Annotated in this window: 52 protein-coding genes (2 of these 52 running past the window's edge); 33 read left to right on the plus strand and 19 right to left on the minus strand. The window is 63.2% G+C overall.

Annotation, left to right across the window (positions count from 1 at the left end; all coding sequences use genetic code 11):
- The 3 genes in view from ACTHNR_RS25600 to ACTHNR_RS25610 are tightly spaced (at most 40 nt apart) and all read left to right on the plus strand, a layout consistent with a single transcriptional unit that may run on beyond the window.
- Nucleotides 1–66 carry the 3' portion of a class III extradiol dioxygenase subunit beta gene (locus ACTHNR_RS25600; protein ID WP_440551439.1) on the plus strand. Its footprint begins 777 nt before the window's first position, so only the last 66 of its 843 coding nucleotides appear in the window; its start codon lies beyond the left edge, outside the window; it ends in the stop codon at nt 64–66.
- A complete protein-coding gene (locus ACTHNR_RS25605; protein ID WP_440551440.1) occupies nt 63–1016 on the plus strand; it encodes a Gfo/Idh/MocA family oxidoreductase in 954 nt (317 codons plus the stop codon). The genes ACTHNR_RS25600 and ACTHNR_RS25605 overlap by 4 nt, the downstream gene beginning before the upstream one ends.
- A 40-nt stretch (nt 1017–1056) precedes the next feature.
- Complete coding sequence (locus tag ACTHNR_RS25610; protein WP_440551442.1) at nt 1057–2280, plus strand: porin; 1224 nt, start codon at nt 1057–1059, stop codon at nt 2278–2280.
- Nucleotides 2281–2318: 38 nt separating this feature from the next.
- Here ACTHNR_RS25610 and ACTHNR_RS25615 read toward each other — a convergent pair whose 3' ends face one another.
- The gene (locus ACTHNR_RS25615) at nt 2319–3260 is read right to left on the minus strand and encodes a LysR family transcriptional regulator (RefSeq protein WP_440551445.1); all 942 of its coding nucleotides are present in this window, start codon (nt 3258–3260) and stop codon (nt 2319–2321) included.
- 155 nt (nt 3261–3415) lie between these two features.
- Between ACTHNR_RS25615 and ACTHNR_RS25620 the strand changes: the two genes are divergently transcribed.
- The 6 genes from ACTHNR_RS25620 to ACTHNR_RS25645 all read left to right on the plus strand — a co-directional run bounded on the left by ACTHNR_RS25620 (nt 3416) and on the right by ACTHNR_RS25645 (nt 11839).
- Nucleotides 3416–4738 (plus strand): Rieske 2Fe-2S domain-containing protein, encoded by a 1323-nt coding sequence (locus ACTHNR_RS25620; protein WP_440551447.1) that lies wholly within the window; start codon nt 3416–3418, stop codon nt 4736–4738.
- Nucleotides 4739–4816: 78 nt separating this feature from the next.
- Nucleotides 4817–5785 carry a PDR/VanB family oxidoreductase gene (locus tag ACTHNR_RS25625; RefSeq protein WP_440551448.1) on the plus strand — a complete coding sequence of 323 codons (969 nt, stop codon included), beginning with the start codon at nt 4817–4819 and terminating at the stop codon, nt 5783–5785.
- A 55-nt stretch (nt 5786–5840) separates the two neighbouring features.
- Complete coding sequence (locus tag ACTHNR_RS25630; RefSeq protein WP_440551450.1) at nt 5841–7025, plus strand: OmpP1/FadL family transporter; 1185 nt, start codon at nt 5841–5843, stop codon at nt 7023–7025.
- 78 nt (nt 7026–7103) lie between these two features.
- Nucleotides 7104–8606 carry an aldehyde dehydrogenase gene (locus ACTHNR_RS25635; RefSeq protein ID WP_440551451.1) on the plus strand — a complete coding sequence of 501 codons (1503 nt, stop codon included), beginning with the start codon at nt 7104–7106 and terminating at the stop codon, nt 8604–8606.
- Complete coding sequence (locus ACTHNR_RS25640) at nt 8603–10243, plus strand: GMC family oxidoreductase (protein WP_440551453.1); 1641 nt, start codon at nt 8603–8605, stop codon at nt 10241–10243. The genes ACTHNR_RS25635 and ACTHNR_RS25640 overlap by 4 nt, the downstream gene beginning before the upstream one ends.
- A 102-nt stretch (nt 10244–10345) precedes the next feature.
- A complete protein-coding gene (locus ACTHNR_RS25645) occupies nt 10346–11839 on the plus strand; it encodes a methyl-accepting chemotaxis protein (RefSeq protein WP_440551455.1) in 1494 nt (497 codons plus the stop codon).
- 95 nt (nt 11840–11934) lie between these two features.
- Here the strand turns inward: ACTHNR_RS25645 and ACTHNR_RS25650 are convergent, their stop codons facing one another.
- Both ACTHNR_RS25650 and ACTHNR_RS25655 read right to left on the minus strand, forming a co-directional pair.
- Nucleotides 11935–12315, minus strand: a complete 381-nt coding sequence (locus ACTHNR_RS25650) for a type II toxin-antitoxin system VapC family toxin (RefSeq protein ID WP_440551456.1) — start codon at nt 12313–12315, stop codon at nt 11935–11937.
- The gene (locus ACTHNR_RS25655; RefSeq protein ID WP_440551556.1) at nt 12312–12518 is read right to left on the minus strand and encodes a type II toxin-antitoxin system VapB family antitoxin; all 207 of its coding nucleotides are present in this window, start codon (nt 12516–12518) and stop codon (nt 12312–12314) included. The genes ACTHNR_RS25650 and ACTHNR_RS25655 overlap by 4 nt, the downstream gene beginning before the upstream one ends.
- A gap of 286 nt (nt 12519–12804) precedes the next feature.
- Between ACTHNR_RS25655 and ACTHNR_RS25660 the strand changes: the two genes are divergently transcribed.
- On the plus strand, nt 12805–13836 hold the full coding sequence (locus ACTHNR_RS25660) for an XdhC family protein (protein ID WP_440551458.1): 1032 nt from the start codon (nt 12805–12807) through the stop codon (nt 13834–13836).
- A gap of 51 nt (nt 13837–13887) precedes the next feature.
- Here the strand turns inward: ACTHNR_RS25660 and ACTHNR_RS25665 are convergent, their stop codons facing one another.
- From ACTHNR_RS25665 to ACTHNR_RS25720, 12 genes are all read right to left on the minus strand, one after another.
- Nucleotides 13888–14811 (minus strand): LysR family transcriptional regulator, encoded by a 924-nt coding sequence (locus ACTHNR_RS25665; protein ID WP_440551460.1) that lies wholly within the window; start codon nt 14809–14811, stop codon nt 13888–13890.
- Nucleotides 14812–14955: 144 nt separating this feature from the next.
- Nucleotides 14956–16521 carry a UbiD family decarboxylase gene (locus ACTHNR_RS25670; RefSeq protein ID WP_440551462.1) on the minus strand — a complete coding sequence of 522 codons (1566 nt, stop codon included), beginning with the start codon at nt 16519–16521 and terminating at the stop codon, nt 14956–14958.
- Nucleotides 16522–16569: 48 nt separating this feature from the next.
- Complete coding sequence (locus ACTHNR_RS25675) at nt 16570–17295, minus strand: enoyl-CoA hydratase/isomerase family protein (RefSeq protein ID WP_440551464.1); 726 nt, start codon at nt 17293–17295, stop codon at nt 16570–16572.
- A complete protein-coding gene (locus ACTHNR_RS25680; protein WP_440551466.1) occupies nt 17292–19646 on the minus strand; it encodes a xanthine dehydrogenase family protein molybdopterin-binding subunit in 2355 nt (784 codons plus the stop codon). The genes ACTHNR_RS25675 and ACTHNR_RS25680 overlap by 4 nt, the downstream gene beginning before the upstream one ends.
- Nucleotides 19643–20170 (minus strand): (2Fe-2S)-binding protein, encoded by a 528-nt coding sequence (locus ACTHNR_RS25685; protein WP_440551468.1) that lies wholly within the window; start codon nt 20168–20170, stop codon nt 19643–19645. Before ACTHNR_RS25685 ends, ACTHNR_RS25680 begins: the two co-directional genes overlap by 4 nt.
- Before the next feature lie 33 nt (nt 20171–20203).
- Nucleotides 20204–20671, minus strand: a complete 468-nt coding sequence (locus tag ACTHNR_RS25690; RefSeq protein ID WP_440551470.1) for an SRPBCC family protein — start codon at nt 20669–20671, stop codon at nt 20204–20206.
- Nucleotides 20672–20702: 31 nt separating this feature from the next.
- Entirely contained in the window at nt 20703–21521 is an 819-nt protein-coding gene (locus tag ACTHNR_RS25695) for an FAD binding domain-containing protein (RefSeq protein ID WP_440551471.1), read from the minus strand.
- 49 nt (nt 21522–21570) lie between these two features.
- Nucleotides 21571–22338 (minus strand): alpha/beta fold hydrolase, encoded by a 768-nt coding sequence (locus tag ACTHNR_RS25700; protein ID WP_440551474.1) that lies wholly within the window; start codon nt 22336–22338, stop codon nt 21571–21573.
- Nucleotides 22335–23687 carry a fumarylacetoacetase gene (gene fahA, locus ACTHNR_RS25705; protein ID WP_440551475.1) on the minus strand — a complete coding sequence of 451 codons (1353 nt, stop codon included), beginning with the start codon at nt 23685–23687 and terminating at the stop codon, nt 22335–22337. Before fahA ends, ACTHNR_RS25700 begins: the two co-directional genes overlap by 4 nt.
- Nucleotides 23684–24217: a VOC family protein gene (locus ACTHNR_RS25710; RefSeq protein WP_440551477.1), complete on the minus strand. Its 534-nt coding sequence runs from the start codon at nt 24215–24217 to the stop codon at nt 23684–23686. The genes fahA and ACTHNR_RS25710 overlap by 4 nt, the downstream gene beginning before the upstream one ends.
- Nucleotides 24218–24265: 48 nt before the next feature.
- Nucleotides 24266–25453, minus strand: a complete 1188-nt coding sequence (locus ACTHNR_RS25715; RefSeq protein WP_440551479.1) for an FAD-dependent monooxygenase — start codon at nt 25451–25453, stop codon at nt 24266–24268.
- Between the two features lie 183 nt (nt 25454–25636).
- Nucleotides 25637–26215: a UbiX family flavin prenyltransferase gene (locus ACTHNR_RS25720; RefSeq protein WP_440551480.1), complete on the minus strand. Its 579-nt coding sequence runs from the start codon at nt 26213–26215 to the stop codon at nt 25637–25639.
- 293 nt (nt 26216–26508) lie between these two features.
- Here ACTHNR_RS25720 and ACTHNR_RS25725 point away from each other — a divergent pair, with 293 nt between their 5' ends.
- The 5 genes from ACTHNR_RS25725 (at nt 26509) to ACTHNR_RS25745 (ending at nt 32359) form a co-directional block, all read left to right on the plus strand.
- Complete coding sequence (locus ACTHNR_RS25725; RefSeq protein ID WP_440551481.1) at nt 26509–27600, plus strand: porin; 1092 nt, start codon at nt 26509–26511, stop codon at nt 27598–27600.
- Nucleotides 27601–27828: 228 nt separating this feature from the next.
- The gene (locus ACTHNR_RS25730) at nt 27829–29202 is read left to right on the plus strand and encodes an MFS transporter (protein WP_440551483.1); all 1374 of its coding nucleotides are present in this window, start codon (nt 27829–27831) and stop codon (nt 29200–29202) included.
- Between the two features lie 20 nt (nt 29203–29222).
- Nucleotides 29223–30788, plus strand: a complete 1566-nt coding sequence (locus tag ACTHNR_RS25735) for a methyl-accepting chemotaxis protein (protein ID WP_440551484.1) — start codon at nt 29223–29225, stop codon at nt 30786–30788.
- Between the two features lie 152 nt (nt 30789–30940).
- Nucleotides 30941–31672: an enoyl-CoA hydratase-related protein gene (locus ACTHNR_RS25740; protein WP_440551486.1), complete on the plus strand. Its 732-nt coding sequence runs from the start codon at nt 30941–30943 to the stop codon at nt 31670–31672.
- Between the two features lie 168 nt (nt 31673–31840).
- Nucleotides 31841–32359 carry a CinA family protein gene (locus ACTHNR_RS25745; protein WP_440551488.1) on the plus strand — a complete coding sequence of 173 codons (519 nt, stop codon included), beginning with the start codon at nt 31841–31843 and terminating at the stop codon, nt 32357–32359.
- 47 nt (nt 32360–32406) lie between these two features.
- Here ACTHNR_RS25745 and ACTHNR_RS25750 read toward each other — a convergent pair whose 3' ends face one another.
- Nucleotides 32407–32697, minus strand: a complete 291-nt coding sequence (locus tag ACTHNR_RS25750) for a hypothetical protein (protein ID WP_440551490.1) — start codon at nt 32695–32697, stop codon at nt 32407–32409.
- A gap of 137 nt (nt 32698–32834) precedes the next feature.
- Here ACTHNR_RS25750 and ACTHNR_RS25755 point away from each other — a divergent pair, with 137 nt between their 5' ends.
- The gene (locus ACTHNR_RS25755; RefSeq protein WP_440551492.1) at nt 32835–33812 is read left to right on the plus strand and encodes a GlxA family transcriptional regulator; all 978 of its coding nucleotides are present in this window, start codon (nt 32835–32837) and stop codon (nt 33810–33812) included.
- A gap of 100 nt (nt 33813–33912) precedes the next feature.
- Here the strand turns inward: ACTHNR_RS25755 and ACTHNR_RS25760 are convergent, their stop codons facing one another.
- Complete coding sequence (locus tag ACTHNR_RS25760; protein WP_440551494.1) at nt 33913–34848, minus strand: NADP-dependent oxidoreductase; 936 nt, start codon at nt 34846–34848, stop codon at nt 33913–33915.
- Between the two features lie 103 nt (nt 34849–34951).
- On the opposite strand from ACTHNR_RS25760, the gene ACTHNR_RS25765 reads away from it, so the two are divergent.
- The gene (locus tag ACTHNR_RS25765; RefSeq protein WP_440551558.1) at nt 34952–35827 is read left to right on the plus strand and encodes a LysR family transcriptional regulator; all 876 of its coding nucleotides are present in this window, start codon (nt 34952–34954) and stop codon (nt 35825–35827) included.
- A gap of 39 nt (nt 35828–35866) precedes the next feature.
- Here the strand turns inward: ACTHNR_RS25765 and ACTHNR_RS25770 are convergent, their stop codons facing one another.
- A complete protein-coding gene (locus ACTHNR_RS25770) occupies nt 35867–36580 on the minus strand; it encodes an SDR family NAD(P)-dependent oxidoreductase (protein WP_440551495.1) in 714 nt (237 codons plus the stop codon).
- 131 nt (nt 36581–36711) lie between these two features.
- Here ACTHNR_RS25770 and ACTHNR_RS25775 point away from each other — a divergent pair, with 131 nt between their 5' ends.
- Nucleotides 36712–37638, plus strand: coding sequence for a LysR substrate-binding domain-containing protein (locus ACTHNR_RS25775; RefSeq protein ID WP_440551497.1), 927 nt, complete (start codon nt 36712–36714; stop codon nt 37636–37638).
- Nucleotides 37639–37829: 191 nt separating this feature from the next.
- Complete coding sequence (locus tag ACTHNR_RS25780) at nt 37830–41102, plus strand: hypothetical protein (RefSeq protein ID WP_440551499.1); 3273 nt, start codon at nt 37830–37832, stop codon at nt 41100–41102.
- Nucleotides 41103–41113: 11 nt separating this feature from the next.
- Here the strand turns inward: ACTHNR_RS25780 and ACTHNR_RS25785 are convergent, their stop codons facing one another.
- Entirely contained in the window at nt 41114–42241 is a 1128-nt protein-coding gene (locus tag ACTHNR_RS25785; protein WP_440551501.1) for an aminotransferase class V-fold PLP-dependent enzyme, read from the minus strand.
- Nucleotides 42242–42513: 272 nt separating this feature from the next.
- Between ACTHNR_RS25785 and ACTHNR_RS25790 the strand changes: the two genes are divergently transcribed.
- The 14 genes from ACTHNR_RS25790 to ACTHNR_RS25855 all read left to right on the plus strand — a co-directional run.
- The gene (locus ACTHNR_RS25790; protein ID WP_440551502.1) at nt 42514–43473 is read left to right on the plus strand and encodes a nitrilase family protein; all 960 of its coding nucleotides are present in this window, start codon (nt 42514–42516) and stop codon (nt 43471–43473) included.
- Between the two features lie 66 nt (nt 43474–43539).
- Nucleotides 43540–44703 carry a substrate-binding protein gene (locus tag ACTHNR_RS25795; RefSeq protein ID WP_440551504.1) on the plus strand — a complete coding sequence of 388 codons (1164 nt, stop codon included), beginning with the start codon at nt 43540–43542 and terminating at the stop codon, nt 44701–44703.
- A 66-nt stretch (nt 44704–44769) separates the two neighbouring features.
- On the plus strand, nt 44770–45603 hold the full coding sequence (locus tag ACTHNR_RS25800; protein WP_440551505.1) for a branched-chain amino acid ABC transporter permease: 834 nt from the start codon (nt 44770–44772) through the stop codon (nt 45601–45603).
- Between the two features lie 88 nt (nt 45604–45691).
- Nucleotides 45692–47458 carry an ABC transporter permease subunit gene (locus tag ACTHNR_RS25805; RefSeq protein ID WP_440551560.1) on the plus strand — a complete coding sequence of 589 codons (1767 nt, stop codon included), beginning with the start codon at nt 45692–45694 and terminating at the stop codon, nt 47456–47458.
- The gene (locus tag ACTHNR_RS25810; RefSeq protein WP_440551507.1) at nt 47455–48162 is read left to right on the plus strand and encodes a branched-chain amino acid ABC transporter ATP-binding protein; all 708 of its coding nucleotides are present in this window, start codon (nt 47455–47457) and stop codon (nt 48160–48162) included. Before ACTHNR_RS25805 ends, ACTHNR_RS25810 begins: the two co-directional genes overlap by 4 nt.
- A gap of 24 nt (nt 48163–48186) precedes the next feature.
- Nucleotides 48187–49470, plus strand: a complete 1284-nt coding sequence (locus ACTHNR_RS25815) for an amidase (protein ID WP_440551509.1) — start codon at nt 48187–48189, stop codon at nt 49468–49470.
- A 43-nt stretch (nt 49471–49513) separates the two neighbouring features.
- On the plus strand, nt 49514–50746 hold the full coding sequence (locus tag ACTHNR_RS25820) for a transporter substrate-binding domain-containing protein (protein WP_440551510.1): 1233 nt from the start codon (nt 49514–49516) through the stop codon (nt 50744–50746).
- Nucleotides 50743–51363, plus strand: a complete 621-nt coding sequence (locus tag ACTHNR_RS25825) for an ANTAR domain-containing response regulator (RefSeq protein ID WP_440551512.1) — start codon at nt 50743–50745, stop codon at nt 51361–51363. The genes ACTHNR_RS25820 and ACTHNR_RS25825 overlap by 4 nt, the downstream gene beginning before the upstream one ends.
- A 111-nt stretch (nt 51364–51474) precedes the next feature.
- The gene (locus ACTHNR_RS25830) at nt 51475–51897 is read left to right on the plus strand and encodes a MarR family winged helix-turn-helix transcriptional regulator (RefSeq protein ID WP_440551514.1); all 423 of its coding nucleotides are present in this window, start codon (nt 51475–51477) and stop codon (nt 51895–51897) included.
- Nucleotides 51898–51996: 99 nt separating this feature from the next.
- Nucleotides 51997–53097, plus strand: a complete 1101-nt coding sequence (locus ACTHNR_RS25835) for an HlyD family secretion protein (protein ID WP_440551516.1) — start codon at nt 51997–51999, stop codon at nt 53095–53097.
- Nucleotides 53098–53104: 7 nt separating this feature from the next.
- A complete protein-coding gene (locus ACTHNR_RS25840) occupies nt 53105–54688 on the plus strand; it encodes a DHA2 family efflux MFS transporter permease subunit (protein ID WP_440551519.1) in 1584 nt (527 codons plus the stop codon).
- 9 nt (nt 54689–54697) lie between these two features.
- Nucleotides 54698–56128: an efflux transporter outer membrane subunit gene (locus tag ACTHNR_RS25845; protein WP_440551522.1), complete on the plus strand. Its 1431-nt coding sequence runs from the start codon at nt 54698–54700 to the stop codon at nt 56126–56128.
- Between the two features lie 101 nt (nt 56129–56229).
- Nucleotides 56230–56682: a DUF2000 domain-containing protein gene (locus tag ACTHNR_RS25850; protein ID WP_440551523.1), complete on the plus strand. Its 453-nt coding sequence runs from the start codon at nt 56230–56232 to the stop codon at nt 56680–56682.
- A 52-nt stretch (nt 56683–56734) separates the two neighbouring features.
- Nucleotides 56735–56934: the start of an NAD(P)H-dependent oxidoreductase gene (locus ACTHNR_RS25855; RefSeq protein WP_440551526.1), read on the plus strand. It continues 523 nt past the right edge of the window; only the first 200 of its 723 coding nucleotides appear in the window; its start codon is at nt 56735–56737; the stop codon falls past the right edge of the window.

Raw genomic sequence — 56934 nt, forward strand, 5'->3', positions numbered from 1 at the left:
CATCGGTTTTACCACGTACCGGCATCGAACACAGCCTATGGCCTGCTGGTATTGGAGGATGCGTGAGCCCCGCGCTAAAGGTCGCACTCGTCGGGGCGGGAGCATTCGGCATCCAGCATCTCGACGCCATGGCCGGTTTGGAAGACGCGGTGGTGGTCTCGCTCGTGGACAGCGATTCAAATAAGGCGCGCGAGCTGGCGGCGCGCTATGGGATCGCACAAGCCCATTCCGAATTGCAGGACGCGTTGTCCCAGCCCGAGATAGAAGCAGTGATTCTCTGTACGCCCACCCCTTTGCATGCAAGCCAGGCAATCGCCTGCTTGCAGGCGGGTAAGCACGTGCTGGTCGAGATTCCCCTCGCCGACTCTCTGGACGACGCCGAAACCGTGGCTCTATGGCAGAAACGGACGGGACTGATCGCGATGTGCGGTCATACGCGGCGTTTCAATCCGGGACACGCGTGGGTGCGTAGCCGAATCCGCAGGGGCGAATTTTCGTTGAGACAACTCGACGTGCAGACGTATTTCCTGCGCCGCACGAATATGAACGCGCTCGGTCAGCCGCGCGATTGGGTCGACCATCTGTTGTGGCACCACGCGGCGCACACGATCGACTTGTTCCTGTATCAAACGGGCGACGATCTGGTCGCGGCGAATGTCCTTCAGGGGCCCATCGACCCCACGTTGGGCATTGCCCTCGACATGTCGATTCAATTGAAGAGTCGAAGCGGCGCTTTATGCACGCTCTCGCTTAGCTTCAATAACGCCGGGCCTTTCGGTTCGACATTTCGCTACATCGGCGACGGCTCGACGTATATCGCGCGTTATGACGAGTTGACGGACGGCCTGGGCAACCCCGTTCAATTCGAACCCGCCGGCCTCATCTCGAACGGCGTCGCGCGACAGGATGCCGAGTTCTTCGCCGCCATTCGCGCGCGGCGCGAGCCGAACGCCAGCGTGGACCAAGTGCTTCCCTGCTACCGGGTGTTGCATCGACTGGCGCGGCAACTGGGCTGAACTCGCCGTCGACGCGAAGGCGTCGGCTGCCCATACCTGGATGGCGCGAGTCGTAACAAAAAATAAATCATTTTCCCTAAAAAGGATTGGAGACATGAAGACCGTTCTAACTGCGACCTTGGTCGCTGCTTCGCTATTGGGCTCTGCTCATGCTTATGCACAGAGCAGCGTGACACTCTACGGAATTATCGATACCGGCATCGATTGGGAAAGCCAGTCCGCCCGGGCGCCAGGACAAACGAGTGCGTCGGGTTCGGCCGTTCGCATGACTTCGCTCTCGGGTGCGCTGCCGTCTCGATGGGGATTGACGGGTAAAGAAGATCTAGGCGCGGGCGTGAAGGCCATTTTTGAACTGGAGAGCGGTTTCGCACCGAATTCAGGCGCGCTTCAAAATGGCAATCGTCTGTTCGGACGATCGGCCTGGGTTGGACTGGAAACCCCGTACGGAACGATTCGCCTGGGACGACAGATCAACATGACGTACGTCGCCTTGATGAAGTCGACCGTGCTGGGGCCGGCGCTCTATTCGTTGGCGTCGCTGGATCCGTATCTGCCCAATAGCCGTTCCGACAACACGCTGAGCTACTTCGCGAACTTTCGTCATTTCGTGGTCGGCGCCACTTACAGCACGGGCCGCGATGCGGCAAGCAGCCCTGGACCGGCAGCGGCGAATGGCGGCGCGACGTTCAATCCGGGCGCCACGAACTGCCCCGGCAATCTGGCGGGAAGCACATCGGCCTGTCGACAGATTACGGCGCTGGCCGGGTATTGGGGACCACAGGTAGGTTTGCAGTTCGTCTACGACCAGTTGCGCGGCGGGCCGGGCGTGTTGCCCGGCAGCGTTTCTTACGACCCGTCGATGCCGCTGCTGCTGTCGAACGCGGGGCAAACCACGACACGCTACATGGCGAGCGGGTATGTTCAGCTGGGCAACTTTGCAATTCGTGGCGGCGCTATTCATCGGATGACCACCGCCGCAACGAACTATCAAACCAACATTTTTTTCGGGGGCGCCTCGTACTTGCTGAGGCCCGATGTCGAGTTCGACGGAGAGATTTCCAGAATCACTACGACAGATCAGAAAAACGCCAACTACTACGTGATGCGGGCGACGTACTTGTTGTCCAAACGAACCTCGCTCTACACGATGGTTGGCTTTATGCAAAACAATAGCCACGCTTCGTATTCCGTCGGCGCGGGCAATTTCACAGTGCCGAACGCGAAACAGATCGGTGTCCTGGTGGGCATGCAGCAGCGGTTTTGACGGTGAATCGCCGGCCTCCGGGCCGGCTGCGCGCTGCGTTATGCGTCGATGGCCTGCTCGACTTCTTGATGAAATTGTGCAAGCTGTTCGCGGACGACTTCGCGCACCAACTGCGTCCCCTGTCCGATGAGTACGTCGTTCGATGCACGAGCGGGCGTCACGACGGAAAGACTGCACCGCAGAACAGGTTTGCGTATGCGATGCAGCCGCAACGACGGATCGCCGATGCAAGGCTGGACCCCGCTCAAGGGGATGACCGCGCACCCGTAGCCCTTGCGGACCAAATCGAGGATTGCCGTGAGGTTTTCGATCTCATGCACGACCTGCGGCGTCAAACCGATCGCCGCCATCGCGCTCGCCAGCGCCGCGTGTACGGCGTTGGCGGTGCCGGCGGTCACGAGAGGAAGCGCGGCGATGTCCGTGAGCGTGAGCGAACGCGGCAGCGCCTTCCCCGCGCGCCGTGTCGCGGCGCTTGCGACGAGATAGAGCTCCTCGTCGGCCAACAGACGCACTTCGACGGCATCGTTCGGCGGCTGATTGTAGACCACCGAGCAGTCGAGTTTGCCGCCGCCCACGAGTTCGACCAGATTCGCCGACAAGCCGTCGACCGTGCGCAGCGTGACCTCCGGCAGCCGTTCGCGAAACGCATCGATGAGCGGCAGAACGACGGTGCGGGCAAGGCTTGGGGGCAGCCCTAGCACGAGGTTGCCCTTTGCCGGCCCCACGCTGCCCCGGACCGCCCTTTCGGCGAGAGCGATTTGCCGGAGGATCAACGGCACGTGATCGAGCAGACGTTGGCCCGCGTCGGTCAGAACGAGTCCCCGGCCATTACGCCTGAACAATTCCGTGCCGAGTTCCGCCTCGAGCTGCCCGACCTGGCGGCTGAGCGCAGCTTGAGTCAAGCCGAGAACGCTGGCGGCGCGCGTCAGATTGCCGATTTCGGCGATACGCGAAAAGTGTTGGAGCTGCCTGATTTCCATGTCCTGAATCCGTCCTTCATGCTGTCTTTCAAGTGTATATCAGATATGCAAGAAAGGCGATTTTTCTCGGTCAGATATCAATATATCGTAATGCTCAATGAGGCCTGCGCCGAGCCGCAACTTCAATCGCCCTTGAACAGAACTGAGGAGACACCATGGATACCTCCACTCATCCGATCACGATCAAGCCGCGTTCGCGCGGCGCCGACCGTTATCAGTATTTGACGCAAACCAATGCCGGCACGCCGGCCGGCGAATTGCTCCGGCGTTACTGGCAGCCGGTGGCGTTGACCGAATCGTTGCCGGCCGGCGCGGCGCCGCAGCCGATCCGCATCATGGGCGAGGACTTGGTGCTGTTTCGCGACGATCACGGTCAAGTGGGTTTGATCGATCGCAAGTGCGCCCACCGCTGTACCGATCTGGCGCTGGGCCGTATCGAAGCGGGCGGTATCCGTTGTCCATATCACGGTTGGCTGTTCGACGTGAACGGCCGCTGTCTCGATCAACCGGCGGAAGCGTCGGCGACGGCCAAGGATCGCATCCGCATGAAGTCGTATCCGATCCATGAGGCAGGCGGCGCGTTCTGGGCCTATATGGGTCCAGGCGAGCCGCCGCTCTTTCCGAACTATCCGGCGCTGGCCGGCGGCAGCGAATATCGCTACACCACGCGTTGGTTCGGCGACTGCAACTGGATGCAGGCGAGCGAGGGAAACATCGATCCGGTCCACACCTCGTATCTGCACCAATTGGAGTTGTCCAGCGCCGACATGCAGGCTCGCTGGGGGGTGTTTTCGAATCAGGCCCGGCCTGAACTCGCTATCGAAGACACTCGTTTCGGGGTTCGGCTCTACACGCTGCGCAAGATCGAGGGCGCCGATCGATCGTCGATCCGCATTACCAATTTCGTCATGCCGAATGCGTGTGCAGTCGGCGGTTTCGAAGGTTACTTGGGGGACGGCGGCATCACCATGCTGTGGGACGTCCCTATCGACGACGAGCATCACTGGCGCTGGGAGTTCATCTTCCATCGCAGCGGCAAGCTCGACAAAGAGGCGCTGCACAAACAATACGAGTCGGAGAAGGCCGAGGGCGATCGTATGAGGCGCGCGAAGAGCAACCTGTATTCGCAGGATCGCGAATCGATGGCGCGCCAGGCATATCTCGGCTTGGGCGAGTGCTTCTCGGTTCATGACATTGCGATCACGCAGTCGCAAGGCACGATTCACGATCAAAGTCACGAGCATCTATCGTCGTCGGACATCGCCATCGTGCGCGCCCGCCGAATGCTAGACGAGGCGGCGCAGGCGCTGGCCGATGGTTCGGATCCTCGTGGTGTGATTCGCCGCGAAGAGGACAACGATTTCCGCGACATGGTCGTCATCACCGGCGAGATCGGCGCCGGGGAATCGAAGGAAGCATATTGCGCGCAATACGCGGAAAGTCCGGACCTCTTCCGGCTGCAGGAACCGAAGGCATGACGTAACGCTCGTTTCGCCGTCTAGCAAGGCGAGACGGGCCGTTTTTTGTATGACCGAATTCAATCGATGCACTTTGCCATGAATATCATCCCCGTTCGAGTCGTTGCCGCCGAAACCATTGCGCAGGGCATCCGTCTTTTGAAACTGGCGCCCCTCGATGGATCTGCTCTGCCCGCATGGGAGCCCGGTGCGCATATCGATCTGCATCTCGGGTCGGGAATCGTCCGGCAGTATTCGCTGTGCGGTTCGTGCGGCGACACCTCCACGTACGAAGTCGCCGTCAAACGAGAGCCGGAGTCGCGAGGCGGCTCGAGATTCGTGCATGAATCGTTGCGCGTGGGCAGCGAATTGGGTATATCCGCGCCGCGTAACCACTTTCGTATGAATGGGGAAGCCCGCAGAACGCTGCTGGTGGCGGGGGGGATCGGCATTACGCCCATCATCGGCATGGCGCGCCAGCTTCGCGATCGCGGGCAGCCGTTCGACTTGTTGTATTTCGCTCGCTCCGAAGCGCATGCCGCATTTTGCGGCGAACTGAACGATGCCTCGTTCAATGGCGCGTGCAGGCTGTTGTTCGGTCAGGAGCGCGAAGCCGTCGAAGCGACGTTGGAGGGTGCGCTGCGCAACCGTCGTGACGGGTGCCACGTGTATCTGTGCGGGCCGCAACCGTTCATGGACACGGTGCGCATGGTTGCCGCGCGTCACGGCTGGCCCGACGATGCTGTCCACCTCGAGTACTTTGCCGCGACGGCGACGGCGACATCGGAGGCCGAGCCCGACGCGGCGTTCGACCTGAAGCTCGCGCGCTCCAACGAGACGTTTTCGATTGCTCCAGGCAGAACGATCGTCGATGTCCTTCGCGAGCACGGCATAGATGTCGAGACGTCGTGCGAGCAAGGCGTCTGCGGAACGTGCGTGGTCAAGGTTCTGGAGGGAAGCCCCGACCATCGGGACTGCTTTCTCACCGCGCAGGAGCACGCGAGCGGAAATTGCATGGCGATCTGCGTCTCGCGCGCTCGTTCAAAGCTGCTGGTCGTCGATCTGTAAATCCGGGCTACCGCCCTAAGGCGGGGCCGCCATCAAAAAATAAATGGAGACAACGATGTCGAATGGGTTCGATAGGATGCGTTACGCGCGCGGCATGGCGGCAGGCGCACTCTTGATGCTTCCCGTGCATTATGCGCGGGCGGTCGACGGAATCAGCCTGAGCGGAAGCGGCGTGATGTCGGCCGGAGTCGGCGGTACGTCGATCGCTTTTGCGCAGGACAGTACGGTGGCCGCCGATAATCCCGCCGGCATGGGACTCGTGGGTTCGCGAACCGACCTCGGCATTCAGTTGCTCGAACCATTGACCGATTTCGAGTACGGCAGCGCGTCCAACAGACTGCACACCGGAAGGGTGTATCCCGTTCCTAACGGCGGCGCGAACTGGCAGATTACGCCGCGGCTGACGTTGGGCGTGTCGCTATTTGGCGTCGGCGTCGGAACCAGCTACGGGCGGCCTGCGCTGCCGATTGCTGGTGCGGGGGTAGCCCAATCGAGCTTGGCGACTGCGATTGCGGCGCCAACCGTGACATACAGGATCACGGAACACAACATCATTGGCGTCAGTCTTGCGCTGGCATACGAACGATTCTCCGCAAACGGCGCGATCGTACCCACGGCAGATGGCACGCTGCGCCCGCTGCCGTCGCACGGGGTGTCGAGCGCTTTCGGTTACGGCGCGCGGATCGGCTATATCTGGCAACCGACGCCGGCCTTCACTTTCGGTGCGAGTTACGCCACCCGCATCCGGATGAGCCAATTGGCCGGCTACAAAAGCGACTTACTGGCGAGCGGCGGCGGGCGAATCGATATTGGCGCTCAATATGGTATCGGGATCGCCTACAAGATCGTACCTAGCGTCACAGTTGCCGCCGATTGGTTGCACCTCCAAGTCTCGAACACGATTATCGGCTCGGCGCAAGGGTTCGGCTGGCAAAACCAGGATTTCTTCCGCGTCGGCGCGGCATGGGACGTCGACTCGCGGTGGACGCTTCGGACGGGCTTCTCGCGTGGCAATCACCCGATCGGTCCGTCCGTGGTCGCGCAGAACCTGCTATCGGCCATGCCGGTATCGACGGCCGTCTCCGCGGGCGCGAGCTATCGATTCAGCAAATCCGACGAAGTGAGCGGAGTCTTCGAGTATGGATTCCCCGTTACGGTTACCGGCAACGGCTCTAGTACCGGGTTTAGCGAAAGAACGAAGACCGAAGTGGTGGGGATCAGCTATGGGCATCGCTTTTAGGTCGTCCGTCTCGGAGTCGATGCCGGCGGGATTGCGCATCGGATGTCGTTATAACGCTTAGCCAACTCAGGAAGCCCTATGTCCGCCCTTCAGTTCGATCCAAACTCGGAACTCAATCAAAATGTGCTGTCGAGGTTTTTCGTCGATGGGCAGTGGGTGCAAAGCCGCTCGAACGAATTCGCCTCACTCGTCTCACCGTCGACCGAAACGGAGTTCGCATTGGTTCCCCTCGCGGGTATCGGCGATGTGGACAGCGCGGTGGATGCCGCGAGAAGGGCGTTCGATACGGGACCGTGGCCGCGCATGTCAGGCGCCGACCGCGCGGCTTATCTCCGACGGATTTCCATGGCGCTTGCGGCGCGGCTTCCTCTTCTGTCGCGGATCTGGACTGCACAGGTCGGCGCGCCTGTAGGTTTCGCCGATATCTTCACGCAGACCGCACCGGCGATGCTCGATTACTACGCTGAGCTAGCGTCGACGTTCGAGTTCGAGGAAGTTCGTTCGACGCGAGGCGGACAGGCACGGATCATTAGGCAGCCGGTCGGCGTGGCGGCGCTGATCGCGCCGTGGAATGCGCAATTGCCGATTCTCTCGTATAAGGTGGGCGCCGCGCTGGCAGCCGGTTGCACGGTTGTGGTCAAGGCGCCGCCGGAGACGCCGTTCGATGCCCTCGTCATGGCCGAGTGCGTGCACGAGGCGGGTCTGCCGCCAGGGGTGTTCAACGTGATCACCAGCGATGCGGAGCGAGGTGCGTATCTCGTCGCGAAACAAGACGTGGACAAAGTGAGCTTTACCGGAAGCACCGCGACCGGAAAGTTGATTGCCAAGGCCTGCGCGGATCGGCTCGCTCGAGTGACGCTCGAATTGGGTGGGAAATCCGCTGCGATTGTGCTCGAGGACGCGGACCTGAACGCCACGCTCGCGGCGTTGGCGCCGGTGACCATGCCCTTTTCGGGGCAAATTTGTTTCGCCCAAACCCGGATCCTGGTTCCGCGCAGCCGCGAGCAAGCGTTCATCGACGCTTACAGCGCTGTCATCGGCGGCCTCGAGGTAGGCGACCCGTGGAATGCCGCGACGCAAATCGGGCCGGTCGCAAGCGCGCGACAGCTCGATCGGGTCATGAAATACATCGAAGCAGGCAGCGCGGAAGGGGCGCGAATCGTGACGGGCGGTGGCCGGAGCCGCCGTTTAGAAACGGGCTTCTTTGTCGAGCCGACCGTGTTCGCGGGTGTGACACCGCGCATGACGATCGCGCGGGAGGAAATTTTCGGCCCTGTCGTCTCGGTCATCGCGTACGACGATGTCGATCACGCCGTCGCGCTCGCGAACGATTCGGATTTTGGCTTGAGCGGGACGGTCTTTACAAGCGACTTGGACCATGGCTGCGCGATCGCGCGTCGCGTCAGGACCGGCAATGTCTCGGTCAATGCATTCGAGATCGCGCCGAACGTGCCATTCGGCGGCTTCAAGCAGTCGGGGGTCGGCAGAGAGGGCGGGCCGGAAGGCCTATCTGCATTTCTCGAAGATCAGGCGATTTATCGTCCGGATTCGTCAATGCGCGCGCCCGGAGGACCGCAATGAGCTACGACTACATCGTGATCGGCGCCGGCAGCGCCGGCTGCGTGACGGCGAGCCGGCTGGTCCGCGAGTGGGGAGCAAGCGTGCTGCTGTTGGAGGCGGGGCCGCTGTCGAACAACGCGCTGATTCGCATGCCCGCGGGTACGTTCAAGATGCTGTTCAAGGGTAGCCCATACATTAAGCGGTACTCCTCGGCCCCTCAAGCGTCGCTGGGAGGGCGTGCCGTTTCGATTCCGCAGGGCAATGTCGTCGGCGGCGGCAGTTCGGTCAATGCGATGGCCTATACGCGAGGCTCGCGCGCCGACTATGACCGCTGGGTCGCGGCTACCGGCGATACCGGGTGGTCGTGGGACGGCCTCCTTCCCTATTTCCGCAAACAGGAAGGCAATCAGCGGTTCGACAACGACGCCCACGGCGCGGACGGTCCGTTGAAGGTATCGGATCCTTTGTACAAGGCCGACGTCGCGGACCGCTTCGTGCGAGCGATGCAGCGCCAGGGCTTGCCGTTTGCGACGGATTTCAATGCCGGGACGCTGTGTGGCGTGGGCTATATGCAGACCACGACCTACGCGGGGCGACGATGTAGTGCAGCGGACGCGTTTCTCGCCCCCATCCTGTCCGATCCACGATTGTCTTTGGTCACACGAGCCACCGTGCATCGCATTGTCTTCGACGGCGACCGCGCCGTAGGTGTCGATTATGCGGTTGGAGGCGTACTCAAGCATGCGAGCGCGTCGGCCGAAGTGATCGTCTGTGCGGGCGCCTTCGCGACACCGAAGCTGCTCATGTTGTCGGGCATCGGTCCAGCCGCGCATTTGCGCGAGCATGGGCTCGAGGTGCGTGTCGATTCCCCGGGCGTGGGCGAGCACCTGCAGGACCACAACGTCGCCGTCGTCTCGATGGCCACGCATGGGCAGCATGGGTACTTCGGCGAAGACCGAGGTCGCCGCGCGCTATGGAATGGGCTCCAGTATCTGGCGTTCAAAAATGGGCCCATCGCCTCCAACGGTGCGGAGACGATGGCTTTCGTCAATCTGCGCGAACCCGGTGGGGAACCGGATCTTCAACTGTATTGCGTCGGGGTCATGTGGCCGGATCCGCAGGCGCCGGAGCCTACCTACGGGATGACATTGATGGCTAATCTCGTCCGGCCTCGTTCGCGCGGGACCGTGCGCCTTAGGTCCGCGGATCCTATGGAGGACGCGCTCGTCGACCCAAACTGGCTCTCCGACGATGAAGATACGAAGCGGCTTGTCGAAGCGATCCGGTACCTCAGATCGATCGCGAGCAGTGAACCATTCGCGTCGATCGTGGCGCAGGAAGTCGGACCCGGGGCCGCACGCCAGTCGGACGATGAACTCGCCGAGTACGTGCGGCGGACCACGGAGTCCAACTACCATCCGGTGGGGACGTGCCGCATGGGTCGCGCGGACGACCCTATGTCGGTCTTGGCTCCCGATCTCAAGGTGAAAGGCGTCAGGGGATTGCGCGTGTTCGATGCATCGATGATGCCGGCGATCATCAGTTCAAATACCAATGCGACCGTGATGGCGGCGGCCGACCGCGCAGTCGACGTGATGATGATGCCGGCTACGGCGGCGTTTCCAGCGGGCGGTGCCTTGGCGACGCAACCAGCATGAGCCGAGCAATGGCGGAACGCCGCCGCGGGCGATGTAGCACATGATCGAGAACGCACTGCGCCGTGCTGGGCGAGCTTTTTTTGTGTAAGCAGATAAATCGATATGACGCTAAATGCACGCCGTCCGCTCGTCATGGTGACGCTCGATGGCTTGGTGGAGTACGTGAACGACGCTTTCGTCGACGCGCTCGGATGGACGCGCGATTCGTTGCGCGGCGCGGCCGCGTCGTCGCTACTTGCGGACATACCCGCGGCGGTGCTGCGTGATATTCAACGGACGGTGCGTGCAAATCGCCCCTGGATCGGATCGCTGCCCTATCGAACGGCGACCGGCGACGTTTTGTGGGCGCGCTCCAACCTTATGCCTGGCCGCGGCGGCAAGCGGGCCATCGCGCTTATTGAACCCATCGAACCCACGCAAAGCGCTCAGGCGGCGCAGGCGTATCGCATGATCGATGCCGGCCAAGCCGGCTGGTCGATACGCGCCGGAAAAATCACGAAGCGACGATGGTCCGGCGCACCGGGCTGGATATGTCGCGCGAGCTTACGTGGGAGAATCGCGAGCATCGTGTGCTGCCTGTACTTGGCTTCCCTCGCAGCATGCGTTGTTTCGTCGTGGAACATCTCGTTGGACATCGTGTCCGCCGCTTTGCTGCCGGTTTTCGGGGGCGGCGGTTTGGTATTGATGAGGCTGATTCATCGTCCGCTGCAAAAGGTTACGCGGGTGGCCGTTGGTCTGGCCGCGGGGCAACTGGACACGGCGCCCAGCATACCGGGCGATGGCGAGCTAGGCGACGTGTTGATGCTGCTCAATCAGGCGATCCTGAATCTGCGGACCGCGGTCGCCGATGTGCGTGACGGCGTCACACAAGTAGCGTCGGGCACAGAAACGCTTGCCGCTGGAAACCAAGATCTATCCGTGAGGACCGAAGAGCAAGTCAGCAGTGTTCAGAACACGGCGGCGAGCGTTGAGCAACTCAACGCGAGCATATTCAACAACTCCGAGTCTTCGGCCGAGGCCGATAGGCTCGCGCGCGAGTCGATACTGGCCACCCGCGCCGGAGGCGAGACCGTGGAGCGCTTGATCGAGATCATGCGCAAGATCGATGCATCGAGTTCGGAAAGCGAGAACATCGTTAGCGTCATCGACGCGCTCGCGTTTCAAACGAATATCCTCGCGCTGAACGCCGCGGTTGAAGCGGCCCGTGCGGGGCCTAGCGGACGCAGTTTCGCGGTTGTCGCATCCGAGGTCCGGGCGCTGGCGCAACGAAGCGCGGCTGCCGCCAGCCAAATTCGCGTTCTTGCTGGCCGTAGCCTGGATCTGGCGCGGGAGGGCCGGGGAGCGGCGGAGCAAGCTACGGCCAGAATGCGAGAAACGCAGGCGGCGGTGGCGGTCGTCAGCCGTTTGATCGGGGAGATCAAGGATGCGTGCGCAGAACAAAGCCACGGCATGGCGCAGATCGAAGAGGCGATTACGGCGATCGACGTCACGACACAACAGAATTCAGCGCTGGTCGATTCGGTTGCTGCGATCTCCGAGGCGATGCGTCAGCGGGCCACGGGGGTGACGCAGGCCTTGTCGCTGTTCGATATTTGAGTCGCTTGCAACGCTACAGCCAAACCAGCGGTCCATTTAGTCGGGGCTGACGCGCGAATACTTCATTCGCCGGAATCGATAGGGGTGGCGTTTCCTTAGTGAAGCTTGGGGTTATAGGCCACGCCAAGGCGGGCCGACAAATCGGCCAAACGCCGATCCAGCGTCCACAGCGTTGCCCCCGGCGTGATTAGCGTCGAAGCGAGTAGCGCCATGTCTACCAGTCCGCAGCCGAGTCCGTAGAGCTTTTCCCGCTCGATGAACGCGGCGGTCTCGCTGAGGCTCGCTTGATTGGCCGGCTGCAAGAGCCCGATATCGCCAAGCGTTCGGGCGCGCGGAGCAGGAGGGGTTCCGCAGGCCAGTTCCACCAGGACCATGGGGTGATTCAGCGCCAAGTCGAAAGCGATCAAGTCGATGAGCGCCTCATTGCGCTCCCGAAAGTGCCCGATCCAAACCGAAGTGTCGATGAGCACACTCATTGCGAGCCGACCCCTTCACGACGACGCGGCACATCCTGAATGTCCGGCATCGTACCGCCTAAGGCTGCTAGTCGCTTAGCCGCTTGCACCCGCACGAACGTTTTAATTGCTTCGCGGAATATCTCCGCCTTGTCCATGTTGGGGTCGGCCATTTCCAACGCCTTCTCGTACAAGGCGTCGTCAATCGTTACAGTCGTCCGCATGTTGCCCTCCGCATCGCAATAGATGCGATTCTGCATCATTGTTAGCATCAAATCAAGCGTACGTTCGTTGGCGCGTCAAATGTGACGCGGGCGCATTCGACCGCGGTTCAGTCCCTACGGCCTGTGGGTGCGAATGCGTGGCATCCTCCTTCCCGCATTGATCGACCGCCGCGATAAATCAATAAGAAATCGCTGATTCCCCGCGCCGAAGGCCTTGTTTACACTGCTGCGACAAGCCGGGCCGTGTTGTGCCCGGCATGCGCCGCGTGCGCTACAAGAGCCGAGAATGGACAGCGTAAACCTCGAAGTGCTTCGCGCGTGCCAGCGCTGGATCGGCGCGGGACACCGTGTGCTTCTCGTGACCGTCGTGAAAACATGGGGCTCCTCGCCGCGGCCGGAAGGCTCGATGCTGGCGGTGCGCGACGACGGCACCGTGACAGGCTCGGTATCCGGCGGCTGCATCGAAGACGACTTGATCGAGCGCGGGCGCCGGCACGGCGTGATGCGGACACGGCCGCAGGTGGCACGTTACGGCATCGACGCCGACGAGGCGCACCGCTTCGGTCTGCCTTGCGGCGGCACCATCGAGCTCGTGCTGGAACCGCTCGATGGCGCGAACGACGCACAGGGTATTGCAACGTTGTGCGCGCGTATCGAGGCCGGCGAACTGGTCGCGCGCACGCTCGACATGTCAAGCGGTACCGCCACGCTTGCGACCGCGCGTGCAACCGAAGGCGTCACACTCGACGGCGAGCGTTTCGTGACCATCCACGGCCCGAGATACCGCTTGCTCGTGATCGGCGCTGGACAACTCTCGAGCTACCTTTGCCGAATCGCAACGGGCCTCGACTATCACGTGACCGTGTGCGATCCGCGCGAGGACTATACGCAAGCGTGGGACATACCCGGCACGACGCTCGTGCGCACGATGCCCGACGACACGGTACTCGGTATGCGCTTGGACCGACGCAGTGCGGTGATCGCGCTCACGCACGATCCGAAGCTCGACGATCTGGCCTTGATGGAGGCGCTCAAGACCCCGGCGTTCTACGTCGGCGCGCTCGGCTCGCGGCGCAACAACGCGGCCAGACGCGAGCGTCTGCGCGAGTTCGACCTGTCCGATGCGCAGCTGGCGCGGCTGCATGGGCCGGCCGGGATTTATATCGGCAGTCGAACGCCGCCCGAAATCGCCGTTTCGATTCTTGCCGAAGTGACGGCCGCGAAGAACGGCGTATCGCTGCCGACGATTCTGCAAGTGGAAGGCGCAAAGGCGGCGCGCGAAATCGCGGCTTCGGCCGGTTCTCTTTGCTTGGCTTGAAACGTCGCGCGGTGTTTGGCGACAAGTGCGCGCTCGAACTCGGCCCAGGGTTCAGTCTGCGTCGATATCGACGAGGCCCGCCGGGTCTTCCTTCGCCGCGGCGGTGAAGAGCCGGGTGAACTCGTCGAGCGTGCTCATCGTGTCCCGGCCGGTACGCGTGATGCGATAGAACGAGAGCGGTACTTCGGGACGCAGCGCGTCGATGCGCACGCGATAGCGGTAGCACGTGTGCTCGCAGAACTGCGGCATGACGGCGGTGCCGAGTCCCTCCTGCGCCATGGCGATCGCCGTTTGCAGATGTCCGACGACAATACGCCGGCTCACCGTCACTTCTTCCTTCGAGAGCGTCGCCTCGATCAGCCGCTGCAACGGGTTGTCCTTCGGCAGCGTGATGAGCGGCTGATTTTCCAGCGCCGTCCAGCGAATACCCGCGCCGCGGGGGGGCGCGGCTTCGTCGGCACGCGACACGGCCACGAGCCGCGTAGGGAAGAGCGGCACGCGGTCGATGCCGGAAATCTGCGAGAAAAACACGCCGAATGCCGCATCGAGATGTCCTTCCTCGACCATTTGCAGCAGCTCGGGGGGATTGCGATCCACGAGTTCGATGTGCGAAGCGGGATACACCTGCGCAAAGCGCGTGAGCACGGGCGGCATCAGGCTTGCCGCAATCATCGGCGTGCAACCGAGCAAAAGCGAGGACTGCTTCTGACGGCCGAGCTCGTTGAGTTCGACCACCGATTTTTCGAGCGTTTCCACGATCGCCATCGCCGTGGGATAGAACACGCGCCCGGCGTCCGTGAGCGACACCGTGCGCGTCGTGCGTTCGAGCAGCCGGCAATTGAGCTGCGTTTCGAGCTCGCGGATGATCGCGGAGAGCGCCGCCTGGCTCAAATGCATGCTCTGCGCGGTTTTCGTGAAGCTCGATGCGTTGGCGACGCCGAGGAAGACCTTGAGTTGTTTTAGGGACAGATTCATCGGCGAAGCTCTACGTGGGATCGGGCTCGAGTGCGGGCGTGATTCGAGCTATGCCGCGCCCGAAGCACGCCCGATTCTATCCCGTCTGCCGCAGCGGCCGCTGCATGATCGATGCGCGCGCGGCGGCCGCGCGCGTGCCGAGTACTAGCCGAACGCGTAGCGACCTTCTTCGTCGCGCACGATCGTGCGTTGACGTGCGATGTCTTCGAGCCAACGCACCACGTCGCGGCCATCGCGGCTGCCGTTCGCGGCCATCAGCTCAACGAAGCGCTTCGCGCCGTGTTCGAGCGCCGCTTCAAGCGATTCGAAGCGTGTGCCGAGATACGCGGGCGGCGTCGGCACCCGATGTTCCAAATCGCGCTCGGCCCCAGGCGCCAGCAGCGGCAGCGTGAGATCGAAGCCCGCTTTCCCGGTCGTTCTCGCACCCAGCAGCGACGGATCGAGCGGCATCGCACGCAGTCCGTCCTGAAGCACGAGATCGCGGTCGGCCTGAAAGCGTGTGGCGAGCGCCCAGTCCATCTGCTCGTCGGAGAAGATGTCGATGTCGGGATCGACGACGAACACATGCTTGACGTTCGCGAGCGAGGCGAACACGGCTGCAATCGCGTTGCGCGCTTCTCCAGGCACCCGCTGCTGCATGGCCACGCGAACGTTGAACATGCCTCCCGTGGCTGGATTGGCGTAGACCGCCTTGACTTCGCGCACGGCGCTTTCGAGCGCGCGCCATACGGTCACCTCGGTGCGCAGCGCAGCCAATTGCGCGGTGTCGGTGCGGGCCATCGATCGGCCGCCGATCGTGCAGGTTTGGAATACCGCGTCGCGGCGGTGCGTGATAGCCGTGAGGTGGAACACGGGGTTGGTTTTCACGCCGCCGTAGTAGCCGAGGAATTCGCCATAGGGGCCTTCCGCTTCGGCATGGCCGCGTTCGTCGAGATAACCTTCGAGGATGAATTCCGCGTCGGCAGGCACGAGCAGATCGGTCGTCACGCATTTGACCACGCCCATCGCTTCGCCGCGCAGGGCCGCGACGAGTTCCAGTTCGTCGGCCGGAATGCGCATGGTCGCGCCCACGTGATCGATCGGATGCGTACCGACCGCGAACGCGATGGGCGTGCGCTCACCGCGCTTCGCATGACCGATGGCGATCGCGCGCAGATCCGACGGCGCGACGAGGTCGATGCCGGCCGTGTGCCTGCCGCGCAGCATCAGCCGGCGCACGCCGACGTTGGTCCACAGCGTTTCGGGATCGACGGCGAAGTCGATCGACGCCGAGATATAGGGCGCGCCGTCCAGGTCGTGCTGAAGGTGCACGGGCAACGCGGTGAAGTCGCACGCGTCGCCGGTCAGCACGACTTGTTGCACCGGTGCTTGCTCGCGGCTCACTTCCACCAGCTTGCCTTTCACGCGCAGGCGCTCACGCACGGTGTCGAGCAACCGCTGCGGCGTCGTGTCGAATGCTTTGGCCAGGCGCGAGCGGCTCGCGGCGACACTGCCCGCCAGCGAGAACGCGCTGCCGGACGGACGCGCGAACCACACCGCGCGAGGATTGCCTTCCATCATTTGCGCGACGTCGGCAAGGTCCACGCTGCCTTCGTGGCGCTCGAGCTCGGTGTCGTCGAGCGATTCGAGGAAGCGACGCAGGCGGAAGCGCTCCAGATCGGGCGTGCTTGCTCCTTCGGCGGTGGAGGGAATAGCGGTTTTGGGTCTCACTCTGGGTTCCTTCGTGCAGGTATGGGGGCGAGGCGGGGTGGGGGCTCGTCAGAAACGCGCGGAAAGCGCTGTGGCAGCCAAGTGCGCCGCGAAGCCGCTGGCGCCCGTCCCGGTCATTTCCGGCGCAAGATGCAGAAACTGCTTGACCGCGCGCAGCGTGACCGCGCTACAGCCGAGCAGCGTTTGCACGAGCGCATCGGCTTCAGCGTCCAAACTGGCCGCGGGCACGACGCGGCTCACGAGCCCGGCGTGCAGCGCCTCGTGCGCGCTCAGCTTGCGGCGGCTCAAGACCATATGTGCGATGGTTTTCACCGGCACGCGGCCGGTCAGGGCCGACATGACGAGCGCGGGCGGAATGTCGCGTTCCATCTCGGGGATCTGGAATACGGCGTCCTCGGATGCGAGCGCGATGTCGCACACGCCTGCGAGCGCGCATCCCACGCCGAGCGCTTCGCCGCGCACGACCGACACCACCGGCACACGTACGGCCTTGAGAGCGTCGTAGAGCGCAAGGGGAGGAGCGGCCACCACGCGGCGCAGTGTTTCGGCGCTCGGCTTCGCATCTTTCGGCGGCATCGGCGAGACACGGCCCTTGCAGAAATCCGTGCTGCTCGAGCGGATCCGCGCGAGCTTCACCTCGTCGTCCACCGCCGTGACGGCCGCGATGATGGCTTCGCTCATCGCCGCGTCGATCAGGTTGCCGTTTTCCGGATGGTCGAGCACGATGTCGATGAGCGGACCTTGGCGTTCGATCGTCACATAGGGGCGGGTCATGGGAGTCTCCTGTATTGAGCCGTGTCGCGGTGGATGTATTCCCAGACGACTTTCGGCGTGGCGGGCATGGCGAGTTCGTCGGCGCCGAAGGCCTGGAGCGCATCGGCGAGCGCATTGAAGATCGTCGCCGTGGCGGGCGTGATGCCGCTTTCGCCGCCGCCTTTGACGCGCAGCGGATTGCCGTGCGTGGGGTCTTCGGTCAGTTCGAGATTGAGCGTGGGAATCACGCCCGCGCGCGGCATGCCGTAGTCCATGTAAGAGCCGGTCAGCACCTGCCCCGATTCCCGGTCGACGTAGCAGGTTTCGGATAACGCTTGGCCGATGCCTTGCGCGAGACCGCCGTGCACTTGGCCTTCGACGATGAGCGGGTTGATCGGCTGGCCGACATCGTCCACGGACGTGTAGTTCACGAGCGTGACCACGCCCGTGTCCGGATCCACCTCCAATTCGCAGATCGCCGCGCCCGTGGGATGCGCGGGCACGCGCACGCTCACTTCCGCTTCGGCGTATAGCTTTCGGGTGGTCGCCTCGCCCGGAAAACCGTCGCACGCGACGTGCATCGCGATCTCGAACAGGTCGATCGAGCGCGACGAAGCCGCATCCGAGAAGGCGCCGTTCGCGAAGATCAATTGCTCGGGCGACACACCGAGCCGTTCGGCGGCCACGCGCCTGGCCTGCGCGACGATGCGCGAGGACGCCTCGACGAGCAGCATGCCGCCGAGCCGCATCGAGCGGTCGGAGTGACTGCCGCCGCCCACGCTCACGAACGCGGTATCGCCCGTGCGCAACGCGACCGTTTCGATCGGCACGCCCAGATGATGAGCGACGACTTGGGCGAAGGTCGTTTCATGGCCTTGTCCCGTGGATTGCGTGCCCGAAACGATGTCGATGCGGCCCTCGGGAAGCACGGTCAATTCGATGCGCTCGCGCGGCGCACCCACGGGCGATTCGATGTAGTTCGCAAGGCCGATGCCGCGCAGCAGTCCCTTCTCGCGCGACGCCGCGCGGCGGGCCTCGAAGCTGTCCCATTGTGCGAGTTCGAGCGCGCGCGCCATGTTGCGTTCGAACTGACCGCTGTCGTAGGTCAGGCCCATCGCGCTGCGATACGGCAGCTTTTCGTGGGCGATCAAATTGCGGCGGCGAATCTCGGCGCGGTCAATCTGCAATTGGGCCGCCGCAAGGTCGAGCATGCGCTCGATGACGTGCGTCGCCTCCGGCCGCCCGGCGCCTCGATAAGGCGCGGTCGGCACAGTGTTGGTCAGCACGGCGCTGATATGCACGGCGGCCACCGGTACGTCGTAAACGGTGGTCATGATGCGCGTGCCGTTCGCCATCGGCACATACGACACGGTGTGGCTGCCGACGTTGCCGATCCATTCGTTGTCGATGGCGAGAATGCGCCCGTCGCGCGCGAAGCCGAAGGTCGCACGCACGATCTGGTCGCGGCCCTGGTAGTCGGAGAGAAACGCTTCGCTGCGGTCGCTCGTCCACTTCACCGGTCGGCCTGTGCGGCGCGCGGCCCACATCACCGCGAGTTGCTCGACATAGACGAACGAGCGCGGCCCGAAGCCGCCGCCCGTGTCGGGACACACCACACGCACTTGCGCGGGTGGCACCTTGAGCGCCGCGGCGAGGCAGAGTTTTTGCCGCACGGCGCCTTGGCTGCCCGAGATCAGCGTATAGACACCGCTCGTTTCGTCGAATGTGCCGATGGCGCCGCGCGGTTCCATCTGGCAGTTCACCACGCGGCTGTGATGGAATTCGCGCGTGAGCACGAGCGGTGCGCCCGCGATGATGCGGCGCGCTTCTTTCCGGTCGCCGATCTCCGTCTGAAAGCAAAGATTGCGTGGCGCGCCGTCCCATAGTTGCGGCGCGCCTTCCTGCATCGCATCGGCCGCGTTCACCACGGCGTCGAGCACGTCGTACTCCACGTCGATCATTTCGCTGGCGTTGCGCGCGGCGAGCGGCGTTACGGCGATCACCATCGCGATCGGCTCGCCCACGTAGCGCACGCGATCGATCGGCAACGGAATGTGCAGCTGATTGAAGATCTCGCCGGTCAGCGACGTGAGAAACGCCTTCTGCGTGGCGTCCACGGCGTCGATCGGGTTGGGGATATGATCGATGCCCTGGTAGCCGTCGTCGAGATAGTCCCGGCCCAGCAGGACGGCGATCACGCCCGGCGCCTCGCGCGCGGCCGTGACGTCGACCGAGCGCAGCGCCGCATGGGCATGCGGCGAGCGCAGAAAGGCCGCGTAAGCTTGCCCTTCGACATGCAAATCGTCGGTGTAGCGGCCGTTGCCGGTGACGAAGCGCCGGTCTTCCAGGCGCGGAAGCGGTTGCCCGATCATGGCGCGACGCCCTCCGTCGCTTGCCCCGCGAGGGCCGGATACATCTCGCGCGCTGCGTGGCGTACCGCCTCGATGATGTTCACATAGCCCGTACAGCGGCAGATGTTGCCTTCGAGCGCATGGCAGATGCTTGCGTCGTCGAGCCTCGGTGTGTCGCGCAGATGGAACGCCGCCGACATGATCATGCCCGGCGTGCAGAAGCCGCACTGCAAGCCGTGACACTGCACGAACGCGTTTTGCACAGGATGCAGCGGGGCGCTTTCGTTCTCGTTCTCATTGCCGCTGTGGCGCAGCCCTTCGATCGTCGTGACCGCGCCGCCGCTCGCTTGAGCGGCCAGTACCGTGCACGACTTCACCGACACGCCGTCGAGATGCACCGTGCACGCGCCGCACTGGCTCGTGTCGCAGCCCACGTGCGTACCCGTGAGGCGCAGCGTTTCGCGCAGAAACTCGACCAGCAGCGTTTGGTCGGGCGCTTCGCGCCGTACGTCGGCGCCGTTCACCCGCAATTGGACTTCAGCCATGATTCACCTCTTCTTGCCGGAATGCCTATTCGCTCAGTTCGCCGCATCGGCGTTCGCGTCCGCGCTCATCAATGCGTTGAAGCGCTTGAAGAACTCGGCCGCCAGCTTGTTCGCAACCGACGTGACGAGGCGCGAGCCGATTTGCGCGAGCTTGCCCCCCACTTGAGCTTGCGCCACGTAGGTGAGGAGCGTGCCGCCTTCTTGCGCGTCGGCCAACGTGACGGTGGCGGTCATCTTGCCGAAACCGGCGATGCCGCCTTCGCCGGAGCCCGCGATCTTGTAGCCGTTGGGACCGTCTCGCTCCGAGAGCAACAGCGTGCCCTTGAAGCGCGCTTTCACGGGGCCGACCGAGGCGACCACGACGGCCTTGTACTCGTCCTCGTTTTGCGCGACGAATTCTTCGCAGCCCGGCACGCATGCCTGCAACACGGCGGCATCGTTCAAGCCCTTCCACACTTGCTCTCGCGTGGCGGCAATGGTCTGCGATCCGGTGAACTCCATTTTTGCGTCTCCTGAAAACGTTGATGCGCGGTCAAGCGAGGTCGCGCGGCGGTTGCGCCAGCAGCGTCCGTAAGGCGCGGCGCGTATAGGTTTGGATCAGATGCGCGCGATAGGCGGAAGAACCGTTGTCGTCGTCGGGAAGCACGCCCGGATCCATCGTCAACGAGTCGAGCGCCGCTTCGGAAAGCTCGGCCGCGAGCGCGCGTTCGGCGTCGAGCCAGCGGAACACGGACGCACCCGCGCCGGTCACCGCCACGCGGATCGCATCGGCGAACTGCGCGATGAATACGCCGACGACGGCATAGCCCGACGCGGGTTGACGCAACTTTGCATAGGCCGCGCGCAGCGGGATCGGGTACGCGAAACCGGTGACGAGTTCGCCCGGTTCGAGCGCTGTTTCGAACGTGTCGATGAAATAGTCGTCGGCGGCAATGCGGCGTTGCGAAGTCTCGACGTGCGCGCCCAGTGCGAGAACGGCGCTGGGGTAATCGGCGGCGGGGTCGTTGTTCGCGACGGAGCCGCCCATCGTGCCGCGATTGCGCACTTGGGGGTCGGCGATCACATTGGCGAGTTGCGCGAGCGCGGGAATAGCCGAGGCGACCACGGGCGACGCGGCAACTTCGGCGTGCTTCGTGAGCGCGCCGACGCGCAAGACGCCGCCATCGACGGCGATGCCGCGCATCGCTTCGATCCGCGTGAGGTCGATCAAATGCGAAGGCGCGGCGAGCCGTTGCTTGAGCGTGGGGATCAGCGTCATGCCGCCTGAAAGCGGTCGTGCGTCCTCATGCTCGCGCAGCCAAGCGAGCGCGTCGTCGAGCGTATGCGCCCGCAAATAGGTGGTCTCGTACATGATGTCTCCTGCCGTCGCGCTCGTGCGGATGCGGCGCGCGCGGCGTTCGTCAGGGCTGTGTCAGCCAGTTTTCCAGCGCCGTCGCGAGCATGACCGGCGCTTCGTACATCGGGTAATGGCCCGCATTCGCAATCGTTTCGAGCGTTGCGTGCGGATACCACGCGAGCCATGTGCGGGCCATCAGATCGGCCGTGATCGTCGGATCGTGTTCGCCGATGCAGATCTTCACCGGCGTGGCGTTGCCTTCGACCAGCGCGGAGAAATCGTTCGCGGCCCAATGCGGCAGATACGCGGCGAAGGCATCCGCGCGCGACAGTCGCAGCGATTCGCGCGCGAGGTGAGCGGCGAAACGCGGCGTGAGACGGTTGCCGGTGGAGAACGCAATGATGCCTGCGCGCCGCTGCTCGTCATCGATGGCCGCGCGAAACGCCGTCAGGCGCGCGTCGTTCATGCGCGAGCCGCACGCGGGCACGGCGCATACGGCCGCCATGCGTTCGATGCGCTCCGGCGCCGACAACAGCACGCGCTGGATCGCCACGCCGCCCATCGAATGCCCGATCAGGCTGAACGTTTTCCAACCAAGGTGATCGGCGAGCGCCACCACGTCCCGCGCGGCTTCCTCGAACGAGAATGCGCCGTCGCGCTCGCGCGAGCGTCCATAGCCTCGATAGTCGAAGAACACGTAGGTGAACGCCTCGGTGTCGAGCCACGGCACGAGTGCACACCAGTCCTCGGCGCTGCCGAACCAGCCGTTCATCGCGAGCACGTTGCGTGGGCCGTGGCCGATCCGTACGTAACCATTAAGGGTTGGTGTCATGCGGTGACCTCCGCCGGGCACGGCGCCAGCGCAAGGGCCGGCGCAATGCGTCCACGACATTCGCCGAACCCGATGGATACGGCGCCGGGTTTCGATGCGCGTGCGCGCAACACGATTTCGTCGCCGTCTTCCAGTTCGATGCGCGTTTCGCCGCCGGGCAGGCGAAGCGGATCGCGACCCGCATTCGTCAATTCGGTAAGACAGGCACGCGCGGCATCGTCGGCGCCTGAAATCGTCCCGCTGCCCAGCAGATCGCCGGTGCGCAGATTGCATCCATTGCTCGTGTGATGCGCGACCATCTGCGCGAACGTCCAGTACAGATTGTCGAGATGCGTGTGGGTGATTTGCACGGCGCCCGCGCCCGATGCGCCGAGTTTTTCAGTGGACAAGTGCGCAAAGAGCTCGAGATGCAAGCCGCCCTCGCGCTGGTCGAGCGCTCCGTGCAAATGCGCCATCAGCGGCGGATCGCTGGGCGCTCGGGCGACGGGCGCTTTGCGAAATGGCGCAAGCGCTTCCGACGTGACGATCCACGGCGACACACTCGTATGAAAGCTCTTTCCCAGGAAAGGGCCGAGCACTTGCTCGAACCACTGAATGCTCTTCGCGGACCAGTCGTTGAGCAGCGAATAGCCGAAGATGTGTCCGTGCGCGTCGTCGATGGCGATCGGTTGCGCGAGCGCGTTGCCGACGCCGATCCACGCGGCGAGTTCGAGTTCGAAATCGAGCGCGGGCGCGGGACCGAATGCGATACGGCCGTCGGCGCTGCGATATTGCCCGTTCGGCCGGCGTACCTCGCCTCCGCTCACACGCAGCGACGAGGCGCGGCCGTGATAGGCAATGGGCAGCGATTTGAACGCGGGCGGCAGCGGATCGGCAAGACCTTTGTAACGACCGTGGCGTTCGGTGTGATGCAGCGAGGTCAGAAAGTCGGTGAAGTCGCCCACGTCGCAGGGCAGGCGCATGGTGAGCGTGTCGATGCGCGGCAGTAGGGCGCCGGCATGCTCCTGCACCACGGCGCGTTGCGGCGCGTCGCTTCTGAGCAGATCGGACAGGGCCGCGCGCAGGGCGCTCGCATAGCGCGGCGGCATCGACATGAGGCGATTGAGCGTATCGTCGCAGGCTGCGTCGCAGGCGAGCCAGGCATCGCTGCCGGATACGAGCAGAGCGCTGTCTCGCAGCGCCGCGAGGTCGACTGCGTGGTCGCCGATGGCCACGCCCGCATGTGCCGCGCCGTCGCGTTCGAAGACGCCGAGCGGCAGGTTTTGAATCGGAAAATCCGCTCCCGGTTCGTTCGCCGATGCGATCCAGCTGCGGCGAGCCGGATCGTGAGTCACGTTGAGGTCGCTCATGCGGCTGGCGTCTCCGATGCGGCTGCGCGTCGTTCGGCATTCCACGCTCGCAGCGCGGCGTGCGCCTCGTGTTTATACGCGGCGAGGGTTTCCGCCGGTGCGACGGGCACCGTCAATTCGACGCGAAAGCCGTTCGGATCGAAGAAGTAAATCGAACGTACGAAGTGATGATCGGTTATGCCGAGGACGTCGACGCCGTGATCGACGAGGCGCTGCTTCATCGTTTCGAGTTCGTCCAGCGTGCCTAGGCGCAGCGCAATGTGATTGACCCACGACGGCGTATTCGGCGATGGTTCGGCGGCGGTATCGTCGCCGAGATCGAAGAACGCAATGTTCGAACCGTCGGCCATCTCGAAGAACAAGTGCACGTACGGGCAAAATTCGCCCGTGCTCGGCACGCGGTCGAGACGGATCAGATGAACGAGCGGCAAGCCGAGAACGTCTTCATAAAAATGCCGGGTCTCTTCTGCATTGCGGCAGCGCCACGCGAAGTGGTGCAGACCGAGCACGGGCGGTGGGGATTCAAGCATGCGATGTCTCCTTGATGCGCGGGAGGGAGGCGGTGCGAGGCGATACGCCTAGACCTCGACGGAGTCGACGTCGTATTCGAACAGCCAGTTGTAGCGTTCCTTCACGCGCTCCTCGCTCCACTCGCGCTCGACGTATTCGGCCGCGCCTTCGGCGTGCGCGAGCGCGGGATTGTGAAAGCGCTTCGTATTCGCCGCCGACCCGCGCACGATGCGCGACGTGCGCTCCAGACGCAGCGCTTCATAGCGTTCCAGCGCGCGCGGCAGCGCGTCGGGGTAGCGTTCGAGGCAGCGCGCGATCAGATAACCGTCTTCGAGGGCCATGCCCGCGCCTTGTGCGAGGAACGGCAGCGTGGGGTGGCAGGCGTCGCCCAGCAGCGTGACGTTGCCGGAACTCCAGTGCGTCATTGGCTCGCGGATCATGAGCGCCCATTTGTAAGGCACGTCGATCGCGGAAATCAGCGCGCGCACGTCGTCGTGCCAGCCCGCGAAATCGGCGAGGCACTCCTCGATCGTGCCGCGTTCCGACCAAGATTCGACTTGCCAGCCGTCGCGCTCGACCGCACCGACGAAGTTGACGAGCGTGTGCCCGCGCAGGGGGTAGTGGATCACATGCGCCCCTGGGCCCACCCAGTTGACGCCGAAAGGTGTGCGCAGGTGATCGGGCAGCTTCGAGGCGTCGATTACGCCGCGCCACGCCATCACCCCGGAATACACGGGCTCGTCCGCGCCGAACAGCGCGCGACGCACACGGGAGTGCACCCCGTCCGCGCCGATCAGCAAGTCCGCCTCGAACGTGGCGCCCGAGACCGTTTGCACCTCGACCTTGCCGTTCGCTTGCGCGATCGATTCGACTTTGTGGTCGAGCCGAATGGCGTCGGGGCGCAAGGCGCACACCGAATCGACCAGCGCTTGATGGAGGTCGGCGCGATGCACGGTGAAATACGGGAAACCGTAAACTTCGCGGGAGGCCGCGCCGAGATCGAAGAGCGGCCAGGTCTGACCGCTGTTCCAGAGGCGCACGCGCTTGCCGGGGGGCTCGCATGCGAGGCCTTCCAGGCGTTCGCCTACCCCGATCCTATACAGCACGCGCGTGGCGTTGGGGCTCAGCTGCACGCCGGCGCCGATTTCTCCTAGCGCCTTGGCCTGTTCAAGGATGGTGACGTCGAAGCCCTTTCTCAGCAAAGCGGCCCCTGCCGCCAGTCCGCCGATCCCGGCCCCTGCTATGACGATCTTCATTCGATCTTTCGACCTCTTTCGTTGTGACGTTTCTTTCATCGAGGATATCGATCAATCCATCGACAAAATTTGTAAATGGGTTCGCGCCTTGAAACGAAGCCACTTTAAATTAACGTCAGCCGCTAAAGAAGCAAAAGAATTTGAACGTCTTATCAGAGAATTTTATTAATGCGGCATTGAATTTCACATGCCCCAGCGGTGCACGACGGAGGACTCGATGCCGAACAGATCCAGCACGCGCCCGAGCGTATGGTCGACCATCGCGTCGAGCGATTCCGGGTTGGCGTAGAACGCCGGGACCGGCGGATAAACGATCGCGCCGGCTTCGGTCACGCTCGTCATACTGCGCAAATGACCGAGATGCAGCGGGGTTTCCCGCACCATGAGAACCAGCCGGCGACGCTCCTTGAGCGTGACGTCGGCCGCTCGCGAGAGCAGCCCGCTCGTCACGCCCGTCGCAATCTCGGACAGCGTGCGGATCGAGCATGGTGCGACGATCATGCCCATAACGGGGAACGACCCGCTCGAGATGGCTGCGCCGATGTCCGTGTTCGGATAATTGACGGCCGCGAGCGCGCGCACGTCGGCGACGCTGTACTGCGATTCGTGCGCGAGCGTGACTTGCGCGGAACGGCTCATGACAAGATGCGACTCGATGTCGAGTTGCCGCAGCAATTGCAGCAATCGGACACCGTAGACGACGCCTGACGCACCGCTGATACCGACGATCATTCGCCGGGGCGGTACTGCACTCAAATGCATGGGGGTTCTCCGTTTAACCGGCAACCGGTTTTGAATGCGTCGGATGTTAGCACGCGGTTTCATTCTTACAAACGCGTTATGAAGATGATTCCGATTAATCGGTATATACCCTTATCGAGTATTCGAAATGTTCGATCGATTGATAAACAATTCGCGATTCAAAAGGCGAATTGAAGTGGTTAAACTCTGTCGGGCTTCGAACTGCGGGGTGTCGGGCAGCGGCCCGATGCGATAGCGCGAGGCAAGCAGCCGGCGCCGCGAGCGATCGGCGAACGCAAAAAAATTGGAGACACGTGTTGAAAACTCGTCTGCTCGTCGGCGTTTGCGCCGCGATCTTGGCTGGACCAGTGTGGGCTCAGTCGTCGGTTACGCTGTATGGCAGCATCGACGTCGGCCTCGATTTCGTATCGAACTCGCAAGGCCAGCGTCTGTTTCAGGAAGCGTCCGGCAAGCGCCAGCCTGACCGGTGGGGCCTGCTGATCAAGGAGGGGCTGGGCGGCGGCAATACGGTGTTCGCGCGGCTCGAAGCGGGTTTTCTGACCAACTCGGGTGCGCAGATCAACCCGACTAGCTTCTTCAATCGCGACGCCTACGTGGGGATCTCGAACAATCGTTGGGGCTCGCTGAGCTTAGGCAACATCAACGACTATATCTATCAGTACGTGGGCCGCATGAACAATTCGGTGCCCGGCATTTCTTCGTTCTATACGCCCGGCAACCTGGACGGCCTGGCGAACACGCACGCGTTGAACAATTCGGTGAAGTACGAAACGATCGACTTTCACGGCATCCAAGCGGGCGTGATGGATTCGTTCGGCGGCCAGGCCGGTAATTTCAGCGCTGGGCGTCAGTACAGCGCGGGCGTGCAGTATATGAGCGGACCGGTCAGGGTGGCCGTTGCCTACACGATGTCGCATAACCGCACGGCCGACATCTTCGGCACGTTCAGCATGCGGTCGCTGCTCGGCCAGCCGCTCAAGCAAGGCACGATGTTCAACGCGAGCCGCTACAGCACGCTGGCCGCGGGCGGCTCCGTCAAGATCGGCTATTTCACGCCGCATCTGACGTACTCGGGCGTGAAGCTGGAAGACAGTCAGGGCTCGGCGACGCTCAACAACTATCAGGCCGGCGTGAACATCGACCTATTCGGAAAGGGCTTTTACGTGCTGGGTCTATCGTGGGATCACTCGTTGTTCCAGGGGCTCGCAATCAACCAGTACAACCTGTTTCTCACCGATTACCTTTCGAAAAGCACACAGGTGTATGCGGGCGTCGGCCTACAACGCGCCTCTGGCGCGGGTGCGCGTGCCGCGCAATTCGGCTACCAGCCTTCGTCCGACGGCAGTCAGACGGTCGCACGCATCGGCGTGAATCATATGTTCTGACGAAACGGGGGCCCTCGGGCGTGCAACGAGAGATCGCAAGCAGCGATGGCACGGCCCGATTGTTCACGAATTTCTATCTCTTCATCGGTATTTTTTGATTGAGCCGCGCGGGGCTGCCTTTTATATTGTGGCTCCGGTCGTGGCGCCGCCCAGAGAGACGGCGAGCAGCAACAGCGAGCGCGGACCCGTGGCGGCGGTGCGCTCTTCCATGGGGTAAACGGGACATACATGCAAGCAGAGCGGACTTTCAACATCGCGACACTGGTGGAAGAGCAAAAGGCGGGACGCTTCGCCGTCGGCTTGCTGTTCTGGTGTTTCCTGATCATGCTGATGGACGGCTACGATCAAACGGCAGTGTCGTTCGCGGCGCCGGCCATCGTCAAGGCATGGCACGTCTCGCGCGGCGGTTTCGGGCCGGTATTCGGCGCGGGTCTGTTCGGTACGCTGATCGGCTCGTTCATCTTCGGCTATCTCGGCGACCGTTTCGGTCGTAAGAAAGCGATCGTGGCCGGCAGCTTCTTTTTCGGCGTGCTGACTTACGCTTCGGTATGGGCGAGCTCGCTGCACCAACTCATGCTGCTGCGTTTTCTCGCCGGTATCGGCATGGGCGGCGTGGTGCCGAACGCGGTTGCGCTCGTTGCCGAATATGCGCCGAAGCGCCTGCGAGCGACTTGGGTCACGCTGATGTTCTCCGGTTTCTCCATCGGCGCGGGCTCCGGCGGGCTGGTGTCGTCGGCGCTCATTCACCGGTTCGGCTGGCCTGTCATGTTCGCCGTGGGCGGCGGCGGTTCGCTGCTCGTCGCACTGCTGGCGAGCTTCACGCTGCCCGAATCGGCGAAACTGCTCGCGATTCGGCGCCGTGACCCGCGCATGCTGCACCGTCTCGTGACACGCTTGCGTCCCGAACTGTCGATACCGGCCGACGCCCAATTCGTCGCGGGCGAAGTGCGCGAAAAGCAGCGTTTCGTCTTGAAGCTGATCTTCTCCGATGGCCTTGCCGCCATCACGCCGCTGCTGTGGATCGTATTCATCGTGAACTCGATGGCGCTCTACTTCCTGCAAAACTGGCTGCCGATCTTGATGGAAGGCATGGGCATCGACCCGCACGGCGCGGGACTCATTACGATGATGTTCTCGGTGGGCGGCGTGATGGGCGGTTTGATTCTCTGCCGATTCGTCGACAAGCACGGCGTGCTCGCCATCATTTCGCTGCCGGCGATCGGCTTTCCGGTCGTGGCGATGCTCGGCCACGGGTCGTCTCAAGGCTGGCTGATGCTGGCCGTGTTCGCCACGGGATTTTGCGTGGTGGGCGCGCAATACGGGTTGTACGCGGTGGCGGGCATGATCTACCCCACCTCGTTCCGCTCCGCGGGCGTGGGAAGCGCGATATCGGTGGGAAAAATCGGCTCTGTATCGGGGCCGGTCATCGGAGGGGTGCTCCTTGCGATGCACTTGCCTATCGTGCAACTCTTTTACGCCGCCTCTTTGCTGTTCGTGATTGCAGCCGTGTTCTCGACGGTGCTCGCACTGCTCTACCGCACGCGCTTTGGCGAGCGGCGAACTCCGGTGTCGGCGGCTGAAGCGGCCGCGGAATCGACGTGACGCCGGCGCCCGAGAGCAAAATGCGCGCCGCGCGTGTAAAAAGCGTATCGCTGCAGGCGCGTCTCGCGCTGACGATCGGATTGCTCGCGGCGCTGATGACGGGCATCGGCGTGCTCGGTCTCGTAGGCGCGTGGCGTGCGAACCGCGCAAGCCAAGATACGTATCAAAACAAGCTTACGGCCGCCGTGCACATCGGCAATGCGGAGATGCTGATCGGTCGCACGCGTCTCGTCTTGGGCGGGGCGATGGCACAGCCCGAGAGCCCGCACGCTCGAGCCCAGATCGAGCGCGCCGGGGCGTTCTTCGTTCAATCGGACGAACAATGGCGCGCCTTCGTCGATGAGCCGCACGAGCGGGACGAGGTTCCGCTGATCGAAGCGGCAAGCCGGCAGCGTGCACCGATGCGCGAGGCCATGCAAGCGTTCATCGATGCGCTGAAGGCGGGCGATCGCGATGCCGCGCAACGCATCGGTACCGTGCAGCTGAGTCCGCTGTTCAACGCCATGAGCGGCGCGAACGATGCGCTGAAGCGAACGCTCTACGTGAACGCAAAGCGCAGCTACGAAGCTGCCGAGCGCTATTTTCATTGGTTTCTGGCGGTGTCGGCGGCGATGATCGCGTTTGGCGTCGCCGCGGCCGGGTTCAGCTGGCTCACGTTGCGGCGCGCGATCATGACGCCGCTCAACGAAGCGCTCGCGCACTTCGAGGCGATCGCGGCCGGCGATTTGCAACGCCAGATCACCCACGGAGAAGCCGACGAAATGGGGCGTCTGCTCGATGGGCTGCGCGACATGCAGTCTCAACTCGCGCGCACCGTCACGGCCGTTCGAGCGAGCAGCCGATCGATAGGAGCCGCCACCGCCGAGATCGCGGCCGGCACGCTCGATCTTTCGTCGCGCACGGAAGAGCAAGCGGCCTCGCTGGAGGAAACCGCCGCGAGCACGACAGAGTTGACCGAAACCGTCCGTCAGAATGCGACGCGCGCGCAGGAAGCGCACGCGATCGCCGATGAAGCGTCCGCGGCCGCGAACGACGGCAATGGAGCGATAGGGCGCGTGAGCGACACCATGACGCGCATCGATGCGAGCGCGCGCCGAATTGCGGACATCACCGGGATCATCGAAGGCATCGCGTTTCAGACCAATATCTTGGCTTTGAACGCAGCGGTGGAGGCGGCGCGCGCGGGCACGCACGGGCGAGGGTTCGCCGTGGTTGCCGCCGAAGTGCGCTCGCTTGCGCAGCATTCGTCCACGGCGGCGAAGGAGATCGGCGAACTGGTGAACGACGCGGTGCGCGCGGCATCCGACGGCACGACGATGGTCGCCGAAGCCGCGCAAGCGATCGAGCGGATTCTCGATGCCGCACGGCGCTTTGCCCACATGATGGGCGGCATCGTCTCGTCCGCCGAGGAGCAGCGCGCCGGTATCGAGCAGGTCGATGCCGCCGTCAATTTGATGGACGCGATCACGCAGCAGAATGCCGCGCTGACTGAACAGGCCAGCGCCGCCGCGCAGGCGCTCGATCAGCAATCGCGCGAACTGGATAGGCAGGTGGCGCGCTTTCGCGTTTCACCGGCCGGCGGGTAACGGCGTATCCCGCATCGTGTTTTGCAGCGGATCGAGTTGCGGCGTGCGCCGAGTCGATTGGCCCGCCGCCGGTCTGCTGCAAGATCGTCCAATACTCCGGTCGACCGCGCCCCTAGAATCGAACCCTCGGGCACAACGTCGGGGTACGAGGCATGATCGAATCCAGAATCACTTTGGTGCGAAACGATGGGGTCCTAACGATCGGAATCAACCGCCCCGACAAGCGAAACGCGCTGGACGGTGCGATGTTCGGCGCGCTGGCGAACGCACTGCGTCTCGCGCAAGACGATCCGCAAGTCCATTGCGTGCTGCTTCACGGCACGGGGCCTCATTTTTGCGCGGGCCACGATACCGCTGCGTTCGGCGCATTGTGGCCCCAGCCGGCGGATGGCGCGATCAGGCGCTGCATTGCCGCGTTCGCGGAACAACCAAAGCCGCTCGTCGCCGCGGTCACCGGCGCGGCCGTGGGCTTCGGCGCCACGCTGCTGTTGCACGCCGATTGGGTTGCCGCGGGCGAGAGTACGGTGTTCCGGTTTCCATTCGCCGATCTGGGCATCGTTCCCGAAGCCGGAGCGACTGCATTGCTGGCACGCAGGGTAGGCGATCTGGCGGCTCGGGACTGGCTGCTGAGTGGACGCCGGGTCACGGCGGCGGAAGCATTGCGGCACGGATTCGTCTCGTGCGTGATGCCGGATTCGGACGTGCTCGCCGCGTCACGCGATTACGCCGCGCGACTCGCGGGAAAGCCACATGGTGCATTGCAATCCACCCGGCGTCTGTTGTTGGCGGGGAGTTCGCGATCAGCCCTAGAGGCGATCGAGGATGAACTCGCCCATCTTAATGTGCTTATTCCCGAAAATTCAACCGAAGGGCCGACAGGGTGATGCCCAGCGGCGCCGCGCGAGGAATGCAGTTTGCTTGGTAAGCGGCGACACCTTGACGGGGCAGAATGAAAGCGTCAGGGCGCGACCGCACGCGCGATCGAGCGATCGGCGGCCCATCGCGCGGGTATGGAAAATAGATCGATGTGCGCAAACGCGCGGAGATAAGCGATGACGATCGAACAGGACGTCGTTTCGTTGCTGACGTCGGCTGGCCTGAAGCTCGCAACGGCCGAGTCGTGCACAGGCGGATTGATTGCGGCTGCGTTGGCCGGGGTGCCCGGAAGCGGTCGGTGTCTCGACGTTGGATTCGTTGCTTACTCGCCTACCGGAAAGTCGGGGTTCCTCGGGGTGAAGCGGGAGACCATGGACCGGTATGGGCTCACGAGCGAGCCGATCGCGCGCGAAATGGCGGAAGGCGCGTTGGCGGTCGAGGGATGCAGTGCGGACGTGGCCGTGGCCAATACCGGCGTCGCCGATCCTGTGGGGGACGGCGAAGCGCCGCCGGCGGGCACGCAGTGCTTCGCCTGGTCCTGGCGGATCGAAGGTCGACCTTGCGTGACTTTCACGGAAACCAAGCGTTTCTCGGGCACTCGCAATGAGATACGCGAGGCGGCCGCGCACTATGCGCTGTCTCGGATCGAGCATTACTTCGCGCTGGCGCACCCACGTCTCGCGGGATGCGAATAGCGGGGCAAGCCTGCCCGCGGCGGCGGCTGCCCCGTTCGTTCCGCTTTTTAGGCGGCGTTCAAGAGAATACCCAACGGCATGAGCGGCCGAACCGGCATCAGTTCGAACGCGAGTAGGTTATCTTGGCAAAGCGGCAACGCCTTGAGCAGCGCATCGGCCTCTTCGACCGACGTCACGTTCATCAGAAAAATCACACCCTTGGTCGGCGCCCATAGCCAGAACTGCTCAAGCTTCTCCTCGAGATAAAGCTGAAGCGTTGCGCGGACTTCCGTCGACATGTAGGTCTTTTGCTGCTCGGGAGTAAGCGGCTTCAACGTGCCAATCGCCATCACTTTCATAGTCTGCTCCAGTTTCCAAACGTGATCGGGATGTCGTCCGCGCAACCGGCGAGATTGCGTTCGGATCGATGCCAATGTAGACAGAAACCGATCGCTGCACTATTGTCGTAAATGACATTTATAGCGTCATTTCCGCCATGAAATTCACTGTTCTCGCGCTCGATGGAGTATTCGATACGGGCCTGTCCGCGGTGCTCGACGCGTTCACCACCGCGAACGAGCTGGCCGCCGCCAAGCAACCGGGCGTCGGCCCGCATTTCGAAGTCGAGGTGATTGGTGTGCGGCGCGAAGTGCGCACGGCGTTGGGCATGCGCGTGCCGGTCAAAGCGGCGAGCGCAATGGGCCGGCCCGATTGGCTGGTCGTCCCCGCGCTTGGGACGAAGATGCCGCGACAACTGCTGCCCGCGCTCGCCAGACGCGACGTGAGCGATGCCATGGCATTGCTTCGTCAAAGTCACCGGGATGGCGTGAAAATCGCGGCCGGCTGCATCGGCACTTTCGTTGTTGCGGAATCGGGTTTGCTCAACGGGCAGGACGCCACGACCACGTGGTGGCTCGCGCCGCTGTTTCGCCAGCGGTATCCGGAGGTACGTCTCGACAGTGAACGGATGCTGGTGCCTTCTGGAAACTTCGTCACTGCCGGGGCGGCGATAGGACACCTCGATCTTGCGCTCTGGCTGCTCACCCAGGCGAGTCCCGACCTTGCATCGCTCGTCGCACGCTATCTGCTCGTGGACGCGCGGCCTTCCCAGGCGCCTTACGTGATTCCCGCCCACCTCGCGCGTGCGGACCCGCTGGTCGAGCGCTTCGAGCGTTGGGCTCGAAGCCGGCTGTCGGAGGGATTCTCGCTCGATGCGGCGGCGCAGGCGCTTGCAACGAGTACGCGAACGCTACAGCGCCGCATCGAGGCGGTGCTCGGCAAATCTCCGCTGTCCTACTTCCAAGACCTCCGCGTCGAGCGCGCCGTCCATCTTCTTCGCACGAGCCGCCTGGACATCGAGGCCATTGCCGCGGAAGTGGGATATGTCGACGGCGCGACGTTGCGCACCTTGTTGCGCCGGCGCCTAGGGCGCGGCGTGCGAGAGCTTCGCGGCGTGAGGGCGAACGAAGGCTGAGCGCTACCGGCAGTTCACCTAACGAGCGCACAGGGAGGTTCGCCCACGCTGGTTCAGCGTCGATGCACGGCCTCTCGCACGAAGTCCGCATGGAAAACGATCAAAGCGAGAAATCGGCGACGGCTTTGCCGAAGTGCGACTCGGTGCGATTGCGTTCGATGGCGGCGGGGATGTCGTCGAAGCCGACCACTTCGCTCACCTTCGATTGAAGCGCGCCCCTGGCCACGTCCGACGCCACCTTTTCCAAAAGCGCTGGGTCAGGCTTGTTGATGAACCACAGGCCGCGGCGTCCAGCCGGCGTGCGCGCCAGGATGTCGGGCGAGGTCGTACCGACGATCGCGCCGCTTTCCTTCAGCACTTGCCATGACCGATCGAGCACTTCGCCGCCGACATAGTCGAGCACCAGGTCGATGTCTCGTGCGATGTCTTCGAACCGCTGGGTCCGATAGTCGATGACGTGGTCCGCGCCCAGTTGGCGCACGTAGTCGATGCGGGCCGAGCCTGCCGTCGCGAACACCTCGGCGCCCGCTTGCTTGGCGAACTGCACGGCAAAGCCCCCCAATCCGCCTGCCGCGCCGTGAATGAGGACACGCTGACCCGGCTGGATTGGACCCGCGTGATGCAGGCTTTGCCAGGCGGAAACGGCCGCGATCGGAAGAGCGGCGGCGCGAACGTCGTCGAGATCCTTCGGCGTCAACGACAGATTCGCCTCGCCGACCGCCACGAACTCGGCATAAGCGCCCGGCCGGCCGAGCGGCCCCATGACGCGATCGCCCACTCGGAAGCGAGAGACGCCCGGGCCGACGGCCTCGACGATGCCGGCGATTTCGACGCCCAGCACGGCGGGCAGCGGCAGCGGGAAGGCGTCGCGAACATAGCCCTCGCGGATCTTCCAATCGATGCCGTTCACGCCGGCGGCGCGAACGCGGACGAGCACTTCGCCCTGCTGCGGTTCGGGCTTCTCGATCTCGACGATTTCGACTGCGTCGGCGTTTCCATAGGCGCGGATCAGGACGGCGCGTTGTGTCGTGTTCATTTGAAACTCCTCATATCAGGTTGCGGTGAGGACAATTTAATGTGTTGCATCGACAAAACGAAGACGCGAAAATGTAGACATGTCGTTTCAAAAATGGAACACCATGGATTTGAACGCGCTCGGCGATTTCGCGCTCGTCGCCATGCATGGGGGGCTGGGGAAGGCAAGCCGGGCCAGCGGAAAGTCGAAGGCCACGCTGTCGCGACGCATTGCCGACTTGGAAGAGCAGCTGGGTGTGCGATTGATCGAACGCGGCGCCCGCGGGCTCAAGCTCACGGAAGCGGGCGAGATGCTGATGGCGCGAACCGAGGGGCCCATGCACGAGGTGGCCGAGGCCATGACCGCCGCGCGCGAGGGGCTGTCGTCGCCGCGCGGGCGCCTGCGCATTGCTTCGCCCGTGTTGTTCTCGCAGCTCGCCATGGGGCGCATTTGCGCCGAGTTTTGCGCGGCCTATCCCGAAGTCTCGGTCGAGCTAGTGGCGGAAGATCGCATGGTCGATCTCATCGAAGAGCAATTCGACGTGGCCATTCGCATCAACCCGAGCCCGGACAGCAACTTGGTGGGGCGATGCTTCGCGAAGGACAGGCTCGTTGTCGTGGCTGCCCCGTCGATACCCGTGCCGCGTTCCGGCGCGGTCAGATCGGTGCCGGGCATCGTCTTTTCGAACTTCGAACCCACCACTTGGAGCCTCGACGGCGGGCGCTTGATTCTGCAACCGGTCCCGAGGTTGAAGCTTTCCTCGTTTTTGATGATCCGCGACGCGGCCGTGGCCGGTGGGGGCGCGGCGCTCATCCCCCAATCCATCGCGTGGGATCAACTGACGAGAGGGGAGCTGGTCCAGTGGGGCACGGTCTCGGACGTGGAGGTCGCATTGTGGGTCTTGCATACGTCGCGACGGCTTCCTTCTCCAAAGGTGCGCGCCTTCGTCGAGTTCATGTGCGACCGCTATCCAGCCGGGTCGCTCGTATTGAAAGGGTAGAAAGCGATAACGGATCGGAGGCCGATCCGTTGCGCGGCCTCACCACCGGACGGTGCGGCCGCGGTAGTCGAGATACTCGAGGCCCGGGCGGCCCATCTTCGTCAAGATCACGTCCACGACCCCCGGAACGCTTTCGTCGATCGACAATCGCCCCTCCGGCCCGCCGAGTTCGGTGCGCACCCAGCCGGGGGCGATCAACAGCATGGCCCGAGGCGTGTGCGCTTGCCGCGCGGCAAAGCTGCGCATGAACTGGTTCAATGCGGCCTTGCTGCCGCGGTAGACCTCCCGCTGGCCGGATTCGTTGTCCGCGATGCTGCCTTGCCCCGATGACATGATCCCGATGAGGCCGGCTGGCGCAACGAGGTCCGACAGGCTTTCGACCACCCGCATCGGACTGAGCGCATTCGTGATCATGAGATTCACGAAATCCTCGGTCGACACTTCGCCGATGGTTTGCGTGGGGTCGGGATTGGTCGTCCCGGCATTGACGAACAAAACATCGAAGATCCGGCCGGACAGTCGCCCGTGCAAGGCGCGCAGTTGCTCGGGCCGGGTAATGTCCAATGTCTCGATCTCGACGTGGCTGGGGTGCGCATCGGCCAGGTCGTGCAGCAGCGTGCGACCCGCGCCGGCGCGAACGGTGCCCACGACGTGCCATCCTTTTTTCACGAATTCGGCGGCCATGGCGTGACCGAGACCGCGCGAAGCGCCGATAAGCAGGATCGAGGGCGTTTGATTCGGGGCATGGGGCATGGCGAGTTCCGTTTTGCATGATCGATTTCATCCATTGTCTAGGACGTCGCCGGTTTGCACCAGGCGCCTCGTCCGCAACATTCGATTGCGCTGAACGCCATAGATGGACGGTATTCGTTTATTCTGGGCGGATGCCAAACGTCGATCTGAATCTCTTGACCGCCCTGGATGCTTTGCTCAGCGAGCGCAGCGTGACGGGGGCGGCCCGCCGCCTCGGTCTCAGCGTATCCGCGATGAGCCGGACGCTGACGCGCTTGCGCGCCGTCACGGGTGATCGTTTGCTGCTGCAAGCGGGCCGCACGCTGGTGCTTACGCCTCATGCCGAGCAATTGAGCCAGCGTATTCCCGCTTTGGCGCGGGAAGCGCAGGCGGTGCTGGGCCGCGCCGAACATCGGTTCGATGTCGCCACTCTGACGCAGCGCTTCACGTTGCGAGCGGGCGAGGGCTTCATCGAACTGCTTGGCGCGGCGTTGGTGGAGCGAATCCACCATGCGGCGCCCGGCGTGCAGCTTCGCTTCGCGCCGAAGCCCGATTGGGACGCCCAACCGCTCAGGGAAGGTGCGATCGATCTGGAGATCGGTATCGTCAGAACGTCGGCCCCGGAGGTACGGACGCGTTTGCTCTTTCGCGATCGCTATGTCGGCGTGTGCCGCAGCGGTCACCCGCTCTTGGAGGAGGGCGACATCAGCGTGGCGCGATGGGCCGCGTGCGGCCATGTCATGACCTCGCGCACCGGTGAAGCCGAGAATCCGATCGATGCAGCATTGGACACGCCGGACGCGAAGCGGAAAGTGTTGATGGTGGTGCCGTCATACACGAGTGCGATGCAGTTGGCGCGTCATTCGGACATGCTTGCCGTCGTCCCCCATTCGTGTTTGGGCAACACCTTTTTGCCGGCCTTCGCGACGACCAACGGCTTGCAAGCGTTCGAACTGCCCGTACCCATACCCGCCTTCAATATTTCCGCGATTTGGCATCCGCGTCTCGATCACGATCCGGCGCATCGGTGGTTTCGTGGCGAGGTGCTGGCGCTGTGCATGGCCGGGTACCCTCGATAACCGTTGCCCGATTCGATGCGACGCGGCGTGCGCTGTTGCTACGCCCTACGACCCTTTGTAGCTTTGCGTGCGCTTGCTTTACGAAACCCTACGTCGATTCGTAAGCTCTCCTAATCGATTTTCGCCCTGACACGTCCGTGTCATGTCGGAATGGAACGCTGATCGCTCACGGACTTCCGACGCAGGGTGCGATGGGATTCAGACTCGATGGTGCAAGCGCCGCCACAACGACAAATCCGGCTACGCAATCGAACGATGCGCAGCCGCCGGCTCGACCTTCCGCGCCGCCGCCCGCGCAACTGCCGGGCTTCCAACTGAAGGCCGGCGACAAGCTCAAGCCTGGCCAATCGATTCGATCGACCGATGGGCGTTTCGAACTGACGATGGGCAAGGACGGCAATCTCGTCGAAACCGATTTGACGACGAAGGTCGCCGTGTGGTCGAGCAAGACGGCGGGCTCGGGCGCCACGGTCGCCTACATGCAGCACGACGGCAATCTCGTGCTCTACAAAATCGACCCGGACACGCTATGCGTGGCAGGCAAGAACGACGTCTGGAGCACGAAGACGAATGGGCACGACGGCGCGGTTTTGACGCTGCAGACGAACGGCGATCTCTCGGTAGGCAATGCCTCCGGATCGACAAAAGGCGCGTTCTGGCAGTCGGGCGAAGCGCTCTATGAAATTCCGGGCGCTCCGCCGCCGCTGGCGACGCCCGCCAACCCGACGACGGACGATCCGCTCTCGCATGCCGCCGTTGGCCTCTTCGCACCGAACGCCGGAGAGCTCGGCATCAGCCGTTTCAACCTGAGCCCAGGCTCGAACGCCTACGATGTCCTGCGCGGTCAACACATCTTCGATCAACCCAACCTGAGCGACGATACGCAACTGCTGAACGCCAACCTCGCGGCGACGCCGTCGCTCGATCGGCAGCCGTTCGGTCAACGACCGGCCAATCCAGCGAACAACGTATACCACTTGCCGATCGGTCAGAGCGTCGAGGTGCTCGACTCGACCCGCCTTGGCTACCTCGAGCAGCAACGCACCCAGTTGAAAGCGGTCGAACAGGGCCCTGCGAAGGACCGAGCCGACGCGTCGAGCCAACTCACCGCGAGCGTCTATCAAGAACTGCTCTATGCATCGACGCAGCAGTCGGTGCCGAACGTCGGGCAACTGGCGTCGACCTTGCAGGCCCGTGCACCGAACGACGCCACCTACAAAGGCGCGATCGACGACGCCTCGGCCATGCTGCAAAAAACGCTGGCCTCCCAAGGCCGCACTGCCGACCAGCTCGGCAAGGTCGATGCGGCTGCGGCGGCCGGCGACATGAACGGCGTGCGTCAGCTCGTGCACGATCAGATCGTCGCGTTGGCCGGCAACGATCAAGGCTCGCAAGCGCTCGGCGACATTACCGCGCGCGGCAGTGTGTATTTGACCTATGCGGGTGGCGATCCGCGTTTCGCCGAAGCGGTGAAAAACGGCATACAGGATGCTCAACGCACGCTGCTCGTCGATCGTCCCGCGCAAGCGGTGGTCGCCGCTTATCAGCAGCACGGCGCAACCGCCGCGATGCAAGCGCTCGCCAGTGTGACCGATCCGAAGACGGCGACGATCGGGCAGGTCGGTTCGATCATGTCCGATTCGCGCGTGCAAAACGTCGTGCAGCAAGCGCTGCGCGATACGGCGTCATGGCAGGGCGACGATAAGAATCATCCTACGTCGGTGCTGATGGCGCTGTCCGCCGCCTGCCAACACGCCATCGAAAGCGATCAAGGAACCAACGGAACAGGCAAGGCGGCGGTCGATCGCATCGCGACGCTGATCGTGCAGCAAGTGGACGGTGTGCCGCCGCCCAGCGGCAATGACGTGTTTCAGAACGTGCGGCTCACGCAGCAGATATTCGCCGATGCGGGGCGTCAAGGCAATGTCGCGCTTGCGCTCGCTGTCGGCGCCAAGGCGCGCCTCTATCGCAACGACAGCTATGCGAGCGCCGCGCTCGACGGTGCGCGGCAGGGGCTCGATGGCTTCGCATCGACGATCAAGTCGCTGAAAGACAAGCTTTCGAGCGATGGCGCTTTCGCGAGCGAACCGCTCGCTAACTGGGGCGGCGCGGGTACGCCCGCTGAGCAAGCGGCGCTCATCGACAAGCTTTTCGCGGCCAACCCGAAAGCGGCCAAGAAGTTCGAAGACGATTCGGCGGGCATCCCGGACCTGCAGGAGGCGGCCGACGGCGTTCAAGCTGCTGTCACAGCCTACGGCGGTGAGCTCAAAGGCATGCAAGGATTCGATACGGATGTGCCGAAGTCCTTGCAGAGCAACCAATACATGTGGTCGGTATCGGATTCATCGAGCGTCGTTGCGGCGCTGCATAAGGCCAACGGATTCGGCATCGTCAATGCCGACGCGAAGCAAGAGCCGACCAATACCCTGTGGCTGCAGCGTTCGATGCGCAAGGTCTACGAACAAATCGGCAAGCATCTCATCGGCTCGCTTGCCGCCGATGGGCCGGACAGCGTGCTCACGCCGAAGGGAGCGAAGATGGCTCAGTCGGTTTGGAAGCGCGCGAACAAAACGCTCGGCGCCGAGCTGTATTTCCAGAACGCGGCCTATTCGCTTGGCAAAGCGTCGGAGGGCGGGCTATTCTCCGCGTTCCAAAACGGCGCGTCCGGCATTCGGCAAGAACTTGGCGGCGTGTCCTACGCGCTGTCGGCCGGCATTCCGGCAGGCAAGCTGCCGTCGCTGCGCCCCGACTCTGGCGAGACGCCGCTCGCCAAAAGCTACGCGAGTCTTGCAGAAAGCGTCGACAGTTTGAACATCCCGGCCAGTGCGCGCTCGACGTTGAAGATGTCGATGAAGTTCGTGATGCAAGACACGTCGGATCTCGCTTCGGCCATTCTCGGCATCACGGAAGCCGTCGACGATTTCAGCCACGGCAAGACCCTCCAGGGCGTGGGCGAGTTGCTCAATTCCGCCGGCTACGCCACGTTGCTGACGGGCTCGGGCATCGATGCAGCGGAACTGCCTGAAGGTGCGACCGTTCTTGGCCTGACCGGGGACGCCTGGGACCTCATCGGCGGCCCGACGGTGGCCGTGGCCGCGCTGCTCGTCACCACCGCCGACGCATACGAGAATTCGCATACGCACGACGGCGACGACAAAGTGGCGCTGATTTCCATCGGCGTGCGTCCCGACGTGGCGGAACAATTAGCCAAGCACGCCACGTCGTTCGACGGCGCGCCGCCGAGCGCCGGCCCGTTCCTCACGCAATACTTCAAATACGCGCACGCGACGCAAAAGCAGATGGTCGATTGGCTCAACTCTCTGACGCCGCACGACGCGGACGCCATCGCCTCCGCGCTAAAGGCGGGCGACGGCCTTTGGCAGAAGGAACCGATGTCGACGGCCGCCAAGCAATTCGACAATGCGTTGCTTCAGTATGGCGTCATGCCGCCCGTTAGCTGGTGAGCGCCGCGGTATTAAAGCACTCGCCCCAACGCATCGGCAAACCGAGCCACAGCGCCTTCGACGTCATGCAGCTTATCGAGGCCGAACAAGCCGATGCGAAAGGTCTTGAAATCCGCCGGCTCGTCGCATTGCAAGGGAACGCCGGCCGCGACCTGCAAGCCGACATCGGCGAATTTCTTGCCGGAACGGATGCCGTCGTCCGTGGTGTAGCTGACCACGACGCCCGGTGCTTGGAAACCTTCCGCCGCCACGCTCTTGAATCCTTTTTCGACCAAGAGCGAACGAATGCGCCGGCCGAGTTCCAACTGCTCGGCTCGCACTTTCTCGAACCCGTATGCCTCGGTTTCCTTGATCACGTCGCGCAGTGTCGTGAGGCTGTCCGTCGGCATCGTGGCGTGATAGGCGTGCCCGCCGTTTTCATAGGCTTCCATGATCTGCAGCCATTTGCGCAGATCGCAGGCGAAGCTGGTACTGGTCGTGGCGTCGATTCGCTCGCGAGCGAGCGGGCCGAGCATGACCAGCGCGCAGCAGGGCGATGCACTCCACCCCTTTTGCGGCGCGCTGATCAGAACGTCGACGCCGGTGGCTTGCATGTCGACCCAGACCGTTCCGGAGGCGATGCAGTCCAACACGAACATGCCGCCGACGGCATGCACGGCGTCGGCCACCGCGCCCAAATACGCATCGGGCAGCATCATTCCCGATGCAGTTTCGACATGCGGCGCAAACACCAAGTCCGGCTTATGTTGCTGGATCGCCGCGACGACTTCCTCGATCGGCGCCGGCGCATAGGCGGCTTGGCTGCCTGGTTCGATCGGGCGCGCCTTCAATACGACCGATTCGGAAGGGATGCTTCCCATCTCGAAGATCTGCGACCAGCGAAAACTGAACCAGCCGTTGCGAATGACCAGACACTTCTTGTTCGTCGCGAATTGTCTGGCCACGGCTTCCATGCCGAACGTTCCGCTGCCGGGGACGACGACGACCGACTGCGCGTTGTAGACGCGCTTAAGTGCACCGGAAATGTCGCGCATGACGCCCTGAAAACGCTGCGACATGTGGTTAATCGAGCGGTCGGTGTAAACCACTGAGTATTCGAGGAGTCCCTCGCGGTCGACATCGGGAAGTAGCCCTGGCACGCTCGCCTCCAAAAAAAATGGGTGAACAAGGCGGACAGTATCGCTTACTTCGGCGGCTGAGGTTGCGGTTGCAGAGGGTTGCCGGGGTTGGTATCCACGCGCGGACGTCGGATGTTTCGTTGCCATGCGCCAAATCACATCGGCTAAGGACTTTCCCTGAACGCGGATCAAATCTTCTTGACGCCGTAATTTAAGCCTCGTAGATTTGTGCCATCGATTGTCGGCGTTTCGCCGGCAATCCGCGGCAACGATGCCGCGCTACATGAAAGGCTATGCAGCCCCCGAACTTGCGTACCAACGCCGGTTCGGGGGCTTTTTGCTTTTGGAGAACGAAATTGGAAAACGTGCAGTGCGGCTCCGCCCCCCGGAGCCTGAATGGTCCTGTGGTGGCTTGCGTACAGATGGAGCCCCGTGTCGGCGAGAAGCGCGAAAACATCGCGAAGTCGCTTCACTACATCGAGCAAGCCGCGAAGAACGGCGCGTCCCTCGTCGTGCTGCCCGAGTTGACCAACTCGGGCTATGCCTTTACCGACCGCGAGGAGGCGTTCGCCCTAGCCGAAGAAACCCCGAGCGGCGAGACAGTACGCGCGTGGGCTGAAGCGGCACAACGGCTTGGCGTGCATATCGTCGCGGGCCTGGCGGAGCGCGAGGGTGCGCGGCTCTACAACTCGGCGGTCTTCATCGGGCCGTCGGGCTACCTCGGCACATACCGCAAGCTCCATCTGTGGAACAACGAGAACGTCTTCTTCGAGCCGGGCAATTACGGCGTGCCGGTGTTCGACACGTCATTCGGGCGGGTTGCGATTGCGATCTGCTACGACGGATGGTTTCCCGAGGTATTCCGGCTCGCTGCCGCGCAGGGCGCGGACATCGTGTGCGTCCCGACGAACTGGGTTCCGATGCCCGGGCAGTCGGCGGAGCGCGAGGCGATGGCCACCACGCTCACCATGGCGGCTGCCCATAGCAATGGCCTGATGATCGCGTGCGCAAACCGGATCGGCACGGAGCGAGGGCAATCGTTCATTGGGCAAAGCCTCATTGTAGGCAGTGACGGCTGGTCCCTCGCGGGCCCCGCGAGCGCGGATGGCGAAGCACTGCTGTACGCGGAAATCGATCTGCGGCGCACGCGGGCTGCGCGCACGCTCAACGCTTTCAATCACGTGCTGCGCGACCGGCGTATCGACGTGTACGACCCGATGTTGGGCACCGGCTGGCCTCGTTCACGTCCTTGAACGGTCCCGCAACGTCCCGCATGACCTGAAAATCAAACCGACTTTTCCGTGAAGGAGATCAACCTCATGAATCCGTGCAAACAACGCATGCTCGTAGGCGCCGTCGCGGCGGCGGCCGCTCTCGCAGCGAACACCTATGCCGCCGAACCCATCAAGATCGGGGTTGCGGTGGGCTTGTCCGGCGCCAATAGCGTCGTCGCGCCGGCCGTCGTGCAATCTTCGCAACTGGCGGTCGACGAGATCAACGCCGCCGGCGGCATACTGGGCCGCAAGGTCCAACTCGAGATCGCGGACGACGCGTCCGGCGCGGTCGGCGCACAGAAAGCGTACGACACGCTCGTGTTCCAGAAAAACGTCGACGCGATCGTTTCGATGGAGACTAGCGCCGCCCGCAATGCGGCGCTCCCGATCGTGGCGCGCGGCAAGAAGCCTTTTATTTACACGTCGTTCTACGAAGGAAAGTCATGCAGCCCTTGGATGTATGTCAACGGATGGGTGCCCGACCAACAGGTCGCCCCCGTCGTCGACTACTTCGAGAAAGCCAAGGGAGCAAAAACCTTCTACCTGGTCGGCAACGATTATGCCTTTGGGCGCGGCATGCTCGACTTCACCGCGAAATACATCACGCTGCATGGCGGAACGGTCGTCGGGGAGGAGTACTTGCCGATCGATGGGACGGATTGGACGCCCATTCTCTCGAAGATCCGCGCGGCGCATCCCGACGCGCTGATCAGCGCGACAGCCGGCGGCGCGCCCAACGTTGCGCTCGCCAAGCAGCTGAAGGGCGCGGGGATGACGCTTCCTTACGGCAATCTGGCCATCGACGAAGGCACGGCGAAAAGCATGGGCGACGTCGCCACGGGCATTTACATGTCCGGGTCGTATTTGACGAGCATCGACACGCCGGCGAACAAGCGATTTCTCTCGGCCATGGACAAACGGTTCGGGGGGCACATGAAGACGCCGAATGAATTATCCGAACCGCAATATGAAGGGATTTTCCTCTACAAGGCAGCAGTCGAAAAAGCGGGCTCCACCGATCCCGCGAAGGTCGTCAAGGCGCTCGGAGAAGTCTCGTTCGACGGACCGCGCGGCCTCGTAACGATGGACAAGAGCCGCCACACGCCTCTTGCCATGCGTCTTGGCCAGATCCAGGCGGACGGCGCGGTGAAGATCCTCCAGACCTTCCCCAACGTCGACCCGGGTGTGCAGTGCCCGAACATCAAGTAAAGGTTTGAATCGCGCCTACGCTTGTCGGCGAGGATGGCCCGCGGGCGGAGGCGACCGGAGAGGACAATGGTTTTAGCACTGGACGTTTTAACCACGGCGGCGATGCTGTTCATCGTCACCGCTGGGTTGATGGTGATCTTCGGCGTGATGAAGATCGTCAACTTCGCTCACGGCGCCTTATTGACGATGGGGGCATACGCTAGCTTCGTGGTCACGCAATTGAAGCTGAACCCGTGGGTCGGCGCGCCGCTCGCCTTAGTGGTGGGCGTCGGCGTGGGCATGCTCGTCGAACGTGTCATCGTGCGCCCCCTATACAAGCGCCCGCTCGATGCCATCCTCGCCACCTGGGGATTGGGAATCGTCATCGGGCAGGTCATCGTGATGGTGTTCGGACGGGAAGTGCAGTTCGTCGAAACACCGCTCAAAGGGGCGCTTTCGGTCGCGGGCACCGACTATTCCGCGTATCGCTTGTTGCTGATTCCCGTTGCGCTCGGCATTTGTGCGCTTCTCACGGCGCTGCTGTCCGGCACGCGCTTCGGTGTCAAGACGCGCGCGGTGATCATGAACGAAGACCTCGCGCGCGGGCTCGGCATCCATTCCGGCCGGATTCGCTTCATCACGTTCAGCCTCGGCGCGGCGCTCGGATCCCTGGCAGGCATGCTCATTACGCCTTTGTCCAGCGTCGATCCGAATATGGGGCTGACTTGGCTCATCAGCGCCTTCATGTTGGTCATGGTGTCCGGCTACTCGATGGTGAGCCTCTTGGCGACGTGTCTTGTCTTCGGTGCGTGCCAGGTTCTCGTCAGTACGTTCGTGAGCCCGGTACTGGGCGGTCTGACCATCGCCGTGCTCGCCGCGCTCACGTTGCGCGTTCGTCCGCAGGGGTTCTCTCATGGTTAAGGGAAACATGTCGCCGGCCCAGGTGGGCGTGCAGTCCTCGCTGCCCGAAAACCGGTTGCCGGATCGGCGCGGGACGCGGACACGCGCCATGCTTTCATTGAGCGGGCTGGCCGTGCTGCTGTTCGCTGCCGGTCCCTTCGTGTTCGGTACTTACTTGCTGAACGTCTTGATCCAGGGGTTCTTCTTCTCGATCGTCGCGGTGACTGTCGATATCCTGTGGGGCTATGCGGGTTATCTAACGTTCGGGCAATCGGCTTTCTTCGGTATCGGCGCCTATGCAGCGGGGCTCGTGTTCACGCACGGCGGCTTCTCTCCGGGGTTCGTCGTGCTGGCGCTGGGCGCCGCGATTCTGGTTGCGGCAGCCGTCGGGCTGTTGCTGGGCTGGCTCTCGTTCTATCGTGGCGCGTCTCCGTTCTTCGCCACGGTGATGTCGCTGGTGCTGCCGATCGTGCTGAGCCAATTGCTGCTCTCGGGCGGCGAATGGACGGGGTCGAGTTCGGGTTTGACCGGCTATGACACGTTCGATCTATCGCTTCAAGCCTGGTACTGGCTTGCCGGCGGCGGCCTGCTGGTCATCGCCGGGCTCGCATGGGTCTTCGTGCGCAGCGATGGCGGCCAGGTGCTGGTGGCCATTCGCGACAACGAATCGCGGTGTTCCTATCTCGGGATCAATACGTCGCTCGTCAAGATCGTTCTGCTCGTAGCCTCGGCCGCGGTCGCGGGTATCGCCGGGTTCGGCTACGGCGCCTTCAGCGGCGTGGTCGCCCCCGAACTGACGGGTTTCGTCCTTGGAACGCAACTGATCATCTGGGTAGCGCTAGGTGGCCGCGGCACGCTGTGGGGCCCCGTTATCGGCGCGCTCTTGATCAATGTCGCCACCGCGTATCTGAGCGGCAGCATGCCGTTCGCTTGGCAATTGATTCTCGGCGCCGCGTTCGTCGCGGTCATCGTTCTGCTGCCGCAAGGGTTGGCGCCTTTGCTGATGAAGCCGTTCCGTCGCCTGGCAGGTGACGGCGCCGAACCCGCGTTGGTCGAACGTGCGGTTCGCGCCGATTCGCCGGCTGCGCGCGACGGGGCCGCGTTGCGGATGAATGCGGTGGAGAAGCACTTCGGCAGCCTCAAGGTGCTGCAGGGCATCGATCTGCATGCCGACGCCGGCGAACTCGTGGGGCTCATCGGCCCGAACGGCGCGGGCAAGACCACGTTGATGCGCTGCATGAGCGACGGCGCCGAACGATCGGCGGGCACGGTCGTACTCTGCGGCCAAGATATTGCGCAATGGCCGCCCGAGCGTTGCGTTCGATTCGGCCTGGGGCGCAAATTCCAGAACGCCAATATCTTCGACACGCTCACGGTGGCGCAATGCCTGAGGATCGCGAGCACGCTCGTCGAGCGGCCCTCTTTGGTTCACCGCTCGGGTGCGCTTGCTTTGCCGCCGTATGCCTTGGAGGTCGTTCGCATGACAGGCCTCGACCGCAAGCTCGGTACGGTCGCGAAAGATCTTTCCCATGGGGAACAACAAGCGCTCGAGCTCTCGATGGTCCTTGCATTGGCGCCGCGCATCGTATTGCTCGACGAGCCCACGGCGGGACTGACGAAGACGGAGCGCACGCAGATCGGCAACGTCCTCGCCGCACTAGCGCACGAGTATCGGCTCTGTTGTTTGCTGGTGGAACACGACCTCGATTTCGTAGCCGAGATCGCCACGCGCATCGTGGTCCTCCATCAAGGTCGAATCGTGATGGAGGGCAGCTTCGACGAAGTGGTCAACTCGGAGCTCGTCAGGACGATCTATGCGGGAACCGCGCAGCCTTGCGCGGACAACGGCAACGCGACGCACGGGGAGGCATCATGAGCGAGATCGCGTTGGACTTGCGGGAAATCACCAGCGGCTACAAGGCCTCGGTCGTGCTGCGAAAGCTATCGATGACGGTGGGGCGCGGCGAGGCCGTGGCGCTGCTCGGCAAGAACGGCATGGGCAAGACCACATTGCTCAAGACGATCATGGGCTACTTGCCGAAGCAAACCGGCGCGATTCGCATGAACGGGCTGGACATCACCAAGCTGCCGCCGCACCGGATCGCGCGCGCCGGAATCGCCTATGCTCCGCAAGAGCATGCGTTGTTTCAAGATCTCACGATCCGCGACAACCTGCGCCTCGGGCTTGCGGACGCATCGGTGTTCGACGAGCGCTTCGCGGAAATCGAGCCGGTCTTCCCCGTATTCAAGAGCCGCCTGAAGCAGTACGCGGGCACGCTGTCTGGCGGCGAGCAGAAGATGCTGCTGGTCGCTCGCGCGCTGATGATGCGGCCATCGATCATCTTGCTCGATGAAATCACCGAGGGCCTGCAACCGTCCGTGATCGATCGTTTGGCGCAGGCCTTGTTGTGGGAGCGCACGCGTCACGGCACGACGCTCATGCTGATCGAGCAAAACGTTCCGTTCGCGCTCGCTGTGGCCGACCGCTATGCTGTGCTGAAGCAAGGCGAGATCATCGATCATGGAAACGCTAAGGATGAAGGCGCCGCGGCTGCTGTCCTCGGCTACCTACGCGTATAACGCGCTCCACAGTGGGAAGACTCATTGAACGCACATTCACTCTATCGTCCTGTCTCGGGTTTGGATTTACTCGAACGAATCGGCAACGATTCACGGCAGCGTGGCCTCGTCGTTGAAGACGCGCTTGCGCGGATCGGGCAGATCGATCCCGAAGTTCGGGCAATGACCGTTGTCGCGCAGCGCGAAGCCGCGGTCGCGGCGGCGATAGCCGCGACGGGCCCCCTAGCGGGGATGCCGGTCGCGGTGAAAGACATCTTCGACACCGCGGATCTCACGACCGGTTATGGCTCGCCGATCTACGAGGGGCATCGGCCGCGATCCGACGCCGCGGTCGTCACGCTGTTGCGCCGCAGTGGCGGGATCGTCGTCGGCAAGACCACCACCAGCGAATTCGCCTACATGGCGCCGACGGTCACGCGCAATCCATGCGACTTGAACCGAACCCCCGGCGGCTCTTCGTCGGGCTCCGCCGCGGCGGTGGCCGCCGGCCTCGTGCCGTTCGCCATCGGCACGCAAACTGGCGGGTCCACGATACGCCCGGCATCGTTTTGCGGCATTGCCGGCTACAAACCGACGTTCGGTATGTTGTCCACCGTCGGCATGAAATGTTTCTCGTGGTCCTTGGATACAGTGGGCCTGTTTGCCGCTGGGGTTCCGGACGTGGCTTACCTTGCCCAGAGTCTTTCGGGCCGACAACTGGCCGTCGACGGCTCGACGACCCGCCCGGTGTTCGCAATCCCGGAGCACTATCCGTGGACCGAACCGTCGGCGAACGCGAGTACCGTGCTCGAGGCCGCTGCGCGGGCGATCGAGCGCGCCGGCGGCCGCGTGCGTCCCATTCGCTTTCCCGCGTGGATGACGGATCTGATCGGCGCTCATCACACGATCCAGAGCTACGAGGCCTGGCAGGCGCTGGGATACGAGTACGATCGCCATCGGGCCATGCTTTCGCCCATGCTTGCCGATTTTCTCGAACGTGCGGGCGAGATCGATACGGCCGCTTACGTCAGGGCATGCGTGCTGGCGAAAGAGGCGAAAGAGGGACTGTCGTCGCTATTTCACGGCATGACCGGGCTCTTGACGCCGAGCGCACCGGACGAAGCGCCTGACGGGCTGAGTTCGACCGGCGATCCGGCATTCAATCGCAACTGGACGCTGCTGGGATGCCCGTGCGTGAACGTTCCGGGGCTATGGGGCGCAAGAGGCGGTCCCATGGGGGTGCAGGTGATCGGCCGTCCTTGGGACGATGCGCGATGTCTCGATGCGGCAGCCTTTGTCGAACGCGCGATCGCCGAATGCACGGCATGACCGGGTACAGGCGCTCGGTCTTCAAATTGTACGGAGCAATGCCATGTCCAACGAAAGCGCGCAAGACGAACCGGCAGCGTCGGCCTCGGAACCGGCGGCCCCGAGCGGAAGGCAAGCGGACGTGACGCGCGACGGTCAGCACAACGATGGCTGGCGCATTGGCGTGTTGTATTCGCGCACGGGGGTGACCTCCGCGACCGAATCGGAGCATTTCTTCGGCACGGTGCTGGCGATCGAGGAAATCAATGCGGCCGGCGGCGTCGACGGGAGATTGCTCGACCCGGTCGTCTACGATCCCAAGTGCGATGCCGACGAATACCGGCGGCTCGCCACGCGGATGCTGCAGGAAGACGATGTAACGGTCATTTTCGGATGCTCCACGTCTTCGAGCCGAAAGGCGGTGCTGCCCGTGATCGAGCGCAACAACGCGCTGCTGTGGTACTGCTCGATTTACGAAGGATTCGAATATTCGCCGAACGTCATTTACACGGGGGCGGTACCGAATCAGAACAGCATGCAGTTGGCCGCTTACCTGCTCCACAACCGGGGCAAGCGCTTCTTCCTCATCGGCGCCGACTACATCTATCCGCGCGAATCCAATCGAATCATGCGTGACATGGTCGAAGAGCACGGCGGCGAAATCGTGGAGGAACTGTACTTTCCCAGCGACGCGGATCCTTCCGCCCTGGAGGAGGCGGTGCGGGAGATCGAGCGCATGGAGCCCGACGTTGTGTTCTCGACGTTGATCGGCCGTGGAGCGCGCGCCTTCTACCGGCTTTACCGCGAACACGGGATCGATCCCGCCCGCATCCCGATCGCCAGCCTGACGATGACTGAAGGCGAAACGCAAATGATCGGCGCGCCGCTGTGCGGCGGGCATATCGTGTCCGCCACCTACGTCAATACACTGAACAATGAGAGCAACGCACGCTTCCTGAAATCGTGGCGGACCCGCTTCGGGGATCAGCCGGCCAGTATGTGGTCGGAAATGGCGTACAACCAGGTGCACCTCTTTGCGCTCGCCCTGGCGCGCACCGGCAGCCTCGATACGAGCAAACTCGTGGAGGCCGCCCGTGAAGTCGAATTCGATTCTCCCGAGGGACCGCTTAGAATCGATCCGGAGAACAACCATGCCGTTTTGACGCCGCGCATTGCGGTCTGTCGCGCGGATGGCCGGTTCGACGTGGTGTGGGAAGGCGCGAGCCCGGTCAAGCCGGATCCTTATTTGACTGCCTACGGCTTCACGGAATTCTGGATCGACGGGGAACCCTCATGAATACCGGGTTGCGTCGTATTTTCGACGACTTGCGCACGCTGCGCGTCGTTGTCATCCATCCGCCCGGTGAGGATCGCGGCGTGCTGGAGGAGCAGTTGCGCCGGATCGGCTGTCCGGTCCGGACCGTTTGGCCCTTTCCAGCGCAATTGCCGCAAGATGCGGATGTGATTTTCTTCCTCGTCGGGCCGGAGCTTCGCACGGCGGGGCATTGGTGCGCCGTCGATACGCAGGCGACGCTGATCGCGCTGTCCGACTATGAAAATCCGACGGCCTTGAAAATGCTCGTCGATACGCAGGCGCATGGCGTGATCACGAAGCCCTACCGGTCCACCGGCATTTTGAGCACGCTGGTGCTGGCGCGCGCCAGTTCGAGCTATCAGCAGCGGCTTCATCACAAAATAGGCAAGCTCGAGGACGCGATCAAAGCCCGGCGGCATATCGAGAAAAGCATCCGCATTCTGATGGATGCTCACCGGCTCAGCGAAAACGAAGCATATGAGCATATGCGTTCGCGTGCGACCAACCTCCGGGTCACCGTGGGGGAGATCGCGACAATGGTCATCGACGCCCATGAGGCGATGGAAAAACTCGGGCTGGGAAAAGCATCGAAGTCCTGACGCGGGCGCGGGCGTAGCCGCAGAGTCCGATCGAACGGTCGATGGCATTCATGAGCGAGGCGTGTCAGATTTCACTTGACGGTGTGCGTATGCACAGATACAGTACGTTTCATGAAACACGCTCTCTTTCACGACGAGTGCAACTGTTTCGCGCTGCGCCAGGCCGCGCGGCACGTTACACAGATCTACGAACACCACCTCGCGCAGGTGGGGGTGACCGCCGCGCAGTTCACGATTCTGGCGAAGCTCGCACGCAAGCCGGATCTGCCGATGGCGGAACTCGCCGATTCCATGGTCATGGACCGCACCACGCTGGTCCGTGCCTTGAAACCGCTGCAGCGCGATCAATTGGTCGCCGTCGAGCCTGCGCCGCACGACGGGCGCACGCATCTGTTCCGTCTTACGCCGAAGGGCGAGGCGACATTCGGCCAGGCTGTGATAGCTTGGCGCGCCGCGCAGGACGAGTTCGAGAAAAAATTCGGCCGCGCACGTGCGAAGGCGCTGCGCTCCGAGCTTTTCGCCATCACCCGGTAGAGGAACAGGCGGACTTGATTTGACGGTCGTTGCCTCGCTTTGTTGTGTGCGGGTGCACATTTTTTTAACTTTGCAAGTGCATATGCACATATCAATGCCATGTCGACTACCCCTTCGGCCATCGCGCCTCCGACCACGGCGAACGCGGACAAATCGACGCGGCGCGTTCCATGGATGCTGATCGCCATCCTCACGGTTTTGGTGGCGCTTGCGCTGGCCGCGACGTACTGGTTCTTCGTCGGCCGATTTGTCGAGACGACCGACGATGCTTATGTCGGCGGCGACGTGACGGTGATGGCGCCCAGGGTCGGCGGCTTCGTGACCGAAGTTCTGGTGCGCGACAACGAATACGTGCATGCGAATCAGGTTCTGGTGCGGCTCGACGCCCGCGACTATGACGCACGGCTTGCCCAGGCGAATGCTGAGGTCGAAAGTGCTCGCGCCGCCGTCACCGAACTGGAAGCTAAAAAGTCGCTGCAATTGGCGGCGATCACCGAACAGGCGGCGCAAGTCCGGGCCTCGAACGCCGAGCTGACGCGCAGCGCCGCGGACCAAGCGCGCTATCGGGCGCTTGTGAAGGATGACGCCGTATCGAATCAGGTCGTCGAGCGCGCCGATGCCGACATGCGCAAGGCGCGCGCGGCCGTCGATCAAAACGGCGCGGCCCTGCTCGCTGCGCAACGGCAAATCGCGGTACTCGATGCGCAGCTCGGCGATGCGAAAGCCCGTATCGCCACCGCGCAAGCCGCGCAGCGCATCGCGGCATTGAACGTCGAATACACGACGATCCGTTCGCCGATCGACGGGTACGTGGGCAATCGCACCGCACACGTGGGACTGCTGGCGAGCGCCGGGGTCTCGCTGTTGACCGTGGTGCCGGCGAGTGGACTGTGGGTCGATGCCAATTTCAAGGAGGACCAGTTGAAGCGGATGCGCGCGGGCGATACGGTCGATGTCGAACTCGACGCATCGAGCAACACGTTGCACGGCGTAGTGGAGAGTCTTGCGCCGGCGACCGGCGCAACCTTCAGCGTGCTGCCCGCGGAGAACGCGACCGGCAACTTCACGAAGATCGTGCAGCGCGTACCCGTTCGCGTGCGACTCGATGTGCCGAAGGACATGCGACGCGTACTGCGCCCGGGTTTATCCGCGATAGTGAAAGTGCACCTTGCCTCGGCGAGCGCGGGCGCACGGGGGTAAGCTGATCATGACGCGCGCTTCCGCACTCCTTCCCGACAATCCCGCCGACCAGCCGACGCGTACGAAAGCCTTCGCGTTCGCGCTGATGTGCGTCGGCTTTTTCATGGCGACGCTCGACATTCAGATCGTCGCGTCTTCGCTGCGCGACATCGGCGGCGGGCTTTCCGCGAGCCAAGATGAACTGTCCTGGGTGCAGACTTCGTATCTGATCGCGGAGATCATCGTCATTCCGATGTCCGGTTGGCTCACGCGTGTGTTTTCGACGCGTTGGCTCTTCACGTTTTCCGCATTCGGCTTCACGGTTTCGAGCATGTTGTGCGGACTCGCGTGGGACATCAACTCGATGATTCTGTTCCGCGGCGTGCAAGGCGCACTTGGCGCCGCGATGATTCCGACCGTGTTCACCACCGCATTCGTGCTGTTTCCAGGTAAGCAGCGTTTGATCGCTTCGACCACGATCGGCGCGCTCGCATCGCTAGCCCCGACGATCGGCCCGGTCATCGGCGGCTGGATCACCTCGCAATGGTCGTGGCACTGGCTGTTCTATCTGAACCTCGTGCCGGGCGTGTTCGTCACGGCGATGGTGCCGAAGTACGTCCACGTCGACAAGGCCGACGTATCGTTGCTAAAGAACGGCGACTATCTCGGCATTGCGCTGATGTCGGGTTGTCTCGGCTGCCTGGAATACGTGCTCGAAGAAGGGCCGCGCAAAAATTGGCTCGGCGACGACGTGATCGTACTGTGCGCGTGGGTCGCGGCGATTTGCGGTTTCCTGTTCATCGTGCATGCGTTCACGGCGAAACAGCCGATCGTCGATTTGCGCGCGTTGGCAGTGCGCAATTTCGGCATCGGCAGTCTGCTGTCCTTCATTACCGGCATCGGGATTTTTTGCGCGGTATATCTGACGCCCGTGTTTCTCGCCCGGGTGCGCGGCTTCGATTCGCTGCAGATCGGGCTTGCGCTGCTGTCGGTAGGCTGCTTTCAGCTGATCGCGCTCGTGGCGTATTCGACGCTCGCACGCTTCGTCGATATGCGCCTTTTGATGGTCTTCGGGCTGGTGCTGTTCGGCGTTGGCTGCTATCTGTATGTCCCCCTGACGAGTCAATGGTGCTGGCAGCAACTGCTGATTCCGCAGGCCTTGCGAGGCATCGGTCAGCAGTTCTGCATTCCGCCCATCGTCACGATGGCGCTGGGCTCGTTGCCGCCGTCGCGGCTGCGTTCCGCGAGCGGGCTCTTCAATCTCATGCGCAATCTCGGAGGCGCGATCGGCATCGCGGTCAGCAGCACGATGTTGAACGATAGGCTGAACTTTCACTACGAACGGCTCGATGAACATTTAAGCGCGGGTCGTCCCGCCGTCGAATCGATCTTGCAGATGCAGACCGCGCGTTTATCGGCCGCGGGCGGCGACGTGCTGAACGCGGCGAACGCCGGGCTCGCACAGTTGCACGCGCTGCTCATGCGCGAAGCGCTCGTGCTCACGTTCTCCGATGCGTTTCTCGCCGTGTCGCTGTGTTTCGTGGTTGGCCTCTTGAGCGTGCTGTTCTCGCGTCCGTTCGGTAATACGGCGCCGCCTGCCGACGCCCACTAGGAGCCCACTATGAAACGGATGATGATAAAAATCGTGGTGAGCGCCGTTTGGCTGACGCTATCGGCTTGCGCCGTGCAGCCGGCGTCGCACGCGGATCTGAAGCAGACGGTGAGTCGGATCTCACCGCCTGCGTGGAGCGTCGCAGCACAGCAGGATAGTGTCAGCGCGCAGGCATGGTGGGCGCAATTCGGCGATCCGGTGATGCACCGGCTGGTCGAAACCGTGCTGACCGGCAATCTCGACGTGCAAGCCGCGGTGGAGCGCGTGAAGCAGGCGCAGGACTTGGCCACGCAAAACCGAGCGGCGCTCCTGCCGGAACTGAACGCCAACGCCGGTGCGTCGGACGCGCGGCAGAACACGCCGCCGCCGCTAGGCTATGTGCGGCGCGCGGGGTTCGGGGTGTCCGCTAGCTGGTCGCCCGACGTATTCGGAGGCGAGCGTCTCGCGGTGCTGGCCGCGCAGGCCCGGGTATCGGGACGCGAGGCAGCGTTGAACGAGTTGCGGCTTGCGCTCGCCGCCAATACGGCGGCCGCCTATATCGACCTGCGCTGGGCCCAGGCGCAATTGCGGATTCTCGACGAGAACGAACAGATTCGCAGCCGCGCGTTGAAGCTCACGCAGGAGCGCCTGCATTACGGGTTGTCGACGCAGGTCGACGTTGTGCGCGCACAAAATCAGCTCGAAGAACTTCGTGCGCAGATTCCAGGCATGCAATCGACCGTCCAGCATCAATTGAGTTTGATCGCGGTGTATTCGGGGCGCACACCCGAGAGCGTCGATAGGGCGCTTTTGACCGAGGCCCACGATATCCCGGTTCCCGCGCAAGACGTGCCGGCCGTGTTGCCTTCCGATGCGCTGCTGCGGCGCCCGGACGTGCGCACCGCTTATGCAACGGTGGAGCAGCGCGCCGACGAAGTGGGCGTGTCGAAAGCGCAGCGTTATCCGCAATTCAAGCTCGACCTGGCCGACGGCCTGCTCGCTTCTTCGTACCTCGGGTTGCCTACGCTGACCGATAACCTCTTTAGCGCCGCATTGAATGCGGCGAGCCCGATCTTCAATGCTGGACGCATCGCGGCCAATATCGATGCGAGCGAGAGCCGGATGCGCGAGTCGCAGCTCGCCTTGCGGCAGACCATGCTGCTGGCGCTCAAGGACATCGAGGACAACCGCAGCGATCTCGTCAGCGGCGCGACGCAGGTGGAGCGGCTCGGCGCAGCGCTCGATGCGTCGAATCATGCGCTGCGCTTGTCGAATGAGCTCTATAAGGGCGGGGCGACGGATTTTCTCGATGTGCTCGCCGCACAGGAGGTGTACTTGCGCGACGCTCAGTCGTTGAACCAGGCTAAACGCCAGCATGCGCTGGCCGCCGTTGCGCTGTATCGCTCGCTTGGCGGAGGGTGGGACGCATCGGGTACGTTCGCGGCGGCATCGCTCGATTGAAGCCCGAGGCGCGTCCCACGCCTCGCTGCAAAATCGTCCAATACTTTTCATGAGCACGGCTCTAGCATGCTTTCCGATGACGCTTTTTCTGGAGAGAAGCCGTGCTTTTGCAAACCGAATCGCTCCCTTCGAGCGATAGCCCGACCCCCGCCGAGTCGCAGCGTTGCGTGATCGTCGTCGACGAAGCGCTCGCGCCCGGCAAAGCATCGAATGCCGCGGCGGTCGTCGCGTTCACCTTGGGGCAGCGCCACGGCCATCTCGTGGGAGCGCAACTGCTCGATCGCGAGGGCGTGGCTCACCCCGGCCTGATCCCCATCGGCATCCCGGTTCTCAAGGCAACGGGTCGACAGCTGATCGAGCTGCGCCGGAAGGCGATCGAGCATTGCGATGTCGTCGACTTCCCGGTGGAAGGGCAAACCACGACCGACTACAGCGCCTTCTTGGAGGCCGTGCGCGCGTTGCCGGGCGAATCGATTCGATATTTGGCCGTCGGTTTGGTGGGCGGCAAGAAGAAAATCGGCAAGCTGGTCGGCGGCTTCTCGTTGTTCTCTTGATCGAAGCGAGCGTCGAGGCGATGCTCGACCACTAATCGCATTGGGATATCCCATGGCTAAAATTCACGTCGTCCATGCCCACCCGGAGCCGCGCTCCTTCTGCACGGCCATGGCCCACGAGGCCGTGCGCGTTTTGAAGGAGCGCGGCGACGATGTGAGCTTCTCGGATCTCTACGCGCTCGAGTTCGATCCGGTCGTCCGCGCGACCGACTTCGCCGCGCGCGCCGACAGCGACTACCTCGTTTATGCGCT

This window comes from Trinickia sp. (assembly GCF_051954495.1).
GTDB lineage: Bacteria > Pseudomonadota > Gammaproteobacteria > Burkholderiales > Burkholderiaceae > Trinickia.

Excerpts from the sequence above, each read along its gene's own strand:
- ACTHNR_RS25610 (WP_440551442.1), top strand. The coding sequence starts at position 1,057 with ATGGCGCGAGTCGTAACAAAAAATAAATCATTTTCCCTAAAAAGGATT.
- ACTHNR_RS25615 (WP_440551445.1), bottom strand. The coding sequence starts at position 3,260 with ATGGAAATCAGGCAGCTCCAACACTTTTCGCGTATCGCCGAAATCGGC.
- ACTHNR_RS25620 (WP_440551447.1), top strand. The coding sequence starts at position 3,416 with ATGGATACCTCCACTCATCCGATCACGATCAAGCCGCGTTCGCGCGGC.
- ACTHNR_RS25625 (WP_440551448.1), top strand. The coding sequence starts at position 4,817 with ATGAATATCATCCCCGTTCGAGTCGTTGCCGCCGAAACCATTGCGCAG.
- ACTHNR_RS25630 (WP_440551450.1), top strand. The coding sequence starts at position 5,841 with ATGTCGAATGGGTTCGATAGGATGCGTTACGCGCGCGGCATGGCGGCA.
- ACTHNR_RS25635 (WP_440551451.1), top strand. The coding sequence starts at position 7,104 with ATGTCCGCCCTTCAGTTCGATCCAAACTCGGAACTCAATCAAAATGTG.
- ACTHNR_RS25640 (WP_440551453.1), top strand. The coding sequence starts at position 8,603 with ATGAGCTACGACTACATCGTGATCGGCGCCGGCAGCGCCGGCTGCGTG.
- ACTHNR_RS25645 (WP_440551455.1), top strand. The coding sequence starts at position 10,346 with ATGACGCTAAATGCACGCCGTCCGCTCGTCATGGTGACGCTCGATGGC.
- ACTHNR_RS25650 (WP_440551456.1), bottom strand. The coding sequence starts at position 12,315 with ATGAGTGTGCTCATCGACACTTCGGTTTGGATCGGGCACTTTCGGGAG.
- ACTHNR_RS25655 (WP_440551556.1), bottom strand. The coding sequence starts at position 12,518 with ATGCGGACGACTGTAACGATTGACGACGCCTTGTACGAGAAGGCGTTG.
- ACTHNR_RS25660 (WP_440551458.1), top strand. The coding sequence starts at position 12,805 with ATGGACAGCGTAAACCTCGAAGTGCTTCGCGCGTGCCAGCGCTGGATC.
- ACTHNR_RS25665 (WP_440551460.1), bottom strand. The coding sequence starts at position 14,811 with ATGAATCTGTCCCTAAAACAACTCAAGGTCTTCCTCGGCGTCGCCAAC.
- ACTHNR_RS25675 (WP_440551464.1), bottom strand. The coding sequence starts at position 17,295 with ATGACCCGCCCCTATGTGACGATCGAACGCCAAGGTCCGCTCATCGAC.
- ACTHNR_RS25680 (WP_440551466.1), bottom strand. The coding sequence starts at position 19,646 with ATGATCGGGCAACCGCTTCCGCGCCTGGAAGACCGGCGCTTCGTCACC.
- ACTHNR_RS25685 (WP_440551468.1), bottom strand. The coding sequence starts at position 20,170 with ATGGCTGAAGTCCAATTGCGGGTGAACGGCGCCGACGTACGGCGCGAA.
- ACTHNR_RS25690 (WP_440551470.1), bottom strand. The coding sequence starts at position 20,671 with ATGGAGTTCACCGGATCGCAGACCATTGCCGCCACGCGAGAGCAAGTG.
- ACTHNR_RS25695 (WP_440551471.1), bottom strand. The coding sequence starts at position 21,521 with ATGTACGAGACCACCTATTTGCGGGCGCATACGCTCGACGACGCGCTC.
- ACTHNR_RS25700 (WP_440551474.1), bottom strand. The coding sequence starts at position 22,338 with ATGACACCAACCCTTAATGGTTACGTACGGATCGGCCACGGCCCACGC.
- fahA (WP_440551475.1), bottom strand. The coding sequence starts at position 23,687 with ATGAGCGACCTCAACGTGACTCACGATCCGGCTCGCCGCAGCTGGATC.
- ACTHNR_RS25710 (WP_440551477.1), bottom strand. The coding sequence starts at position 24,217 with ATGCTTGAATCCCCACCGCCCGTGCTCGGTCTGCACCACTTCGCGTGG.
- ACTHNR_RS25715 (WP_440551479.1), bottom strand. The coding sequence starts at position 25,453 with ATGAAGATCGTCATAGCAGGGGCCGGGATCGGCGGACTGGCGGCAGGG.
- ACTHNR_RS25720 (WP_440551480.1), bottom strand. The coding sequence starts at position 26,215 with ATGCATTTGAGTGCAGTACCGCCCCGGCGAATGATCGTCGGTATCAGC.
- ACTHNR_RS25730 (WP_440551483.1), top strand. The coding sequence starts at position 27,829 with ATGCAAGCAGAGCGGACTTTCAACATCGCGACACTGGTGGAAGAGCAA.
- ACTHNR_RS25735 (WP_440551484.1), top strand. The coding sequence starts at position 29,223 with ATGCGCGCCGCGCGTGTAAAAAGCGTATCGCTGCAGGCGCGTCTCGCG.
- ACTHNR_RS25740 (WP_440551486.1), top strand. The coding sequence starts at position 30,941 with ATGATCGAATCCAGAATCACTTTGGTGCGAAACGATGGGGTCCTAACG.
- ACTHNR_RS25745 (WP_440551488.1), top strand. The coding sequence starts at position 31,841 with ATGACGATCGAACAGGACGTCGTTTCGTTGCTGACGTCGGCTGGCCTG.
- ACTHNR_RS25750 (WP_440551490.1), bottom strand. The coding sequence starts at position 32,697 with ATGAAAGTGATGGCGATTGGCACGTTGAAGCCGCTTACTCCCGAGCAG.
- ACTHNR_RS25755 (WP_440551492.1), top strand. The coding sequence starts at position 32,835 with ATGAAATTCACTGTTCTCGCGCTCGATGGAGTATTCGATACGGGCCTG.
- ACTHNR_RS25760 (WP_440551494.1), bottom strand. The coding sequence starts at position 34,848 with ATGAACACGACACAACGCGCCGTCCTGATCCGCGCCTATGGAAACGCC.
- ACTHNR_RS25765 (WP_440551558.1), top strand. The coding sequence starts at position 34,952 with ATGGATTTGAACGCGCTCGGCGATTTCGCGCTCGTCGCCATGCATGGG.
- ACTHNR_RS25770 (WP_440551495.1), bottom strand. The coding sequence starts at position 36,580 with ATGCCCCATGCCCCGAATCAAACGCCCTCGATCCTGCTTATCGGCGCT.
- ACTHNR_RS25775 (WP_440551497.1), top strand. The coding sequence starts at position 36,712 with ATGCCAAACGTCGATCTGAATCTCTTGACCGCCCTGGATGCTTTGCTC.
- ACTHNR_RS25780 (WP_440551499.1), top strand. The coding sequence starts at position 37,830 with ATGGGATTCAGACTCGATGGTGCAAGCGCCGCCACAACGACAAATCCG.
- ACTHNR_RS25790 (WP_440551502.1), top strand. The coding sequence starts at position 42,514 with ATGCAGCCCCCGAACTTGCGTACCAACGCCGGTTCGGGGGCTTTTTGC.
- ACTHNR_RS25795 (WP_440551504.1), top strand. The coding sequence starts at position 43,540 with ATGAATCCGTGCAAACAACGCATGCTCGTAGGCGCCGTCGCGGCGGCG.
- ACTHNR_RS25800 (WP_440551505.1), top strand. The coding sequence starts at position 44,770 with ATGGTTTTAGCACTGGACGTTTTAACCACGGCGGCGATGCTGTTCATC.
- ACTHNR_RS25805 (WP_440551560.1), top strand. The coding sequence starts at position 45,692 with ATGCTTTCATTGAGCGGGCTGGCCGTGCTGCTGTTCGCTGCCGGTCCC.
- ACTHNR_RS25810 (WP_440551507.1), top strand. The coding sequence starts at position 47,455 with ATGAGCGAGATCGCGTTGGACTTGCGGGAAATCACCAGCGGCTACAAG.
- ACTHNR_RS25820 (WP_440551510.1), top strand. The coding sequence starts at position 49,514 with ATGTCCAACGAAAGCGCGCAAGACGAACCGGCAGCGTCGGCCTCGGAA.
- ACTHNR_RS25825 (WP_440551512.1), top strand. The coding sequence starts at position 50,743 with ATGAATACCGGGTTGCGTCGTATTTTCGACGACTTGCGCACGCTGCGC.
- ACTHNR_RS25830 (WP_440551514.1), top strand. The coding sequence starts at position 51,475 with ATGAAACACGCTCTCTTTCACGACGAGTGCAACTGTTTCGCGCTGCGC.
- ACTHNR_RS25835 (WP_440551516.1), top strand. The coding sequence starts at position 51,997 with ATGTCGACTACCCCTTCGGCCATCGCGCCTCCGACCACGGCGAACGCG.
- ACTHNR_RS25840 (WP_440551519.1), top strand. The coding sequence starts at position 53,105 with ATGACGCGCGCTTCCGCACTCCTTCCCGACAATCCCGCCGACCAGCCG.
- ACTHNR_RS25845 (WP_440551522.1), top strand. The coding sequence starts at position 54,698 with ATGAAACGGATGATGATAAAAATCGTGGTGAGCGCCGTTTGGCTGACG.